A 57,671-nucleotide genomic window follows, 5' to 3' on the forward strand; every position below is an offset into this window, starting at 1 on the left:
TGGTCATCCTCTCCACGATAGGCTTCGGAAAAATCTTCTTGGCCCACAGGATGATATTTTCTCTGTCAGCAATGAAGAAATAGGCGGAGATGATGGTGACGATAAAGGAGATCAGGATAGAGGGGATGCGCTTGGCAAAATTCCCCGCCGCCGCCACCGTTGGCTCACTGACGCTGCTGATAATGCCGCTCATGGTCTCATCCAGATTGGCGGCAAAGGTATTCAGTCCCTCCTGCACATTTCCCGGAAGAAGCGCAAAAATCTGGGAGGTCCTCTCCCCAATCTGACGAAAGCCCTTCTCCAGGTCCCTGTACATGGACGGGAAATCCTGTATCAGAGAGCTGACCTCTCCCCATATCCTGCTGACTGCCAGGTAGATCAGCCCGATACAGGCTGCCAGCACGGCTATGATGATGATGGCGGACCCCAGCTTTTTGATGATCTTCAGCCTCTTTTCAAGAAAAACCACAAGCGGGCTGGCAATAAAAGACAGGAACCAGCCTATCACAAAGGGCATGAAATAGAACAGCGCCTTCACGCCCACATAGATAAATAGGATTGTCCCGACCAGACTGAAGGCCAGGCTGACGATCACTTTCCAATAAGGCCTGTTATCCTTTGCGGCAGTCCCTTCATTTCTCCCCATTTTCTCCACCTCTCTTACCCTTTATTCTTCCTTTTCGCTGTCGAGAAGCTCTGTCTCCACAAGCTCCCATATCTCGTCCCTTCCCTGCTTTGTCACAGAAGAGAAGGGGATGATTCTTGTCCCCGGCACCAGCTTCAGTCCCTGCCGGAGCATCCTGACATGCTTGTCTATCTGGCTCCTCTTGAGCTTATCCTGCTTTGTCGCAATGATAATGGGATTGTAACCCTGGCTTACCACCCAGTCGTACATCATCTTGTCATTTGCTGACGGCTCATGGCGTATGTCAATGAGGAGAAAGACCGCCCGCAGCTGCTTGGAGCTGTGGAGATATCTCTCGATCATCTTTCCCCATTTTTCCTTCTCCTGCTGTGATACCTTTGCGTAGCCGTACCCCGGCAGGTCCACCAGATACAGCGCATCGTTGATATTGTAAAAATTGATGGTCTGGGTCTTTCCCGGCGTGGCCGAGATCCGGGCGAAGGACTTCCGGTTCATAAGCGCATTGATGAGGGAGGATTTCCCCACATTGGACTTCCCTGCAAACGCGATCTCCGGCTTATCATTCTCCGGAAGTTTGCTTGTAATGCCGCACACGGTTTCCAGATTGATATTTTTTATGATCATAGTCTCTACCTCTGTTTACTTTTCTTTTACAAACGCTTCCTCAAGTACCTGTTCCATATGGGACACAGGGATGATCTCCAGGCCTTTTGTGATCTCTGAGGAGAGCTCTTCCACATCCTTCTCATTCTCCTTCGGGACAAGGACTGTCTTCATGCCTGCACTTCCTGCAGCCAGCAGCTTCTCCTTCAGCCCCCCAATGGGCAGGACTCTTCCCCGCAGGGTGATCTCCCCTGTCATAGCCACATCCGCCCGGACCTTCCGTCCGGTGACAGCGGAGAGCATGGCCGTGGCCATGGTGATGCCGGCTGAAGGACCATCCTTGGGAACCGCACCCTCCGGTATGTGGATGTGGAGGTCATGCTTCTCAAAGAAATCCTCCTCAATGCCGTATGTACTGCCGACAGAGCGGATATAGCTGATACCGGTGCGCGCGGACTCTTTCATCACGTCCCCAAGCTGTCCTGTGAGGATCAGCTCTCCTTTTCCGGGCATCACATTGACCTCGATCTGCAGGGTGTCGCCTCCCACGCTTGTCCAGGCAAGTCCCCGCACAATGCCCACCTCGTCTGTCAGATTGGCTTTCTGGTATGTATACTTCTCTTTTCCCAGATACTTGTGCAGATTTCCCTCTGTCACCCGGACCTTCTTCTTTTTCTCCTCCAGGATCTCCTTGGCTGCCTTCCGGCAGATGTTTCCGATCTCCCGCTCCAGCTGGCGCACGCCGGCCTCTTTTGTGTAATTCCGGGCCATCTTCCAGACAGCTCCCCTGCTGATGGAGAGCTGGTCCTCTTTCAGTCCGTGGCGGTCAAGCTGCTTGGGAATCAGGTGCTCCATGGCGATGTGGAGCTTCTCGTTCTCTGTGTAGCTGGACACCTCAATGACTTCCATGCGGTCCAGCAGAGGCCGCGGGATAGTCTGCAGAGTGTTGGCCGTGGTCACGAAAAGCACTTCCGAGAGATCCAGCGGCACTTCCAGATAGTGGTCCCGGAAGCGGTAATTCTGCTCGCTGTCCAGCACCTCCAGAAGGGCGGAGAAGGTATCTCCCTTGTAGTCGTTGCTCACCTTGTCGATCTCATCCAGCAGCATGAGCGGATTCTTTACGCCGGCGCTGCGGATGCCCGCCGCGATGCGCCCCGGCATGGCGCCTACGTATGTCTTCCTGTGGCCCCGGATCTCCGCCTCGTCCCGTACGCCTCCCAGTGAGATGCGAACGTAAGGCTTCTTAAGCGCCCGGGCCAGGGACCTGGCAATGGATGTCTTGCCGGTTCCCGGAGGACCTACCAGGCAGAGGATGGGACTCTCTCCCTTTCTTGTCAGAGCCCGCACAGCCAGAAATTCCAACACCCTCTCCTTCACCTGCTCCAGGCCATAATGGTCTTCCTCCAGCACCTGCCTGGCATAGGCTATGTCTTTGTGGTCCTCTGTGGCCTTATCCCAGGGCATCTCCAGCATCGTCTCAATGTATGTCCGGATCACACCGTTCTCAGCCGGACTGTTCAGGGAGCTCTTGAAACGGCCTATCTCCTTTTGCAGCTTCTCCTTCACCTCGTCAGAGGCCTGCAGCTTGTCTGCAGCTGCCTGGAACTCCTCTGCGTCGGAGATGGTGTTCTCCTCTCCCAGCTCCTCCCGGATCAGTTTCAGCTGCTCCCGCAGGATATATTCCCTCTGGTTCTGGTCCACTCTCTCCCGCACCTTGGTCTGGATCTCTTCCTTGATGTTCATGATCTGCATCTCATTCACCAGCTTAAATGCCAGCAGCTGATAGCGCTTCAGAAGATCCGTCTCCTCCAGAAGCTCCTGCAGATCTTTCTGCTCCAGCGGCACATTGGCGGCAATCCAGTCCACTACTTTGGCCAGGTCCGTGTACTCCTGCACCTGCTTCAGCATGTCCTTGGGATACTTGGGCAGCCGCCCAGCGTACTCCCCGTAGATCTCCTTCAATCCTCTTGTCATGGCCTCCTGGCTTACCTGGTCTGCCGACGCATCCAGCGCCTCCTCACCGGTGTCCGGCAGCACGGTCACGTTTGCCCGCATATAGGGAGTCTCAAACTCCACGGTATTGATGACCGCCCTCTCCTCGCCGGAGATCAGCACCCGTAGAAGATTCCTGGGCAGCTTGATGATCTGCCGGATGGACGCAATGGTTCCCACCTGGTACAGATCCTCCGCTGTCGGCTCTTCCACTTCTATATCTTTCTGTGCAGTCAGAAAAATCTTCTGTCCTTCCTCCTGCATGGCCTCCTCGATCGCCTCGATGGACCGCTCCCTGCTGACGTCAAAATGGGTCACCATCTCAGGCATCACAGTCATACCCCGGAGGGCTACCATGGGAAGGCTTCTTACTTCTCTCTCAGTCATTTTATCTGCTCCTGTCCTGTATTCTCTCAGTTTTTTAAAAGAGGCGGGCGCAATCATACTTGCACCCGCCCCGCTCATGCTCTGTTAAGCGCTTTCAATTCTCAGATCATCATGTCCGCAGACCGGCTTTCCGGTACCGTCCACCACGGATTTCGTGATGCGGCATGTCTTCAGCGTCTCGTCAGATGGGGCATGATACATGGTATCCATCATGATATTTTCCATGATTGCCCGGAGCCCTCTGGCGCCGGTCTTCCTCTTCAGGGACGTGTCCGCGATCGCCTCCAGGGCATCCTGGTCAAAGGTCAGCTCCACTCCGTCCAGTTCCAGCATCTTCTGGTACTGTTTGACAATGGCGCTCTTGGGCTCTGTCAGGATGCGGATCAGGGCATCACGGTCCAGCATCTCCAGTGACACGGTCACCGGAAGACGCCCCACAAGCTCGGGGATCAGCCCGAACTTCACCAGATCCTGGGGAAGCACCTGCTTTAAGAGACGGTCAATGTCATCCTCGTGTCCTGCAGCGATCTCAGCGTTGAATCCGATGGACTTCTGGTCGATCCTCTTCTCGATGATCTTCTCCAGTCCCTCAAAGGCCCCGCCGCAGATAAACAGGATATTGGAGGTGTCGATCTGGATCAGCTCCTGATGAGGATGCTTTCTCCCTCCCTGAGGCGGCACATTTGCCACCGTCCCCTCAATGATCTTCAGGAGAGCCTGCTGTACGCCCTCTCCCGACACATCTCTCGTGATGGAGGGATTCTCCGATTTTCTTGTTATCTTGTCTATCTCGTCAATATAGATGATGCCGTACTCTGCCCGCTCGATGTCCCCATCGGCAGCCTGGATGATCTTGAGCAGGATATTTTCCACATCCTCGCCCACGTATCCGGCCTCTGTCAGCGCAGTGGCGTCCGCAATGGCAAACGGCACATTGAGGATCCTGGCCAGCGTCTGGGCCAGCAGCGTTTTTCCGCATCCTGTAGGTCCCAGCATGAGGATATTGCTCTTTTTCAGCTCCACGCCCAGATCCTTCTCGGCCATGATCCGTTTATAGTGATTATATACTGCAACAGACAATACCTTTTTGGCCTCATCCTGGCCGATGACATACTCATCGAGGAAGCCTTTGATCTCCTCCGGCTTCAGCAGATTGATATCATCAAAGGGATTGATATTTCTGGTATTTTCATATTCAAATTCTTCTTCCATGATCTCGGCGCACACATCAATACACTCATCGCATATATACACGCCGCTCGGACCTGCAATCAGCTTGCGCACCTGTGACTGGGGCTTGTTGCAGAACGAGCATCTTATCTGGTCATCATTTCTTCCTGCCATACTCTCACCTCATCAAATCAGTTTTCGAAAAAACAAAGGACCGGCATACCAGGAGGTCTCTCTCCTGTGTATGCCCGCCCCCGGTTTTATTTACGGCTTGATATAATTTCATCCACTAATCCATATGCCTTAGCCTCTTCGGCAGACATAAAGTTGTCGCGGTCCGTATCGGCACAGATGACTTCCAGCGGCTGCCCTGTGTTCTCCGCAAGGATCCTGTTCAGAGTATCCTTTGTCTTCTGGATATGCTGGGCTGCGATCTGGATCTCTGTCGCCTGTCCCTGTGCTCCGCCGGAGGGCTGATGGATCATGATCTCCGAGTGAGGCAGCGCAAAACGCTTGCCCTTTGCTCCTCCCGCGAGGAGGAAAGATCCCATGCTTGCCGCCATACCGATACAGTATGTGCACACATCGCATTTAATATACTGCATGGTATCGTAAATTGCCATTCCCGCTGTGACAGATCCTCCCGGGCTGTTGATGTAGAGATGGATATCCTTCTCCGGGTCCTCAGCCTCCAGGAACATAAGCTGTGCCACGACCACGCTGGCGGACACGTCTGTCACTTCCTCTCCAAGGAAGATGATCCTGTCTTTCAAAAGTCTGGAATAAATGTCGTAGGAGCGCTCTCCACGGCTGGTCTGTTCAATGACATAAGGTACTAAACTCATGCAAACTCCTCCTGTCTATATGCACGGCTGTCCGCTTACTCTGTAACTGCGTTCTCCACCAGGAAGGTCACCGCCTCCTGTACAGCCATGTCTTCTTTCATCTGTTTTTTCTCGTCTTCGCCCATGTACTCTTTCAGCTTGTCAGCCTCCATCTTGTACATCTCGGCCATCTTCTGGATCTCCTCATCCAGCTTCTCATCGCTGATCTCAATGTTCTCAGCCTTTGCAACAGCCTCCAGCACAAGGCGTGTCTGGATGCGGTCCACTGCCTGGGGCTTCAGGTCCTCAAGCATCTTGTCTGTTGTCTGTCCTGTGAACTGGCAGTACTGCTCCATAGTCAGACCCTGCTGCTGCATCCTTCTTGCGAAGTCGTCCAGCATCTGTCTTGCCTGTGTGTCGATCATGGCATCCGGGATCTCCATGGTTGCGTTGGCAACTGCCTGCTCTACAGCCTGGTTCTCCTGTTTTGTCTTTCCTTCAGACTCTTTCTGCTCTTTGATCTTTGCCTTGATGTCTGCCTTGTATTCATCTAATGTGTCAAACTCGGAAACTTCTGCCGCGAACTCATCGTCGATCTCCGGGAGCTCTTTTGCCTTGATCTCGTGGATCATGCATTTAAATACAGCTTCTTTGCCCTTCAGATCCTCTGCGTGATAGTCTTCCGGGAAAGTAACCTTCACTTCTTTCTCCTCGCCGGAGTTCACGCCAACAAGCTGCTCCTCAAATCCCGGGATAAAGGAACCGGAACCGATGGTCAGCGGATAGTTCTCTCCTTTTCCTCCCTCGAAGGCCTCGCCGTCAACGAATCCCTCGAAGTCGAGGATCACTTCGTCGCCATCCTGTACCGGACGGTCCTCAACTGTGATGGTCCTTGCGTTCTTCTCAGCTTCCTCCTGGAGCTTTGCGTCGATCTCCTTCTGTGTCACGCGGTTGGAAACCTTGTCAACCTTCAGTCCCTTGTACTCTCCAAGTGTCACCTCCGGTTTCACGGCAACCTCTGCTGTAAAGATAAACGGCTTGCCCTTCTCGATCTGCACGATATCGATCTTCGGCTGGGAAGCGATCTCCAGCTCGCACTCGTCGTAGGCGTCGGAATATGCCTTCGGGATCAGCGCGTTTGCAGCGTCATCATAAAAGATCTCTGCTCCGTACATTTTTTCAATCATCTGGCGAGGAACTTTCCCCTTACGAAAGCCCGGGATGCTGATCTTGGATTTCTGTTTGTTGTAAGCAGTCTGAAGTGCCTTTTCCAGTTCTTCAGCAGAAACCTCGATGGTCAGCTTCGCCATGTTTTTCTCTAATTTCTCTACCTGTAAACTCATGAAAATATTCCTCCTGTTTCTAACCTGCCGTGGGCCCTCACAAAGCGCCTCTTCCAAAAAAGTATGCAAGGCAGGCATTCTGCATACACTCATTTAAAGAGTATAACACAAACCCTTCAAAATAGCCAGCTTTATTTAAGATAAATAATGGACTCAGCCACCTCATCCGCCTTCAGCTTGTCAGAGAGAACTTCCACCAGCTTCAGCCCGAAGTCAATGGCTGTTCCCATCCCCCTGCTTGTGATGATATTGCCGTCCTGGACAACAGGCGCCTTCACCAGTACCGCCCCGGCCAGCTTATCTTCAAAGGAGGGGTAGCATATGGCCCTCTTACCTTTCAGAAGTCCCATATTTCCCAGTATGCTGGGAGCCGCACAGATGGCGCCCACATATTTCCCGCTCTCGCAGAATTCCTTCACCACTTTCCGCACGCCCGGGTGTGCTTCCAGGTTCGTGGTGCCCGGCATGCCTCCCGGCAGGACCAGCATGTCAAACTCCGCAAACTCCACCTCATCGAACAGATCCTCCGTCTGCACGTTGATGCCGTGGGACCCGGTCACCATATAGTCGTCCGATATGGAGATCGTGTCCACATATATCCTTGCACGCCTGAGCAGATCCACTGCTGTGAGCGCCTCGATTTCTTCAAAACCATCTGCAAGTAACACTGCTGCTTTTTTCATTGCAATTCCTCCTCTTTTTATCCATATTGTTATAGTAGCAGACTGCTTCTCAAAAAGCAATTCATTTACATTTTTCACTTTTTATGTTATCCTGTAAGGGCAGGACCGCCGGTGCCTGCGGAAAGGAGATTACATCAATTATGGAAATCGAACGTAAATATCTGATCCCGGAGATCCCCTCCGGCCTGGATATACAGAAGACCCGCATCATTGAGCAGGGCTATCTGTGCACAGCCCCTGTGGTGCGCATCCGCCGGGACAACGACGACTATATACTGACTTACAAGTCCAAGGGCCTGATGGTGCGCGAGGAGTACAATCTTCCTCTGACCCGGGAGGCCTACGAGCATCTGAAAGAAAAGATCGACGGACGTCTCATACAGAAGGTGCGCCATGTCATTCCTCTTGGCGTCGGCCTGTCCATCGAGCTGGATGTCTTTCAGGGAGACTTAGCACCCCTTGTTCTGGCAGAGGTGGAGTTTTCCACCGAAGAGATGGCAGAGAGCTTCTGCCCGCCGGAGTGGTTCGGGGAAGATGTGACCTTCTCCAGCCAGTATCACAACAGCACGTTGAGCCAGCTTTGACTATTTCGCAACATTCTGTTGCTTTTATATGAATTTAGCTACGTTCCGTTGCATAATCATCCAGGGATCTGGTTAATTGCTATACTATGTGTTACCGAAAAACAGACGGAGGTACAGCAATGGCCAGCATCCAGCAGCTCGCAAACAATCTAAAATTTCTGCGGACCATAACCGGCAGGACCCAGGATGACCTGGCTGCCTATCTCAATATTTCCAGACAGGCGTACTCCCACTATGAGACATCCAAGCGGACGCCTGATCCGGATACTCTGCTGCGCCTTTCTTCTCTGTATCACGTCTCCGTTGATGTACTTCTGGGAATCGACCTGACTGCCTATTCCGCGAAATTCGCTGAGAGCGGCATGTTCATGGAGGAGTCCTCCTCATACATCACAAAAGCTTTGGGAGAGGACCTGTGTCTTCTCCAGCTCACAAAAGAAGAAGCGGAATTTATTACTAAACTCCGCCTTCTTCCACCTGCGGAAAGAGAAAAATTCTTCCGTCTTTCCGATATTTTCTTTCATAATCCCTGATAAAGTCTCTTCTCTGTCCTACTCTACAAGAGCAAGGGCAAATCCCTCATGCACTGCGTTCATTGCCTCTTCTATATCCTTTTCATCGATCAGCACAGTGATGCGGATCTCTGACGTTGAGATCATGTTGATATTGATGCGGGAATTGTACAGAGACTCAAACATCTTGGCAGCCACTCCCGGGTTGCTCATCATGCCTGCTCCCACAACGGAGATCTTTGCCACCTTTGCATTGTATGTAATATCCTGAATAGTCAGCGCCTCTTTGTGCTCCTCCAGCACTTCCAGCGCGCGCTTCAGCTCGTCTTCCGCAACTGTAAAGGAGATATCTTTTGTCCCCTCTCTTCCCACAGACTGGAGGATGATATCCACATTGATATTGTTTGCGGCAAGTGTATTAAAGATCCTGAAAGCGATGCCCGGCTTATCCTCCACACCTATAACAGAGATCCTGGCTGTATTTTTGTCGGCTGCAACGCCTGTAATTAACATTTTTTCCATCTTTACTTTCTCCTTGATAATCGTTCCTTCACTGCGGTTCAGACTGGATCTCACTACCAGCTCTACCCCGTATTTCTTCGCCATCTCCACAGACCGGTTGTGCAGCACCTTGGCTCCGAGAGTGGCCAGCTCCAACATCTCGTCGTAAGTGATGGCATCCAGCTTTCTGGCATCTTTCACTACCCTCGGATCTGCCGTGTAGACCCCGTCCACATCTGTATAGATTTCACATTTATCTGCATGGAGAACAGCTGCCAGAGCCACTGCCGTGGTGTCGGAGCCTCCTCTTCCGAGGGTGGTGATATCCTCATATTTGTTCACACCCTGGAACCCTGTGACAATAACAATCTTGCGGGAGTCCAGCTCATGGCGGATCCGCTTTGTATCGATGGACTTGAATCTGGCATTTCCATACCGGGAAGTGGAGTTCATCTTCACCTGGAACGCATTCAGGGAAACCGCCGGAACATGCATGGCATCCATGGCCATGGCCATCAGAGCCACCGATACCTGCTCTCCCGTTGTCATGAGCATATCCAGCTCTCTCTTTTTCGGCTCCGGGTTGATAGTTTTCGCAAGGGAGATCAGATCGTCCGTGGTGTCTCCCATAGCGGACAGCACGACGACCACGTCATGCCCTTCCCTGTAATCCTCAATGCAGCGCTGGGCCACATTGTAGATCCTGTCTTTGTCAGCGACGGAAGTTCCGCCGAATTTTTTTACAATCAGCATCTTCTCTTCTCTCTTTCCTTTATCTTTCATCCAGCTCCAGCAGATGGTCTATCAGCCTGTACCCATCCGGCCAGGAAAGGCCGCTCTGCCTGGCAGCACTCTCTCCGTATGTGTGGACAAGGCCACTGTCCGCTCTTCGGCTGTCATAGATCATATAGGGAACCGGATCCTTTGTGTGGGTGCGGACTTTGATGGGTGTGGGATGGTCGGGAAGCACCATGATCCGGTAGTCCTCCCCGGCCTGGTCCAGTCTGCCAGTGATCCGCCCGATCACTCTGCCGTCCAGATATTCGATGGCCTTGATCTTATCCTCTGTGCTGCCCTGGTGGCCCATCTCATCAGGCGCCTCCACATGGACGTAGGCAAAATCAAAGCCTCCCGTAAGAAGGGCATCCGCCGCCGCGTCCGCCTTTCCCTCATAGTTGGTGTGCAGTCCGCCGTTTGCTCCCTCCACCAGAATGCGCTCCATATCCGCCCCTACGGCCAGGCCCTTCAGAAGATCCACAGCCGAGATCATGACTCCCTTCTTCCCTGTCCTCTCCTCAAAGGAAGTCAGGGCAGGGCGGGTGCCGGCTCCCCAGAACCAGGCCGAGTTCGCCGGGTGGAGTCCCTTCGCCCGCCGCTCCTTGTTCAGCGGATGGGCGGACAGGATCTCATAGCTCTTTTCCATCATCTCCCGGAGCACCCTGTCCTCCGGGAGGTAGTCGCCTACCCGCTTTGTCAGTATATCGTGGGGAGGAGTCAGCTCAGATACCTCCCCATGGCTCCACACAAGGAGGTGCCGGTAACTTGTTCCCGCGTAAAATGCATAGCCTTCTCTGGCCAGCCCCTGTTTCAGAGCCTCCAGCAGGATCTCTGCGTCTTCCGTGGAGATCTCGCTGGAGCTGTGGTCTATCATATGTCTGTCCTCATATTTGTCTTCTTTCTCGGACAGGGTGACCAGATTGCACCGAAAGGACACATCGTCGTCCGCCATGTCCACGCCTATACTCAGCGCCTCCAGGGGAGACCGTCCTGTATAGTAGATCTTCGGGTCATACCCCATGACAGACAGGTTGGCCGTGTCGCTGCCCGGCGCCATATCCTCCGGCACCATGGAGGCCATACCGATCTCCGCCTTTTCGGCGAGGCGGTCCATCACCGGGGTGTCCGCTGCCTCCAGGGTTGTCTTTCCTCCCAGTTCCTCCAGCGGCCATCCCGCCATTCCATCTCCTAAAACAACTATATATTTCATCGCGTCTTCCTTTCTGATGCAGGGAAACTACTCTTCCACGCGGATCATGCCGAGGATCTGCCCTCCGAACTGCTCTGCCTTCTCTTCATAGCTGCCCTCCGGCATCTTCTCTGTCACAAATCCAAACTCACCGGACACTCCTTCTGCCTGGACAAACTGCACCATGCCAAAGACTGATGCCACTCTATCCTGCAGCTCTTCCCGGCTGCCCTTCATACGGACAAAGAATCTGCGTTCCACATCCCTGCGGTCCTCGAGAGCCAGCTTCTCGCTGCTCCACATAACACCCAGATTCCGGTCCAGATTGCGGGCCTCCTCCACGATATCGCCCACCACGGCGCTGGCCGTGGGCAGCTTGCCTGCGCCGCTTCCGTAGAACATGGCGTCGCCGAGCATATTGCCGTGGACAAAGATAGAATTGAAGACGCCGTTGATGGCAAAGAGAGGATGCTCTGCCCGCAGAAGGCAGGGAGCCACCATGGCGTTCAGCTTCTCTCCGTCTCTCTTGCATATGGCCAGGAGTTTAATGGTCATGCCCATGGCTTTGGCGTACTTCATATCCTCCACCGTGATCTTCGTGATCCCTTCACAGTAGATGTCCTCAAAATCCACCTGTTTCCCTGAAATGATAGAGGAGAGGATGGCGATCTTGCGGCAGGCGTCATAGCCCTCCACATCCGCCTCCGGATTGCGCTCCGCAAAGCCGTTGTCCTGTGCTTCCTTCAGCACTTCATCGTAGTCAGCACCCTCATAGAACATTTTTGTCATCATATAGTTCGTCGTCCCGTTAAGGATTCCTGTGATCTCCTCGATCACATCCCCTGTGAGGGAGGAGTGCAGGGGGCGCAGGATGGGAATACCGCCGCCCACGCTGGCCTCGAAGAGGAAGTTCACATTCTTATCCTTTGCGATCTTCAGAAGATCCGCACCGTGTTTGGCTACCAGAGCCTTGTTGGAGGTGGCCACGCTCTTGCCCGCCTCAAGGGACCGCTTCACAAATGTATATGCAGGCTCGATCCCTCCCATAACCTCCACCACGATCTTCACTTCTTCATCGCTGACGATCTCCTCAAAATCGTGGGTGATGAACTCCTGCACCGGATCATCCGGAAAATCACGCAGATCCAGCACATATTTGATGCGGAGCTCCTCGCCCAGCCTCTCATCGATGACTTTCTGATTGGTCCGGAGTACTTCCACCACACCGGACCCGACTGTTCCATAACCAAGTACTGCTATCTTTACCATATTTCCTCCCTTTTACTGCTGTGCCTTTAAGTATGCGTTCATAAACGGATCCAGATCCCCGTCCAGGACGGCCGAGACGTTGGCGCTCTCCTCCCCTGTCCGCCGGTCTTTCACCAGTGTGTAGGGCTGCATGACGTAGGAGCGGATCTGGTTTCCAAACCCGATCTCTTTCACCTCGCCCCGGATGTCAGACACCTTTTCTGCCTGTTCCTGCTCTTTCAGCAGCTTCAGCTTTGCCTTCAGCATCTGCATAGCCTTCTCTCTGTTGTGGTGCTGGGACCTTTCGTTCTGGCACTGCACCACGATCCCTGTGGGCAGGTGGGTGATACGGATTGCTGACGATGTCTTGTTGACATGCTGGCCCCCTGCGCCGCTGGCGCGGTAGGTGTCGATCTTCAGTTCATCATCCGGGACCTCGATGTCACCCACATTGTCCTCCATATCCGGTATGACATCACAGGAGGCAAAAGAAGTCTGCCTCTTTCCCGCCGCATTGAAGGGGGATATCCGCACAAGGCGGTGGACTCCCTTCTCCGACTTCAGGTATCCGTAGGCATTCATCCCATTTACTTCAAAAGTAACATTCTTGATGCCCGCAATATCTCCATCCAGGTAGTCCAGCACCTGAAGGCTGAACCCTTTCTTCTCCGCCCAACGGGTGTACATCCGGTAGAGCATACCTGTCCAGTCGCAGGACTCAGTGCCGCCCTCACCCGCGTGAAGAGTGACAATGGCGTTGCACCCGTCATACTCACCCGACAGCAGCGTCTGAATGCGGAGCGCCTCGAACTCCTCGGTAAACCGCTGCAGCTCTGATGCGATCTCCGGCAGCACCGACTCATCGTTCTCCTCCTCTGCCATCTCAATGAGCACTTCTATATCCTCATAGGTTCCCTTCAGTCCCTCCACTGTATCCAGCAGGTCCTTCAGATCTTTGAGCTCCTTCATCACATGCTGGGACTTGTCTGTGTCATCCCAGAATCCCGGCTCCTCGATCTTCCTCTCCAGTTCTTCTACCCGCTTTTCCTTGCCAGGGACGTCAAAGTGAATCCCTCATTCCGGCAAGAGGTTCCTCGTAAGCACTCAGTTCGCTTTTATACTGATCCAATACGACCACTTATCCTTCACCTCTTTCATTTCTATATTTATCCGGCTGCCCTACGCGCTCTGTTTGCGCCCGCAGCACTGTTTATATTTCTTTCCGCTTCCGCAGGGGCATGGATCATTTGGATAGATCTTCTTATCTGCCCTCTTCTTTGGAGCCCTCACAGCAGTGTCGTCCTTGTTGGTTCCTGTCACCTTGGCAACCTGCTCCCTCTCCACCTTCTGCTCGATTTTAATGTGGAACAGAGTGCGGATGGTGTCGGCCGTGATGGCCTTTGTCATATTGTCAAACATCTGGTATCCCAGCATCTTGTACTCGATCTTCGGATCACGCTGCCCGTAAGCCTGCAGTCCGATTCCCTGGCGGAGCTGATCCATATCGTCGATATGGTCCATCCACTTGGCGTCGATTACTTTCAGGAGGACAACCCTCTCTACTTCTCTTAAATGTTCCGGCTCCGGGAACTCTGTCTCCTTCATCTCGTAGGCCTTGACAGCTTTCTCCTTCAGGAAATGTTTCAGTTTCTTCTGATCCATCTTCTTCACATCTTCCGGAGTCACTGCCTCGATCATAGGAATCGTATTCTTCAGCGTCACATTCAGAGCTGTCAGGTCCCAGTCCTCCGGATCCTGGTCAGCAGAGATCTCTGTATCCACCATGTTCTCCACATACTCGTTGATCATATGGTAGATGGAGTCGCGCATGCTCTCGCCATCCAGGACTTTGCGCCTCTCCTCGTAGATGATCTCCCTCTGCTCGTTCATAACCTGGTCATACTCCAGCAGGTTTTTACGGATACCGAAGTTGTTGCTCTCGATCTTCTCCTGGGCTTTCTCAATAGCGCTGGAGAGCATCTTGTGTTCGATCTGCTCCCCGTCTTCCACGCCCAGAGCGTTGAATACGTTCATCAGACGCTCGGAGCCGAACAGACGCATCAGGTCATCTTCCAGAGAAATGTAGAACCTGGACTCGCCCGGGTCTCCCTGACGTCCGGAACGTCCGCGGAGCTGGTTGTCAATACGGCGGGACTCATGCCGCTCTGTACCGATGATCTTCAGACCACCGGCCGCCCTGGCCTCGTCGTCCAGCTTGATATCCGTACCACGGCCCGCCATGTTGGTGGCGATGGTAACTGCTCCGTGCTGTCCGGCCTGGGCTACGATCTCAGCCTCCATCTCATGGAACTTGGCATTCAGCACATTGTGCTTGATGCCCCTCTTCTTCAGCATGCTGCTGAGGTGCTCGGACACTTCGATGGTAATGGTACCCACAAGGACAGGCTGTCCTTTCGCATGGGCTCTCTCCACCTCATCGCACACGGCCCGGAACTTCTCCCTCTGGGTCTTGTAGACAGCGTCCTCCATATCCACACGGATCACCGGCATATTGGTGGGGATCTCCACCACGTCCATGCCGTAAATCTCACGGAACTCCTTCTCCTCTGTCAGGGCGGTACCGGTCATACCGCTCTTCTTTGCATATTTATTGAACAAGTTCTGGAAGGTGATGGTGGCAAGGGTCTTGCTCTCCCGCTTCACCTTCACATGCTCCTTGGCCTCGATAGCCTGGTGCAGGCCGTCAGAATAGCGCCGGCCAGGCATGATACGTCCGGTGAATTCGTCTACGATGAGCACCTCGTCGTCCTTTACCACATAGTCCTGGTCGCGGAACATGAGGTTGTGCGCCCGCAGGGCCAGAATGATGTTGTGCTGGATCTCCAGGTTCTCCGGGTCTGCCAGGTTCTCGATGTGGAAGAACTTCTCCACCTTCTTTACGCCGTCCTCTGTCAGGTTGACGCTCTTTTCCTTCTCATTGACAATAAAGTCTCCCGTCTCCTCGATCTCCTCGCCCATAATGGCGTTGATCTTGGAGAACTCTCCGCTGGCCTCGCCCTTTTCCAGCTGGCGGGCCAGAATGTCGCAGGCCTCGTAGAGCTTTGTGGACTTGCCGCTCTGGCCGGAAATGATCAGAGGCGTTCTGGCCTCGTCGATGAGCACAGAATCCACCTCATCGATGATGGCAAATTTCAGCCCCCTCTGCACAAGCTGCTCCTTGTAGATCACCATGTTGTCACGGAGGTAATCGAATCCCAGCTCGTTGTTGGTCACATAGGTAATGTCACAGTTGTAGGCTGCCCTTCTCTCATCATTGTCCATACTGTTGAGGACCACGCCCACAGTCAGCCCCAGGAACTCATGCACCTGGCCCATCCACTCCGCGTCACGCTTTGCCAGATAGTCGTTGACTGTCACGATGTGAACGCCCTCGCCTGTCAGCGCGTTCAGATAAGCCGGGAGGGTGGAGACAAGGGTCTTTCCTTCACCCGTCTTCATCTCTGCGATACGTCCCTGGTGGAGGATGATACCGCCGATGAGCTGTACTCTGTAATGGCGCATGCCCATCACGCGGGCAGCCGCCTCTCTCACAACAGCAAAAGCCTCCGGAAGTATGTCATCCAGAGTCTCACCTTTTGAAAGACGCTCTTTAAATTCCCTCGTCTTATCCTTCAGTTCACTGTCGGAGAGCTGCTTCATCTCCGGCTCCAGAGCCTCGATGTGATCCACAATGGGGTAGATACGCTTCAGCTCATTCTGGCTGTGTGTACCGAATATTTTTTCTATTAAACCCATGGTATTACTCCTTATCCAAAAAAATTACTCTATTCAACATTTTAACACCATCATCCGGTCAATTCAACATATTTATAAAGTGTTCATAATGTTCACAGACCCGTCATATTTTCCTTTTACCTGGCTGTGCCTGCCGAGTAATTTTTTACTTCATCATAAGGGATATCTCCTCCGTAGAGATCCAGGGCACTGCCGATGGTGAAATCCAGCCGCCCGCCGCTGACCCGCCGGAAGCGCTCCAACTCGTCCAGGCTGCTGATGCCGCCTGCATATGTAATGGGAATCCCCTGGACCCCTGCCAGCATTTCCACAAGCCCCTCCTCGATCCCTGCAGATTTGCCTTCCACATCCACGCCGTGGACCAGAAACTCATCGCAGTACTCCTTCATCCAGTATAGGATCTCCTCGCCAAGCTGCACCTTTGTAAACTTCTGCCAGCGGTCTGTCACAATGTAATATTTTCCGTCCTTTTTCCTGCAGCTCACATCCAACACCACATGGCCGGCCCCCACGGCGTCTGCCAGCTTCTCCAGATTTTCCCACTGCACCTGCCCATCCTTGAATACGTAGGATGTGACCACCACGTGGCTGGCTCCCGCTTTTATATAGGAAGAGGCATTGTCAGCGGTCACGCCGCCGCCGATCTGCAGTCCTCCCGGCCACACCGCCAGGGCCTCTGCCGCCTGCTGCCTGTCCGCCTCAAAGTAGGGGGATGATGGCGGGTTGAGGAGGATCATATGTCCCCCCTTCAGGTTGTCCCTGCGAAACATGTCTGCATAGAATGCCGCAGATCTCTCAGACACAAAATTCTCCTCTGCCTGGTCTCTCTCATCTTTCAGGCTTCCGCCTACGATCTGTTTTACTTTCCCATTATGTATATCGATGCATGGTCTGAATCTCATGGTCTCCTCCTGCCCGCACTGTACTCCTGCAGTCTTTCAAATTGTAATACCACAGGCGGAAAGGGAAATCCACCTGTGGCTCCTTCTTTTACTTCTTGATATCTTCCATTCCCTCTTTGACCTCATCGGCCATGTCATCCGCCCCATCACGGACTGCGTCTCCCGCCTCGTCCAGGACACCTTCATCTCTTGTCCCGTCTGTGGCGTCATTCATCGTGTTGTCCTGGGCCGTATTGTCCTGGGTCGCATTGTTCGGAGTCTCATCTTCCTGCTTCACCGCCCCATTATCCGCGTTATTATTTCCGCAGGCTGTCAGGGACGCGAATGACAGTGCGCATACCAGTATAAGAAGACCTTTTTTTAACTGTTTCATAGCAACTCTCCCTTTCATTGTTTTCTTTAGTTACTATCCGCAGTTCCATTTGTCTTTATGCGCACCTGTTTCGGGAAATTTTTTCCTTTTTTAAAGTTTTTCAGGGATCAGGCCGCTTCGGTAAGCGCCAAGGAGCTCGTTCAGATCCTGGATCTGCTCCCTCAGCCTGCGCCCGATATCCGTGTCACCCACCGTCTTCCTGGCCACAGTCCTCTTAACCACGATACTGTCCGAGTGGATGTCGCTCTCCTTCTCTATGGCTGCCTCTGTGGACTCAAAGGGCTCGTGGGCCGCCAGGATCAAACCGTAGGAATTGTAGATCAGGGTGTACCCGGCGATCCCCGTCTCTTTCTGGTAGGCCTTCGAAAATCCGCCGTCAATGACAAGCACCTTGCCTCCGCATTTTATAGGGCTCTCTCCTGCCTTGGACTTGACCGGCACATGGCCGTTTATAATGTGCGTTCCCTCCGCCGGCAGCCCGAACTCCTGCAGGATCCGATTGACCACGGACTCATCCTCCAGCAGCTCATAATAAGGATTCTTCCTCTCCTTGTGGGTCTCCTTCTCAGCCAGGAAATACCGCTCAAATGTGGCCATCTTGTCTTTGCCGAAGAGAGGCGAATTTTCGTGGAGCCAGATGTACCACATCATATCCTTTCCCCGCTCCCTTTCCTTCTTATCCAGAGCGAAATATCCTTTTCTCACATAACTCTCCAGCGCCTCGTACAGGGCTTTCCCCTTGTAGGCCCTCCCGTAAATGCGGACGGATTTCAGGGTGCCGTCCTGGTTTAAAGGCACGCATCCGTGATAGAGCAGGTTCTGGTTGTAGACTTTGTAAAGTCCGCCTTTGTTCAGCAGGAAACGCATGTGGGCCTGGAGCTTCTCACAGTTCAGAAATGCCTTTTCCAGCCGGTCCATGATGTCCGCCTCCTCCGGGGAGAAGGCATAGGGATGCTCCGGATCTACAGTGGGGAAATTCTTGTCCAGAAGCTCATAGTGTTTTCCCTCTATCTCGATGGTGCCGGACTCAAAGTCAATATGGTGCAGAAGATTCCTCTTCTCCAGCTTAAATCCGGGGTTCTTCCGGATGATCTGTCCCTCCGCCTTGAACTGTATAATGGAGATCGCCTTGTGCATCTTCATCTCCATCTCCCGCTCCCGCACAGTGGCTCCGCCCCTGCCTTTCAGCGCAAAACAGGTACATGGATCCTCCCCGTAGGTGTCCATGGCAAAGGAGGCCAGGGGGAGCAGATTGATCCCGTAACCGTCCTCCAGTATATCCAGGTTCCCGTATCTGGCGCAGATCCGGATCACATTGGCGATACAGCCTCTCTGGCCCGCGGCTGCTCCCATCCAGAGCACGTCGTGGTTGCCCCACTGGATATCCACCGAATGGTGCTGCATCAGCCGATCCATGATGATGTGAGGGCCCGGTCCCCTGTCATAGATGTCGCCCACAATGTGCAGGTGATCCACAGTCAGCCGCTGGATAACACCGCTCAGAGCCACAATGAACTCCTCCGCCCTCTCGGTCTCAATGATGCTGTTTATGATAGCATTATAGTAGAATTCTTTATCCCGAAGATCCGGCTTCTCCGTGATCAGCTCCTCGATCACATAGGCAAAATCCTGGGGCAGCGCCTTTCTCACTTTGGACCGTGTATACTTGCTCATAGTGCACTTGCACACTTCAATGAGCCGGTAGAGGGTGATCTTATACCAGTCCTCCATACACGGCTCTTCCCGTCGGATCCGGTCCATCTTCTCTCTCGGATAATAGATGAGCGTTGCCAGGGACTGCTTGTCCCTGGTACTCAGAGTGTTCCCAAACACATCATTGATCTTGCGGCGGATGGAGCCGGAACCGTTTTTGAGGACATGGGCAAACGCCTCGTATTCCCCGTGGATATCCGTCAGAAAATGCTCCGTAGCCTTGGGCAGATTCAGGATGGCCTGCAAGTTGATGATCTCCGTGGATGCCTTGGCAATCGACGGATACAGATCCGAGAGTCTCTCCAGATATTTCAGCTTCAGTTCTTCCATATTCTATTTCCTCCTGAGGGGGATGATCCCTGCTGCAGCTTACAGCTGTATCACATCAGACATGTCATAGCGGCCCGGTCCTTTGCCTGCCAGGAACTTGGCAGCGGCCACGGCCCCCTTTGCAAAAAGCGCCTTGGAGTAGGCTGTATGTTTGAACTCGATTACCTCGTCCTCCCCGGCAAAGATCACCTCGTGCTCGCCCACGATGGTGCCGCCCCGGACAGCTGATATGCCGATCTCATGGCTGTCTCTCTTCTTTCTCTGTCCGCTCCTGTCATAGACATATGCATAATCCTCCTCCAGGGCTTCCTTCAGGGAATCCGCAAGGGCAATGGCTGTGCCGCTTGGAGCATCCACTTTCTGATTGTGATGCCTCTCCACGATCTCCATGTCAAATCCCTCCGGCGCCAGCACTTTCGCCGCATCCTGCAGCAGCTTCATGAGAAGGTTCACACCCAGGGACATGTTAGCAGATTTCAGAAGAGCCGCCTTCTTAGCCGTCTCCTCCACCTTGCTCAGCTGCTCCTCTGAAAGCCCGGTGGTGCAAAGGACAACCGGCATCTGTTTCTCCCCGCACCAGTCCAGCAGGCGGTCCACAGCCGCCGCGTTGGAGAAATCGATGACAACGTCCGCCTCCACATCACACTCTCCGATGTCTCCAAAGACCGGGTAGTCATTCAGAGCCTGGGCCCTCATATCCACACCCGCCACGATCTCCATCTCCGGGTCTGCGGCCGCAAGCCTTGTGATGACCTGTCCCATCTTTCCGTTGCATCCATGCATGATCACTTTTACCATTTGTTTTTCCTCCATTGTATATATGTCATTATTTGCGTATATATATGCAAATATTATGCAAAAAGCAGAAAGGCCCCCTGCTCTTCTTCGCAGGAGACAGCCTTTCTGCCTCTGTCTGCCTTTTATGCAAGTTTGATTCCGAAATCTCTCATCGCCTGCGCCAGACTCTTCTCGTGCTCCGGCGACAGCTCCGTCAGCGGCATGCGAAGGCCTCCGCACTCCATTCCCATCAGATTGACAGCCTTCTTCACAGGGATGGGATTGACTTCACAGAACAGCTGCTCAATGAGTGGGATAGCCTTCAGCTGAAGCTCACAGGCACCCTGCACATCCCCGGCAAAAAATTTCGCACAGATATCATGCGTCTCCTTGGGAGCCACATTTGACAGGACTGAGATCACGCCTTTTCCGCCCAGGGACAGCAGGGGCACGATCTGGTCGTCATTGCCGGAATAGAGATCGATATTCCCATCTGTCAGACTCATGATCCTTGCCACCTGGCTGATATTGCCGGAGGCCTCCTTCACACCCACAATGTTGGGCACTTCCTTCACAAGGGTAGCCACTGTCTCCGGCGCGATATTCAGCCCTGTCCGGCTGGCTACGCTGTACATGATGATGGGCGCCTTGGCCTCGCTGGCCACAGCCTTGTAGTGGGCGATAAGTCCATTCTGCGTAGCCTTGTTGTAGTAGGGCGTCACGATCAGCAGTCCGTCCACCCCGTCCTCCACAGCTTCCTTTGACATATCGATGGTCGTATATGTAGCGTTGGAACCGGTTCCCGCGATCACGGGAAGACGGTGCTTTGTGCGCTCTACCGCAAATTTGATACACTCCATATGCTCCTCTTCTGATAAAGTGGATGACTCTCCCGTCGTCCCGCAGATGATCAGACTGTCCGTTCCGTTCTCGCAATGGTAGTCGATCAGCTCATCCAGTTTATCAAAATTCACGCTTCCGTCTTCGTGAAACGGAGTAACCAGCGCTACTCCTGCACCTGTAAAAATAGCCATTGTCTTCCTCCTGCCCTTCAAAAAATTTATCTTTCAAAAAGTGTATCATTATTCATTTCCGATGTCAATGGACCCCTCAGTCATCCATGCACTCCAGCTTGCTCACAGACACCTCGTAGGCCGTCCTCTTCTCCGACTCAGTCTCCGACAGACGCTTCACATACTCCCTGCTCTGGATCCTGCCCAGCACCTGCACGTGCTCTCCCACCTCAAAAGAGGCGGCAAACCGGGCATTCCTTCCCCAGCAGATACAGGGGATATAGTCGGACTTCCCGTAGGGCCGGTTGACAGCCAGCAAAAGGTCCGCGATTTCCCTCCCAAGGGGCGTCTTCCTGTAGACAGGCAGCTTGCAGATGTAGCCGTCCAGCAGGATGGTGTTGGTCTTGGCCCCGTCCGGCTCCTCGTCGATGAAAGACACTTCCCGCACAAAGACGGACAGGATCAGCCGGTTCTTCTGCTCCTCGTGGCGGTTGTAGGACCGGAACTGCCCGCTGGCCATGATAAATTCGCCCGTGTAATCCTGTGTCACGTCCAGAAGCCGCTCCGAGATCATAAGCGGGATCCTGTCCTTGGAGGTGCTCAGACGCCGCACCAGCACATCCACCATGTAAAACCCTTCCCCGAACACTGTGTGGCTGAATGTGAATCCTGATGCAATCTGCCCCATAATAGTTACCTGGTTGTTTTCAATGATCTTATCTGACATGGTCTTAAAATCTCCCTTCCTCTTGATCGTATTTTGATGCTTTTAGAGTCACTACCTAATCTATGCGGGATTCACACATATTAGAACTATATTCCTTGTTTTTTTTCCGAAATATGGTACACTATTAAAGTTACAGAAAAAAAGTTTTAAAATAAGAAGAGAAAAGGAAGATTTCATATGAAGACAAAACGCGAAGATGTGCGTAATATTGCGATCATCGCCCATGTTGACCATGGCAAGACAACACTTGTAGATGAACTTTTAAAGCAGAGCGGCGTGTTCCGTGAAAACCAGGAGGTGGCCGAACGGGTCATGGACTCCAATGATATCGAGCGGGAACGTGGAATTACCATTCTCTCAAAAAATACAGCTGTCTTCTACAAGGGGACAAAGATCAATATCGTGGACACACCGGGTCATGCCGACTTCGGAGGCGAGGTGGAGCGTGTCCTGAAGATGGTAAACGGTGTCATCCTCGTGGTGGACGCTTTTGAGGGCGCCATGCCCCAGACAAAATTCGTCCTGCGCAAGGCACTGGAACTGGATCTGCCCGTCATCGTCTGCATCAATAAGATCGACCGGCCGGAAGCACGGCCCGCGGAGGTCATCGACGAGGTGCTGGAGCTCCTCATCGATCTGGACGCCTCCGAAGAGCAGCTGGACTGCCCCTTTGTCTACGCCTCCGCCAAAGACGGATACGCCATGCTGGACATGGAGGACAAGCCGGAAAATATGGTCCCGCTTTTTGAGACGATCCTGGACTACATCCCCGCCCCGGAGGGGGACCCGGATGCCGGAACCCAGGTACTTATCAGCACTATCGACTACAACGAGTATGTGGGAAGGATCGGCATCGGCAAGGTAGACAACGGCACTATCCGCACAAACCAGGATGTGGTGGTTGTCAACCACCACGACCCGGAGCGCCAGGCAAAAGTGCGCATCAGCCGGCTCTACGAGTTTGACGGGCTGAACCGGGTGGAGGTAAAAGAGGCCTCCATCGGATCCATTGTAGCCATATCCGGCATCTCGGACCTGTCCATCGGAGATACCATCTGTTCACCGGAAAGCCCCCAGGCCATCCCCTTCCAGAAGATCTCCGAGCCTACCATTGCCATGCAGTTCAAGGTCAATGACAGTCCATTTGCCGGCAAGGAAGGAAAGTACGTGACATCCCGGCACATCCGCGACCGCCTGTTCCGGGAACTGAACACAGATGTCAGCCTCCGGGTGGAGGAGACAGAAGACATGGACACGTTCAAGGTATCCGGCCGCGGCGAACTTCATCTGTCCGTCCTCATTGAGAACATGCGCCGGGAAGGCTATGAATTCGCCGTCAGCAAGGCGGAAGTCCTCTACAAGAAGGACGAGAACGGCAAAGTCCTGGAACCTATGGAGATGGCCTACATCGACGTGCCGGATGAATTCACAGGCGTGGTCATTGAGAAGCTGGGCCAGAGAAAAGGTGAGCTGCGCAGCATGGGCCCCATCGGCGGCAATTACACCAGGATGGAGTTCTCCATCCCCTCCAGGGGACTCATCGGATACCGGGGTGATTTCCTCACCGACACAAAGGGAAATGGGATCATGAACACGGCTTTTGACGGATATGCACCCTACAAAGGCGATATCCAGTACCGGAAACAGGGCTCCCTCATTGCCTACGAGACAGGAGAGTCTGTCACCTACGGCCTGTACAGTGCCCAGGAGAGAGGCGCACTCTTCATCGGCCCCGGCGAGAAGGTGTACGCCGGAATGGTCATCGGCGAAAACGGCAAGACGGACGATATCGAGGTCAACGTGTGCAAAACCAAGCACCTCACCAACACCCGCTCCTCCAGCGCGGACGAGGCGCTGCGCCTGACTCCTCCGCGAATCCTGAGTCTGGAGCAGGCTCTGGATTTCATCGACACGGATGAACTTCTGGAAGTGACGCCCAAATCCCTGCGGATCCGCAAGAAGATCCTGGATCCCAAGCTGCGCAAGCGGAGCAACAACAAATAATCAATCTGATCACAAGGAGCATTTATGGATTTTTTATGGTTTCTGGAAAATCTGCGCACTCCCGCTGCAGACCAGATCATGCAGTTTATCACATATCTTGGAGAGGAGACAGCGGTCATACTGGTGCTCTGTCTCCTCTACTGGTGTGTCAGCAAAGAGCTGGCTCTTAAGATCAGCTTTTCCTACTTCCTGGCAGGGCTTGCTGTGCAGACGCTGAAGGTCACTTTGCGCATCCCCCGCCCCTGGGTGCTGGATCCTGCATTCCCGCCGGTGGAGAGCGCCGTTCCGGCCGCCACGGGATACTCCTTTCCAAGCGGCCACACCCAGAGCGCTGCCTGTCTGTACGGCTCTCTCGGTGTCCATGCCTCCAGAAAAAGCATAAAATTCCTCTTCTTTGCTGTTGTCATCCTGGTCGGATTTTCCCGCATGTACCTGGGATGCCATACCCCCTGGGACGTGCTGGCCTCCCTGGCCATCTCCGCCCTTTTCATCTGGCTGACACAGCGGCTGCTCCCGCGCCTTATAGCCAGGCCAATCCGCGCCCGGATCTTATTCGGGTTTCTTCTCCTTGTCTGTCTGGGCGTTATGGTCTGCGCTCTTGTACTCCTCAACTGCGGCCTCCTTCCTCTGGCTTACGCCGCGGACTGTTTTAAAGCCGCAGGAGCCGGACTTGGTTTTACCGTGGGATGGTATCTGGAGGTCACCAGGCTCCGGTTTCAGACCGCCGCGCCCCGGCTCTGGATGCAGGCAGTCAAATTTTTTGCCGGTATTTTGGGAATTTTAGTCCTGGATGCTCTGATTCCTCTCATTACCGGTGAATGTGTGATTGCAAAAATCATAAAATACTTTATACTGGTATTATGGATCATGGTCATCTACCCTGCTCTGTTCAGCCGGGTGGTCCCGCCCTGTCCGAAAAAATAATACCCAAAGGAGAAGCCTATGAAAAAGTATTTTGCCGCCTTCCTCTCCCGCCTGGCCATGTTCATGGAATTTTTCATTTCCATCATGCTTGCTGTCGGCATCATCCTGCTGTGCCTGCGTCTGGCCAGCTCACTGATGTATATACCGGACCTGGACAAATATCCGAACTACGAGGATCTGCTCGAAGCCTGCTTCGAGCTCATCATTGGTGTGGAGCTGATACGAATGATGTATTACCACACGCCGGACACTGTATTTGAAGTGCTCCTCTTTGCCATCGCAAGGCAGATCATCATGGACCACTCTTCCGCCTTTTCCAGCCTGATCGGCGTGTGCGCCATCGCCGTCCTGTTCGCTACAAGGAAGCACCTCTTCTTCGGCTTCGATCTGGCGGACAAAAATCTGTTCCGGGGGTCGTCCCGGGTGCGGGTGGTAAACAAGCTCATGGGGTGTCAGATCCCACATGAGACGGACGCCGAGACCCTGGAGGAGGTCCTCCGCGCCAGGTGCGCCGCCGAGGACATAGAGCCCAAAGAGGGCGCCTGCGTCTATTTTGAGGATACAGGGCTTCGGGTAGCCAAAATGCGTGACGGAAAAATTTCAAGAATTGAAGTAATACATGCTATACATTGACAGAAAAACATGCTATACTCGATATATCAGATAGAAATGAATTGTCCTACATTTTTGTCAGACATTATTTCTCCTGAAATCATATCGTAAAGGAGTTGGACAGCATGAAATTTATCATTAGTGGAAAAAACATCGAAATCACGCCCGGCTTAAAAGACACAGTCACACGCAAGCTCGGCAAGCTGGAGAGGTACTTTACTCCGGACACCGAGATCATCGTCACACTGAGTGTGGAAAAGGAACGCCAGAAGATTGAGGTGACCATCCCCGTAAAGGGAAACATTATCCGCTCCGAGCAGGTCAGCAGCGACATGTATGTATCTATTGATCTTGTAGAGGAAGTCATTGAGAGACAGCTCCGCAAATATAAAACCAAGCTCATCGCAAGGCATCAGGACGGAGGAAACTTCAAGCAGGAATTCTTCGATGAAGAAGACGCTCCCGAGAGCGACGAGGAAATCCGGATCGTCCGCACAAAGCGTTTTGGCATCAAGCCCATGTACCCGGAGGACGCCTGCATCCAGATGGAACTTCTGGGGCACGACTTCTTCGTATTCTGTAACGCTGAGACAGACGAGGTAAATGTGGTATACAAAAGAAAGAACGGAACTTTTGGCCTGATCGAGCCGGAATTCCAATAAAAATTCAGCTTATCACAGACAGGTCCTGGAATGATCTCATTCCAGGACCTGTATTTTTCCGTCTATTTCGCCGTAAAAGCATGTGCCCGCCTCTTCTATCACGGCCCTGCCGTTGGTTCCGTCTGTGAGTTCCTCTTCAAGGGCAGACCGTATCTTCTCCGGCGCCAGAGCTGTCAGCTCCACCTTCTCTGTGTAAGCGCTGTCAAGCACAGGGATCCCTCTCTCCCCCAGTATGTACTGGATCTTCCCCAGTCCTGTATAGTCTGTGGTGATCTTCAGTTTAATCCCCTGTATCCTGGTTATAATCAGAGAGGAGGACAGCCCTTCCTTAGCCGCCCCCTGGTAGGCCCGCACCAGCCCGCCTGTGCCAAGGAGGATCCCTCCAAAATACCGGGTCACTACCACGGCCGTGTCGTGGATATTTTCCCCAAGAAGCACATCCAGCATGGGCCTGCCCGCCGTACCGCCGGGTTCCCCGTCGTCGCTGTACCGCTGTATATCCTGCCTCTCCCCTATGACATAGGCATAGCAGTTGTGTCTGGCATCCCAGTATTTTTTTCTGACCGACTCGATAAATTCCACAGCCTCCTCCTCGCTCTTTACCGGGCGGACTGTGGCGATAAATCTGGATTTTTTCTCCGTGATCTCCCCCTCGCCTCCGCGGAATACCATTTTGTGATCCAATTTACCTTCTCCCCTTTCCTGCGCACTGTTACCTATTACTATAACGGATTTCTTAAGTTTTTCCTACCTAAATATGAAGTTTTCATTTTTTTCTTTATTTCAATATGCATATTTGCTATAATGTCTAAAGTATGAAGGAGGCTGAATACATGAATTATGGAAAGAAAAAGGCTTCTAAAAAACAAAAGCAGATAACGTCGAAATCCACCATGCAGGGAAAGCGGGTAACCGTCCGGCTGCTGAAAGCTTTTATCCTGTGTGTTCTTGCCATATGTATCATCGGAATGATCGGCGGTCTGATTTTTGTGAAGAGGATCCTTGACAATTCCCCGGAAGTCACCCCGGACGACGTCCGGCCCAAGGGCTACACCACCATCGTCTACGCTGACGACGGCGCCACAGAGCTGGAGCGGTTCGTGGAGGCCGGGTCCAACCGTGAATACAAATCCATCGACCAGATCCCCGTGGATCTGCAGCATGCTTTCGTCGCCATTGAGGACGAGCGTTTTTATGAGCACAACGGCATCGACCCCCAGGGTATCCTGCGTGCCGGTATTATAGGTATTACTTCCGGAGATTTCTCCCAGGGTGCCAGCACACTGACGCAGCAGCTCATAAAGAACAATGTCTTTCCCGACTTCGTAAATGAGGAGACCTTTTACGACCGTCTGGAGAGAAAGATCCAGGAGCAGTTCCTGGCACTGGACATTGAAAAACAGATGTCAAAAGACGAAATTATGGAGGCATATCTGAACACCATCAACCTGGGCCAGAATACCCTGGGCGTGCAGTCCGCCTCCAAGCGTTATTTCAACAAAGATGTATCGGAGCTGACCCTCTCCGAGTGTACCGTTCTGGCTGCGATCACCCAGAACCCGTCCCTCTACAATCCCATCACAAACCCGGAGGACAATGCCAGAAGGCGCACGGAAGTTCTGAACAGGATGCTGGACCAGGGGTACATCGACCAGGCAGCTTACGATGAGGCCGCAGCAGATGATGTGTACACCAGAATCCAGGCTGTCAATGCAGCCATCGGAGAGGACTCACCTTATTCCTATTTTATAGACGCTCTCTCCGAGCAGGTCATCGATGACCTCATGTCCCGCCTGGGCTACACAGAGAGCCAGGCCTACAACGCCCTCTACAGCGGCGGACTGACTATCATCTCTACCCAGAACACTACCATGCAGCAGATCTGCGACGAGGAAATGAACAATGACGCCAATTTCCCCTGGCTGAAGGAGTACGGTCTCTCCTACGCTTTGACTGTCACGAGGGCAGACGGCACGATCGAGAACTATGGCTCAGAGGCTGTACAGAATTACCGTGCCAGCACCTACGGCGTAGAGTCCGCTCTGACCTTCTCATCCGAAGAGCAGGCCAGAGCCATGGTGGAGGAGTGGAAGGCCACCATCGCCCAGGAGGGAGACACCTACGACGAGCGCATCACCATCACCCCACAGCCCCAGGCCTCTGTCACCATCATCGACCAGGCCACCGGGCAGATCAAAGCCATGGTTGGCGGCCGCGGCGCCAAGGAGACCAGCCAGAGCCTGAACAGGGCCTACCAGGGCTCACGCAGGCAGCCAGGATCCTGCTTCAAGATCCTTGCCACCTACGCTCCCGCCCTGGATACAAACCAGATCACGCTGGCCAGCGTCTTCAACGACAAGCCCTGGCATTATTCCAACGGCACGGAATTCAAGAACGTGGGCAACAGATACTACGGCAATGTGACCGTCAGGGAGGCCATCGCACAGTCCATGAACTCCGTGGCTGTGCAGACCATACAGCAGATCGGACCACAGCTTGGCTATGAATATGCAAAGAACAACTTCTCCATGAGTACACTGATGGAGGAAGATATGTACGAACCAATCGCTTTAGGAGGCGTCAATGGTGTGTACAACTATGAGCTGTGCGCCGCGTTCGCTTCCATCGCAAACGGCGGCGTGTACAACACACCTACCTTATATACAAAGATCCTGGACCACGACGGCAACGTGCTGATCGAGAATCCCACAGAGTCCCACCAGGCCGTCAAGGAGAGTACAGCCGCTCTCCTCACAAGCGCCATGGAGAGCGTTGTGGAGGAGGGAAGCGGAAGCGCCGCAGCCCTGGACAATATGCCGGTGGCCGGCAAGACAGGTACGGCAGACAACGACAAGGATATCTGGTTCTGCGGCTTCACCCCCTACTACACCTGTGCGGTGTGGGGCGGATATGACGATCCGAAATCCATGACCAACATTGACACCACCTTCCGTTTCCGCATCTGGAAATCCATCATGAGCCGCATCCATGCGGGTCTGGAGACCAAACAGTTTGAGATGCCCACCTCCGTGGAGCAGAAAACCATCTGTACTGAATCCGGAATGCTGGCACGGCCGGGATGCCCTTCAAGAACAGAGTACTTTGCAACGGACAACGCGCCCACAGAGACCTGTACAGGGCACGCTTCTTCAGAACAGCCGGCAGACACCTCCGAAACAGAAGGGAGCACAGATACTGGCACTACTACTGATCCCACAACACCTGGTGACGGCAGCACCACTACCGATCCAGGTACCGGTAACGGCGGTTCTACCACCGATCCGGGTACCGGCGGTGACGGCGGCAGCACTGATCCGGGTACCGGCGGTGACGGCGGCAGCACTGATCCGGGTACCGGCGGCGAGAGCGGCGGTCAAGCTACCGGTTAAAAACAAAAAGCGAATCGAAAAAATCAGGTATGAATGTTTCGTTCATACCTGATTTTTTATTGCAGACCTGATATACAAAAACGTGATCAGAGGATCATCCTGGCAGCTCCGCAAATGCCTGCGTCGTTCCCCAGCGTAGCCAGCACGATCTTCGTGTCCTTGTTGGCAAAAAAGGCCTTCTCCTGGAAAGGCTTATCTATGAATGGCAGAAGGGCAGGGCCTGCATTGGAGACTCCTCCGCCGATAACAATCCTCTCCGGGTCTGTGATGACCGCCATATTGGCAAGGGCATGTCCCAGATAGGCGCCAAATTCTTCTGCGATCTCTGTTGCTATCCTGTCTCCTTTTTTTACTGCGTCAAAAACAGATTTTGCGCTCATGTTCTTGCCCTCCAAAATGGTTTTCTCATGGGGCTTGGCAAGACGCAGTTTCGCAAGCCGGGCTATGCCTGTGGCGGACGCGTACTGCTCCAGACACCCGGTCTTGCCGCAGCCGCACTTTTCTGTCTCATTATAATTCACGCAGATATGTCCGATCTCTCCGCCTGCTCCATTGGCCCCCGCAATGATCTGTCCGTGGCAGATGACACCGCCGCCCACGCCGGTCCCCAGCGTCACCATGATCATATTACTGCAGCCTTTACCTGCTCCCAGCCACATCTCGCCAAGGGCCGCCACATTGGCGTCATTTCCGATCCTGGCGCAGACACCCGGCAGCAGCTCCTCCATCTCTTTTTTGACATTCTTGTATCCCCAGCCAATGTTGGCGCTGTTCTTTACAATGCCTTCCTCGCTGACCGGAGCCGGAACACCGATCCCGACACCTGCCATATCTTCGATGGAGATCCCTTTTTCCTCCATCTTACTGCGAACAGAAGCTGCAATATCCGGGAGGACTTCTTTTCCCTCATTTTCCGTGCGGGTCTTGATCTCCCACTTCTCAAAAAGCTCTCCCTCTGTTGAAAACAGCCCCATTTTCACTGTTGTTCCGCCAATATCTACTCCAAAACAATACTTCATCTTGTAACTCCCTATTCTTTCTGTTTTATTTCTTAGTCAGGTTTCTCTGCACCCGCTTGTACAGCTCTTCCGCCGCGTTGTAGCCCATCTTCTTCTGCCTGTAGTTGATGGCCGCCGTCTCCACGATGATGGAGAGATTCCGTCCCGGACGGATGGGAAGCTGATGGCAGACCACCTTGTTGCCGAGGAACTCTGTGTACTGCTCCTCCATACCCAGCCTGTCGTACTTCTTCTCCCTGTCCCAGTCCTCCAGGGTGATGACAAGCTCGATATTCTGGGTCTCCCTGACGCTCTGCACGCCGTAGAGCATCTTGACATCCACGATACCAATACCCCGAAGCTCGATAAAATGCTTTGTCACATCCGGGGCAGTGCCTACCAGGGTGTCATCGCTGACCTTGCGGATCTCCACCACGTCATCGCTGACGAGACGATGCCCTCTTCTCACCAGCTCCAGCGCCGCCTCGCTCTTTCCGATGCCGCTCTCTCCCATGATCAGGACTCCCACGCCATACACGTCCACCAGCACACCGTGGATGGAGATACACGGTGCAAGCTGCACATTCAGCCAGCGGATCAGCTCTGCGGTAAACGCGGACGTCTTCATCTCTGTGGAGAAGATAGGCACATCCAGCTCCTTGGCTTTCTCCAGCAGCTCCTGGTCCGGCCGCAGCGCCCGGCAGAAAATGATGCAGGGAATCTTGTAGGCGAGCAGCGTCTCATAGACATGGCTCTTTGTAGCCGCATCCATCTGCTCTAAAAACGTATATTCCACATATCCGATGATCTGTACTCTCTCTGCGTCAAAGTGGTCAAAAAAGCCAGTCAGCTGCAGAGCCGGCCTGTTGATATCCGGCACTTCCACATATTTGTCAGCCAGTCCCACATCGGGAGTCAGATTTTTCAGGTCCATCTTCTCGACAATCTTCTGAATCTCTATTTTTGACATGTCTTATCTCCTTTTCTACTTTTCAATACTATGACAAGTATAACACATCAGTGAAAAAACTTATACACTTCCTGTGCGGATTTTTCATTCATGCTGGGCAGTTTTTTCAGATCCTCCACATCCGCCTTCCGTATCTCATCCAGGCTGGCAAAATGCTTCATCAAATCTTTCCGCCTCGCCGGGCCCACGCCCGGAATGTCGTCCAGAACCGAGTGGACCTGCTCTTTGCTGCGCAGTTTTCTGTGGAACTCTATGGCAAAACGGTGGGCTTCATCCTGTATCCTTGTGATCAGCTTAAAGCCCTCGGAATTCCGGTCAATAGGGATCTCTTCATTATTGTAGTACAGCCCCCTTGTGCGGTGATTGTCATCTTTTACCATGCCGCACACAGGTATGTGAAGGTGCAGTTCATCCAATACCTGCAGCGCGATCCCAACCTGTCCTTTTCCTCCGTCCATCAGGATCAGATCCGGGAAAGCCGTAAAGCTTCCGGCCCCTTTTCCCTCTTCCCTCTCCTCCAGTCCGTGTCGGAACCTTCTTGTCAGCACCTCTTTCATGCTGGCGTAGTCATCCGGCCCCTGGACGCTCTTGATCCGGAATTTGCGGTAGTCGTTTCTCTTTGGTTTCCCTTTCTCATAGACCACCATGGAGCCCACAGAGGCAAATCCGCTGATGTTGGAGATATCGTAGGCTTCCATGCGGTTGAGATCCTCCAGCCCCAGAAGGCGGGCGATCTCCTTCACAGCCCCGATGGTGCGCCCCTCCTCCCGCTTCAGTCTCTCGCGGTCCTTGGAGAGAACAAGGGACGCGTTCTTTTCCGCCAGCTCCACCAGTTTCTCTTTCGTCCCCTTCTTGGGCACCCGGATATGAACTCTGTGCCCTCTCTTCTGGCTCAGCCACTGCTCCAGGATCTCCCCGTCCTCAATCTCCGTCTGGGTCATCAGCTCCGACGGTATATAGGGAGTTCCGGCATAAAACTGTTTGATAAAGCTGGAGATGATCTCCCCTTTGGTCTCGTCCCCGTTCAGTTTCAGGTAGAAATGGTCTCTGCCGATCAGCCTGCCGCCCCGGATGAAGAAGACCTGCACCACCGCATCTTCCTTGTCCGTGGCAGCGGCCAGGATATCCCTGTCATTGCCGGCCGTGTCCGTGATCTTCTGCTTCTGGGCGATCTTCTTCACGCTTCCAAGCAGCTCTCTGTACTCGATGGCCTTCTCAAATTCCATATCCTCTGATGCCTGCAGCATCTTCTCCTCCAGCTCTTTCAGGATATGGTCGTAATTTCCGCCCAGGAACCGGAGCACTTCATCTATGGATTTCCTGTAGGCCTCCTGGGACACATAGCCCTGACAGGGGGCGTCACACTGGTGGATGTGGTAATTCAGGCAGGGTCTCTCTTTCCCCGTATCCCGGGGCAGGCGCCTGTTGCAGCTCCTGACTTTGTAGAGCTTGCGGATCAGCTCGATGGTGTCCTTGACCGCTCCTGCGCTTGTGTAGGGGCCAAAATATTTTGCCTTGTCCTTCACCATCCGACGGGCCATCATGATCCGCGGGAAGGCCTCATCCACCGTCACTTTGATAAACGGGTAGGCCTTGTCGTCCATGAGCATGGTATTGTACTTGGGTCTGTGTTCCTTGATCAGGTTGCACTCCAGGACAAGGGCCTCCAATTCTGAGTCAGTCACAATGTACTCAAAGCGGGTGATGTGAGTCACCATCTGCTCGATCTTCACCCCTTTGTTGCGGCTGCTCTGGAAATACTGCCGCACCCGATTCTTCAGGCTGATGGCTTTCCCTACATAGATGATCTCGTCCTTCTCATCGTGCATCAGATACACGCCGGGCTTCCCCGGCAGCTTTTTCAGTTCTTCCTGTATATCAAAATTACTGTTTTCCATGGTCTCCATTATACTGTCCCGCACCAAAAAGGACAAGGGAAAATCTTCCCCTGTCCCAATGCTTTCATCTTATGCAAGCGTGTCCAGGATCGCTGTCATCTTCGAGACTGCAAAGTCCAGATCCTTCTCCCACTCCGGATTTCCCGTGTACCAGAGCTCTGTCACATACCGGCGGACCCCCAGCTCCCACGCCTTTTTAATGCCCGCCTCAAAGTCTACGTGACCGGTTCCATAGGGAATCTCGCGGAACTTGCCGGGTACGGTCTCCTTCAAATGCATGGACGTCAGACGTCCCCTCCCTGTCTCCAGATCCTCCAGGACATCCGTCCCGTATAAAACGGCCGCATTGGTGATATTGCCCAGATCCGGATAGACATTCAGATAAACCGAATCAACCCTTTTTACATAGTCCATCGCCTTACCCACCGTGTTCATGAGCTCGGTCTCCATAGTCTCAAAGCCCATAAGAATCCCCTTCGCCGCCGCCATATCGGCCGCTTTCCTGAGATTTTCAAGGAACAATCCGCGGGTCACCTCGCTGCCCTCCTCATAATATACGTCATAGCCGGCCAGCTGGATCACGCGGATTCCCAGGTCATCCGCCAGATCCAGCGCCTTCTCCATGATCTCCATTCCCCGCTCCCTGACTGCCTGCACGCTGCTTCCTATCGGATATCTCCGGTGTCCGCTGAGGCACATAGTGCGAATCGGGATCCCTGTCTCATACATGAGGGAGACCAGCTCCAGTCTATCCTCTCTGCTCATATCAAGCCGGGACAGCTTTTCATCCGTCTCGTCAATGCTGATCTCAATAAAGTCATATCCCGCCTTTCCGGCGGCAAGCATTTTCTCCTTCCATGTCAGAGTTCCAGGCAGCGCCTTCTCGTATACTCCCAGTGTGTACGGTTTCATCAACATCACCTCACATTATTTTTCTCAATCATATCATCTTCCCTGCATTTTGTCCATGAAACAGTCCTGACACAGACCTGAAAAAGGGCTCCGCAGTCATTTTGCGGAGCCCTTGCTCATTTATGAAAACACACTATTCCTTTTCACTCTCTGCTGTTCCCGCCTCTTCCTCCACCGGCTTCATGGCGATGCGCGCCTCCTTCGGCTCCCCGCTGTCCTGCTCCTCGTCCGTCTCGGGCGTCCCCTCCACTTCGCGCAGGATCTTCATGAACTCCTTGCCTGTGATGGTCTCCTTCTCGATCAGGAAGGCCGCGATCCTGTCAAGAGCCTCCCTGTGCTCGCTCAGCAGCCTCTTGGCCTCCTCGTAGGCCCCCTTGAGCATCTTCATGACCTCCTGGTCGATCTCGGAGGCTGTCTCCTGGCCGCAGTTCAGGACCGGCCTTCCGTCCAGGTAGCGGCTCTGTATGGACTCAAGGCCGATCAGGCCGAATCGCTCGCTCATACCGTACTGGGTGATCATAGCCCGCGCGATACTTGTGGCCTTCTCTATATCGTTGGAGGCCCCGGTGGTGACTGTGTCAAAGACGATCTCCTCGGCGGCCCGTCCTGCCAGCATGCCCACCAGCATGGCCTCCAGCTCCTTCTTCGTGTTCAGGAACTTCTCCTCCTCAGGCGTCTGCATGACATAGCCGAGAGCTCCCATGGTCCTGGGAACGATCGTGATCTTCTGCACCGGCTCCGCATGCTTCTCGAGAGCGCTCACAAGGGCGTGTCCCACCTCGTGGTAGGATACGATCCTCCTCTCCTCCTGGCTCATGATGCGGTCCTTCTTCTCTTTTCCTACAAGGACCACCTCCACAGCCTCAAAGAGGTCACTCTGGGAGACAGCATTTCTCCCGTGCTTGACAGCATTGATGGCCGCCTCATTGATCATGTTGGCCAGGTCAGATCCCACGGCTCCGGACGTGGCCAGGGCAATGGCCTCCAGATCCACGGTCTCGTCCATGCGCACGTCCTTCGCATGGACCTTCAGCACGTCGATACGCCCCTTCAGGTCCGGACGCTCCACGATGATCCGTCTGTCAAAGCGCCCCGGGCGCAGGAGCGCCGGGTCCAGGATCTCCGGGCGGTTGGTGGCCGCCAGAAGAAGCAGTCCCTTGTTTGTGTCAAATCCGTCCATCTCCGCAAGGAGCTGGTTCAGTGTCTGCTCACGCTCATCGTTTCCTCCAAGCTGTGTGTCACGGCTCTTTCCGATGGCATCGATCTCATCGATGAAAATGATGCAGGGGGCCATCTGCTGGGCCTGCTTGAAAAGGTCGCGGACCCTGGAAGCGCCCACGCCCACGTACATCTCCACAAAGGCGGAACCGGAAAGAGAGAAAAACGGCACTTTCGCCTCCCCCGCCACCGCCTTGGCAAGCAGCGTCTTTCCTGTTCCCGGAGGCCCTACCAGAAGAGCTCCCTTGGGAAGCTTGGCTCCCACGCCTGTGTACTTGCCCGGGTTGTGGAGGAAATCCACCACCTCCTGGAGCGACTCCTTGGCCTCGTCCTGACCGGCCACATCCTTGAAGGTGACACCAGTCTCCTTCTCCACATACATCTTTGCGTTGCTCTTTCCAATGCCCATCATGCCGCCGCCCTTGGACATTTTCTTTGTAAACCACACAAAGAGTCCCACGATGCAGGCGATGGGAAGAAATGTCAGGATAATGCTCAGCAGCATGGAGGATGTGGTATCAGGTATCTCCTGATTCACTTCCACTCCCGCGTCAAGCAGGCGGTCCACAAGCTGGTCGTCATTGACGATACCTGTGTAGTATTCTCTCTGCACAGTATCGTCCTTGCCTTGCTTGGCTGTGATATTGATCTGGCTGGCTCCTATATCAACCTTCTCGACCTCTCCGTCCTCTACCATTTTGATAAACCTGTTGTAGGAGATCTCCTCAGCACTGTTTACCCCCTGGAACTGAAACAGGACCAGTACAAGTATGGTAGTGATCAGCGTCACGATCAGGACGAAAGAAACACCCTGCCGGTTGTTCCGGTTCGGATCCTGGTTATTATTTCTGTTCTGATTATTCTGGTTGTCCATAGTTCTCCTCCTGTATATGTGCAGCGCCGGCAACACCGACGTTACCATATTATTATAAGTATCCCCTGTTTCAAAATCAATAAAAACATTATGAAAAGATTGTAAACTCGGGCTTTCTTGTAGTATACTTGTGAAGGAAATGTGTATTTATATTTACATATATAACAGCTAACAGAAATGAAAGGAACTTACAGATGAAAATTGGATTTGACAACGACAAATACCTTCACATGCAGTCCTCCCACATCCGTGAGAGGATTGACAAATTCGGAGGAAAACTTTATCTGGAATTCGGCGGAAAGCTTTTTGACGACTATCATGCCTCCCGGGTTCTGCCCGGTTTCCAGCCCGACAGCAAACTGCGCCTCCTCAAACAACTTGCAGACCAGGCGGAGATCGTCATCGTCATCAGCGCCGGGGACATTGAGAAAAATAAAGTCCGCGGGGACCTGGGCATCACTTATGACTCGGATGTGCTCCGTCTCCGGGAGGAATTCATCCACGCAGGCCTGTATGTAGGCAGTGTAGTCATCACCCAGTACAGCGGCCAGAACAGCGCAGATCTTTTCAAGGCAAGGCTGGAGCGTCTGGGCATCCGGGTCTATCTTCATTATATTATACCCGGCTATCCTGGAAATGTGCCGCTTATTGTCAGCGATGAAGGATATGGAAAAAATGATTATATTGAGACAACCCGTCCCCTTGTGGTCATCACAGCCCCCGGGCCGGGAAGCGGAAAGATGGCAACCTGCCTCTCCCAGCTCTACCACGAGCACAAGCGGGGCGTGCAGGCAGGCTACGCTAAATTTGAGACCTTCCCTATCTGGAACATTCCTCTGAAGCATCCGGTGAATCTGGCTTACGAGGCTGCCACAGCGGACCTCAACGATGTGAATATGATCGATCCGTTCCACCTGGAGGCCTACGGGGAGACCACTGTAAACTACAACCGGGATATCGAGATCTTCCCTGTCCTTCGCGCCACCTTTGAGCGCATTTACGGGGAAAATCCGTACAAGTCCCCCACGGATATGGGCGTCAACATGGCCGGAAACTGTATATGCGATGATGAAGTGTGCCGCCAGGCCTCACTCCAGGAGATCATCCGCCGCTACTACGACACAATGGACCGCTTCATATCCGGCTCCTGCTCTGAGGAGGAAGTGTTCAAGATCGAAATGCTCATGAACCAGGCCGGCATCACGGTCCACGACCGCCCTGTAGTGGACGCAGCCCTCAGCCAGGCGGAACAGACCGGCGCTCCCGCCGCTGCCCTGGAGCTTCCGGACGGAAAGATCGTCACCGGAAAGACAAGTGATCTTCTGGGCGCCTCCGCTGCTCTTCTTCTGAACGCCCTGAAGGAGCTGGCCGGCATCGACCACGCCTGCCATGTCATCTCCCCGGAAGCCATCGAGCCTATCCAGAAGCTGAAGGTGAACTACCTGGGAAGCCGCAATCCCCGCCTTCACACGGACGAGGTACTGATCGCCCTGTCTGTCAGCGCAGCTACGGACAAGAACGCCCAGCTCGCCCTGGAACAGCTTCCGAAACTGAACGGCTGCCAGCTCCACACCTCTGTCATGCTCAGCTCCGTGGACATCAACGTCTTCAAAAAACTGTTTATACAGGCAACTTTTGAGCCAAAATATGAAAAAAAGACTGTTTTTCGGGAGGAAAAGGGTATATAATATGTTTTTTAAAAAGTAATGGAACAAAAAACATATGACGACAAAAGGAGGAGACTATGGCAGTAAAGTATGTATTTGTAACAGGCGGTGTAGTATCAGGACTGGGAAAAGGTATCACGGCGGCATCCCTTGGAAGGCTTCTGAAAGCCAGAGGATATACAGTGACCATGCAGAAGTTTGATCCTTATATCAACATTGACCCGGGCACCATGAATCCGGTGCAGCACGGAGAAGTCTTCGTCACAGACGACGGGGCGGAGACAGACCTGGATCTGGGTCACTATGAGCGCTTTATCGATGAGAGCCTTACAAAGAACTCCAATGTGACTACCGGAAAAATTTACTGGTCCGTACTGCAGAAAGAACGGCGGGGCGATTTCGGCGGAGGCACCGTGCAGGTGATCCCCCACATCACAAACGAGATCAAAAGCCGTTTCTACCGGAACCCTGTGGCAAAAAATACGGAAATTGCCATTATCGAAGTCGGCGGCACAGTGGGCGACATTGAGAGCCAGCCTTTCCTGGAGGCCATCCGGCAGTTCCAGCACGAGAAGGGCCGGGAAAATGTCATCCTCATCCACGTCACCCTCATCCCCTATCTGCGTGCTTCACAGGAGATGAAGACAAAACCCACCCAGGCCAGCGTAAAAGACCTGCAGGGTATGGGAATCCAGCCGGACATCATTGTGTGCCGGTCCGAGCATCCTCTGGATCAGGGCATCAAGGATAAGATCGCCCTCTTCTGCAACGTGCCTGCAGACCACGTACTCCAGAATCTGGACGTGGAATACCTCTACGAGGCTCCCCTGGCCATGGAAAAAGAGCATCTTGCGGAGGTTGTCTGCGAGTCCCTCCATCTGGACTGTCCCGCCCCCGACCTGAAGGACTGGACAGAGATGGTGGATTACTTAAAGAGCCCCAACACGGATGTCACTGTGGCTCTTGTAGGAAAATATATCCAGCTCCACGACGCCTACATCAGCGTGGTGGAGGCTCTGAAACACGGAGGCATCTTCTCCCGCGCCACAGTCAATATAAAATGGATCGACTCAGAGACTGTCACTGCCGACAATGTGGAGGATCTCCTGGGAGATGTCAGCGGCGTTCTCGTGCCCGGCGGCTTTGGAAGCCGGGGTATCGACGGCAAAATACTGGCCATCCGCTACGCCCGTGAGCACGGCGTTCCTTTCCTGGGCCTTTGTCTTGGCATGCAGCTTGCCATTGTGGAGTTTGCAAGAGATGTGGTGGGCTTCCGGGACGCCCACAGCGCTGAGCTCAACCCGGACACCACTCACCCGGTAATCCACATCATGCCGGACCAGATCGGCATCGAGGATATCGGCGGTACCCTGCGGCTTGGCTCCTATCCGTGCGTGCTGGATAAGAGCTCCAAGGCCTACGCCCTCTACGGCAAGGAGGAGATACACGAGCGCCACCGCCATCGCTACGAGGTGAACAATGACTACCGGGATGACCTTACCTCACACGGCATGCTGCTCTCCGGCCTGTCGCCGGACGGGCGCATCGTGGAGATGGTGGAGATCCCCTCCCACCCCTGGTTCATCGCCACCCAGGCCCACCCGGAGCTGAAATCAAGGCCCAACAGGCCTCACCCGCTTTTCAAGGGCTTCGTGGAGGCTGCTCTGAAATACCAGGACGAACACTAAGACTGAAGAAGAGGCCGGAAATTCCGGCCTCTTCTTTTTTGTATTCTCTTTCTTCTACGCAGGCATCCCTGCTTTTCTATCTCTTGATATCAAAATTCATATCCATAAGGTTCTGGATTACAGACACATCGTCTGTAATGTTGGCGTCCCCTCTGATGGTATGCTTGATGGCGCTGCTGGCCACAGCAAAGTTGACGATATCCTCGGGAGAGTAGCCGTTCATCACAGCGTAGATCAGTCCCCCTGCAAAGGCATCCCCGCCGCCCACGCGGTCCAGGATGCTGAAGGTGAACATCCGGCTCTCGTATGTCTTTCCGTCCAGCCACATGTAGGCTTTCATACTGTTCTCGCTGCCGCTGTGGACATAGCGCACGTGCCTGGCGATACATTTCAGATTGGGGTATCTCTCCACAAAGGCACGGAACACTTTATCCTGCTGTTCATAGTCCGGCTGCAGAGGCACGCCGTCTTTTACATCTCCCCGGCTGTGGTCTGCCTCGTCCTTCCACAGGTGATAGGGCTCAATGCCAAAGAGCACATCCACATAGGGCAGGCACTGGGTACAGAAATCCCTTGCCTCCTCCCAGGTCCACAGCTTGCTTCGGAAGTTCCCGTCAAAGCTGACTGTCAGCCCCAGCTTCTTCGCCGCCTTCAGACTGCTCATGACAAGCTCCCGGCAGCTCTCCGAGAGAGCCGGTGTGATGCCGCTTAAATGGAGCCATGTGTACCCCTCAAGGATCTTCTCTATATCCACGGTGCTGAAATCAAATTCCGAAAAGGCACTGTGCTTTCTGTCGTAGATCACCTTGCTGGGGCGGATCCCGAAGCCGGTCTCCAGATAGTAGGTGCCCAGCCGGTGCGAGGGGGTCTGCTCCGGCGTGCTGTAGATCACCGGACTGCAGTGCACATCATTGCTGCGGAGCATCCGCACGGTGCTCTTCCCCAGGCTGTTGTCCGGCACCACGGAGAAAAACGTGCTGTCCATTCCCATATTGGCCAGAGCCAGGGCAATGTTGGCCTCGCTTCCGCCGTAGTGTACCTCAAAGCTGGATGCCATGCGGATCTTTCCATAATCCGGGGGCGTCAGCCGCAGCATGATCTCCCCCACCGTGATAAACCGGTTCTCTTCTCTCTTTTCACAGGCCAGCATACTGTTCTGCTTCATCATACATCCGCTCCTTTATCTCATGCTCGCCGCAAGCTGCGCCGCTTCCCGGGTCAGCTCACAGATCCTGTCAAATGCGCCCTCCCGGATCAGGTCGCCCTTCACCATCCAGCTTCCTCCGCAGCAGACGATCCTGTCAAATGCCAGGTACTCTTTCAGGTTGCCGGCATTGATGCCGCCTGTAGGCATAAACTTCACCATGTTGTAGGGAGCTGACAGGGCTTTGATGGCAGCCAGGCCGCCAAACTGCTCTGCCGGGAAGAATTTCACCGTCTTCAGCCCTCTTTTTACTGCCTGGGCCACCTCCGAGGGGGTGATGCATCCGGGGAATACCGGGATGCCTTTCTCTATACAGTAGTCCACAATCTCCGGGTCAAATCCCGGCGTGACGATGAACTCTGCCCCTGCTTCCACCGCCGCATCGGCCTGGGCTGTGGTAAGGACAGTCCCCGCTCCCACCAGCATCTCCGGGTATGACTCCTTCATGATCCGGATGGACTCCTGGGCCGCCTCTGTGCGGAAAGTTACTTCCGCACAGGGCAGTCCGCCCTTTATAAGCGCTTCCGCCAGCGGGGCCGCGTCCTTTGCATCTTCAAGGACAACTACCGGGACTACGCCGAACTGCGCAAATTTTTCACTGATCGTACTCATACGCTCCTCCTTTTTGAATCTTTTGGCCACTATACACCTGAGTAGGCGGCAAATCCAGCGTCTATGGGAAGTACCACGCCTGTCACCGCGCTGGCCGCCTTCTCATCGCAGAGGAAGAATACACCGCCGAGAAGCTCCTCAGCCTCCACAAAACGTCCCATGGGAGTTCCGCTTAAGATCTTGTGGGAGCGGGCTGTAGGCGTTCCGTCCTCGTTAAACAGAAGCCCTCTGTTCTGGTTGGACACAAGGAATCCCGGGGCGATGGCGTTGCAGCGGATCCCTGTCCCTGCAAAATGGGTTGCCAGCCACTGGGTAAAGTTGGAGATACCTGCCTTTGCCGCAGAGTAGGCCGGGATCTTTGTCAGCGGAGTGTAGGCGTTCATGGAGGAGATGTTCAGGATACATCCTTCTTTTCTGTCTACCATGTCTTTTGCAAATGTCTGGGTGGGAAGCAGTGTGCCCTGGAAGTTCAGCTTGAACACAAAGTCCACGCCGCCTGCATCCAGATCAAAGAAGGTCTTCTGTCCTTCCTGTGCCTCGTGCTGGTACTCATTGTCCGTGGTTGCCCTGGGGTTGTTTCCGCCGGCGCCGTTGATCAGGATATCGCAGGGTCCTAAGTCCTTTAACACCTGTGCGTGGACTTCCTCAAGAGCCTCCGGCTCCAGCACGTTGGCCTTGTACCCTTTGCAGACATAACCTTCTGCCGTGCACTCGTCCGCCAGTTTCTTCACTGCATCCTCGTTGAGATCCAGAGCTGCCACCTTTGCCCCCGCCTGGGCGAAGGCCTTTGCCATGATGCCGCAGAGCACGCCGCCGGCACCTGTGATCACGACTACTTTTCCTGTATAATCAATATTTAATGGTAAATTCATACTGTTTCTCCTTTCCTTCTGCATGGCGCAGAAATTACACATGGAATCCGAAAAATTTATTTGTGTTGTTAAAGCAGATATCCTCCACCAGCTTTGTGAGCTGCTCCCGGTCGTCGGGATACTGTCCGCTCTCTACCCACTCCCCGATCATCTCGCACAGGATCCGGCGGAAATACTCATGCCTTGTGTAGCTGATAAAGGATCTGGAGTCGGTGAGCATACCCACGAAGCAGCCCAGCCTGCCGTTGCATGCAAGCTCTGTCATCTGGGTGCGCATGCCGGGCCGGTTGTCATTGAACCACCAGGCGCTGCCCTGCTGCACCCGTCCTTCCACACCGCCGCCCTGGAAGGCGCCTGCGATGGAGACAAGAGCGGTGTTATCATTGGGGTTCAGGGAGTAGAGGATCATCTTCGGCAGTCCCCCGTTTTCCGCAAAAGCGTTCAGAAGAGGGGCTACGTTCTCGATCCCCGACATGCCGTTGACAGCATCATACCCTGTATCCGGTCCCAACTTTGCAAACTGGGGCTTATTTGTGTTGCGCAGGCATCCGAAGTGGATCTGCATGACCCAGTTCTTTTCCGTATATTTCTTTGCGCAGGCCATGGTCACCATGGTCTTGTATACATCCCCGTCCGCTTTTGCCGGGATCTCCCCTTTCATGGCAGCCGCAAAGGCTCTGTCCGCGGCCTCCCTGTCCGGGGCAGCGTACATGCAGTAGTCCACGCCGTGATCCGCACAGAGACATCCTCTCCTGTCAAAATACTCGATCCTGTCCCCAAGAGCCTCCGCCACATCTTCCGTACAGGTGATAGCTTTTCCGGTCACTTCCCCCAGAAGCCGGATATAGTCCGCAAAGCCTTCTTTTTCTATGTTCACCGCCTTGTCCGGGCGGAAAGCTGGCCGCACCTGGATCTCCATGGTCTCATCTGCCGCAATCTGCTCATGCCATCTCAGGTCATCGCAGGGATCGTCGGTAGTGCACAGAGCCTTTACATGGAACTTGCGCATCAGATCCCTGGCCGAATACTGAGCCAATATCTCATTGCATCTGTCGTAGATCTCGTCGGCGTTTTTTTCCGTGAGGGGCTCATGGATCCCGAAGACCCGCTGGAGCTCCAGATGGCTCCAGTGGTACAGTGGATTGCCGATAAGTCCCGGCAGGATGGATGCGTAAGCCCGGAACTTCTCCCGGGGATCTCCGTCCCCGGTGATCAGCTCCTCCGGCACGCCTCCAAAGCGCATCTGCCTCCACTTGTAGTGATCTCCTCCCAGCCAGACTTCGGTTATATTGTCGAACTTCCTGCCTTCCGCTATCTCCTTCGGGCTGATATGGCAGTGATAATCGATGATGGGCATTTTCTCCGCCACATCGTGGTACAGCCATTTCGCCGTCTCCGTAGTCAGCAGGAAATCCTGATCCATAAATTTTCCCATAACAGACACCTCCTGTTTTTATTTTATTCTCCCACTTTTCCTTCCGTCTTCTCCAGCATATCCCAGCAGCCCCACAGGTACATGATACCAAGCGCCCTGTCGTAGAGACCGTATCCGGGCCGGCACTCCTCGCCCCAGAGGTGGCGTCCGTGGTCAGGCCGGACATATCCTTTGTAACCGCAGTCGTGGTAGGCTTTCATGATGTCCAGGATGCCGGTCTCCCCGTCGCAGTCCCGGTGGGACACTTCGGAGAAGTCCCCGTTTGGATAATGCCGCACGTTGCGGATGTGGGCGAAAGCGATCCGGTCGCAGTAAGTGCGGATGATGTCCGCCACATTGTTGTCCGGGTTGGCTCCCAGGGAGCCGGAGCACAGACACAGGCAGTTGTACTCATCGTCCACCATGGAGAGGAACCGCCCGATGGATTCCTTATCGCACAGAAGACGGGGCAGGCCGAATATATCCCACGGCGGATCGTCCTGGTGGATCGCCATCCTGATCCCTGTCTCGTGGCAGGTGGGCATGATGGCCTCCAGGAAATACTTCAGATTCTCCCACAGTTTCTCCTTTGTCACCGGACGGTACGCCTCGAAGAGCTCATCTAACTTTGCCATCCTCTCCGGCTCCCATCCAGGGAATGTCATGCCGTGGAGATTGTTCAGAATGTAATCCGCCATCTCCTTGTAGTCATCCTGGATCCTGTTCTTCTCATAGTACAGAGCCGTGGAACCATCCTCCAGGGGATGGAAGAGGTCTGTCCTTGTCCAGTCAAAGACGGGCATAAAATTGTAGGTGACAACCTTCACGCCGAACTCAGCCAGGTTCTTCAGTGTGGTCTTGTAATTCTCAATATACTTATCCCTTGTGGGCAGGCCGATCTTGATATCATCGTGGACGTTGACACTCTCCACCACGTCCATGTTGAAGCCTGCCCCCTCAATGCGCTGGCGCACAGCTTCTATCTCTTCTTTTTCCCATACCTCTCCGGCCTGTTTGTTGTGCAGGGCCCACACAAGCCCTGTCACGCCGGGGATCTGCCGGATCATCTCCGGCGTAATGCTGTCGTTTCCATCGCCATACCAGCGAAATGTCATTTTCATAGAATTTCCTCCTTTAAATCAGCCCTGCTGCCGCAGGCAGTCCGGTGCTCAGGAACGGTACATAGGTGACAAGCAAAAGTCCGAGCAGGATCATCACATAGTACCAGAGCATGTAGGGCATTGTCTTTGACAGTGTCGTATTTCCTACCTTAATCGCCACAAACAGCGTATTTCCTACCGGCGGCGTGATATTTCCGATACACAGGTTGTATACAAGGATCAGTCCGAAATGCACCGGGTGCATGCCAAATGTCTGCACAATAGGCAGGAACAGCGGCGTGAAGATCAGGATGGCCGGTGTCACGTCCATGAAGGTACCGGCGATAAGCAGGATCACGTTCATGATCAGCAGGATGATCACATAGTTGTCCGTCAGGCCAAGCAGCGCCTCGGAAACTGCCTGGGGGATCTGCAGAAAGGCCATGACCCATCCAAGAATGTTGGACACACCGATCAGAAATACCACCATACCGCTCATCTTGGCGCTCTCCACAGTGATCTTCCAGAAAGATTTCCAGGTAATGTTCTTGTACAGGATACCCAGGATAAGGGCGTACACAACTGCCACCGCAGAACCCTCTGTAGCCGTGAAGACACCTGCCACGATACCGCCGATGACAATGATGATCAGAGACAGAGCCGGGAGAGCCTGCACAGTTGCCCGTCCCAGATTCTTCCAGTCAAATTTCCCGGGAATTCCCCTGTAGCCTTTCTTCTTTGCCAGGATCACTCCTGCCACGATACAGCAGACAGCCCACAGGATGCCGGGCACATAGCCGCCCAGGAAGAGAGCCGCCACGGAAGTACCGCCGGATGCCAGGGAGTAGGTGATCAGCGCGTTGGAGGGCGGAATAAGAAGTCCCGACGGGGCTGACGCACCGTTTGTGGCTGCGCAGAGAGCCGGGTCATAGTTCTGCTCCTCCTCGCCTTCTTTCAGCATGCTTCCAACAGCGGCTGCCGCTGCGGATGCAGAGCCTGAGATTGCGCCAAAAAGGGCGTTGGCTCCGATGTTTGTCACAAGCAGCGCTCCCGGCAGCTTGCCCAGGATAGCCATGACAAAGTTCACCAGACGCTTAGCAATGCCGCCCTGGTTCATCAGATTTCCGGCCAGGATAAAGAAGGGGATGGCTGTCAGGCTGAACTTGCTCATACCCACGAAAATACGCTGGGAGGAAGTGACAACGGACACATCCAGGGGAACGGTCTGCAGGATCACAACCAGTGACGCGATGCCGATGGAGTACGCGATAGGCACGCCCAGGGCAAGCAGGATCAGCAGGACAAGAATAATAATGATCAAAGATTCAATTGCCATTTATGCCGCCTCCTTTTCTTCTGTATTTCCTTTTACTATATCTATCATGTTCAGGACCGTGTAGATCATGTTCAGCACGCCGCACAGGGGCAGGACAACATAGAACACACCGATGGGCACGCCCAGGGATGAGGTCATCTGTCCCATGGCCAGGGATGTGATCTGTACACCGCCGAACACAAGGATAGTGGCGGAGAAGAGAAATGCGATCAGTTCTCCTAAGCAGTTCAGCGCTTTCTGCCCATTGGGGCTGAATCTCTCCACAATAACCGGGATATTCATATGTCCTCTCTCACTTGTCACAAGAGAAGCTCCAAAAAGGCTCATCCATGCGAACAGGTATCCCACCAGCTCCTCCGACCATGTGGAGGGATTCTGCAGGATGTACCTTGCTATAACCTGCCAGCATGTGAGGACTACCATGGCCAGGAAACTGATCCCTGACAGTCCGTTTAAAATACGGGTAATCACATTGCGAAACGCTTTCATCTTTACTGCACCTCCTGTTCTCCTGCTTCTACCGGATACTGTTCATTGTATGCCTGGATCTGCTGGTAGATCGGTTCAAGATCCGGATACTGTTCCAGCATAGCCTCATGCATCGGCAGGCATGCTTCCTGGAAGGGTGTGATGTCGGGGTAGATAAATGTGACGCCCTGGTCATTTTCTGCGGTGCTCTTTGCCTCCTCCACGGCTTTCACCCATTCTTCTCTCTCTACTTCATTGACAAGCCTGAATCCTTCCTCAAAAATCTCCCGCTCCTCATCCGGCAGTTCATCCAGGAAGTCGCAGTTGCCGATCAGAATATCCGGGATCATCTGGTGCATGTCATAGGAATAATATTTACACACATCCCCGTGTCCGTTGGATGTCAGCGCCATCTCATTGTTCTCCGCACCGTCAATGACCTTGGACTGGAGAGCTGTGTACACATCACCAAATCCCATAGGGGTGGCGGATCCTCCCAGCCGGTCCATCATCTCGATGTTTGTGGGGGACTGCTGCACACGGATCTTCAGCCCGCGCAGGTCCTCCGGGGTCTCCACAGGGGTAGACACGGTGTAGAAGTTACGGGTTCCTGCATCAATCCATGTCACCGCCTCAAAGCCGGCCTGCTTCGTGGATTCAAAAATAGGATCTGTGATCTCCGAATCGTCCATGGCCGCATGGTATGCCTCCTCGGAAGCAAACAGATAGGGCAGGTTAAACAGAGTGTAATTTTCTGAAAATGTCTCCAGAATAGAGTTGCTGGCCACACAGAAGTCTATGGCTCCTGTCTGGGTAAGCTGAACCATGTCCGTCTGGGAGCCGAGAAGCTCGCTTGGATAGACTTCCACATTGTACTTGTCCCCCAGCTCGCTCTCGATATATTCCTCAAAAGCCAGCAGGGCAATGTTTGTGGGGTGGTCGGTAGCCTGGTTATGGCCGATCCTTATGATCTGCCTGTCATCTCCTCCGCCAGAACTGCACCCGGTAACGGACGCAGCCAGTAATCCCACACTGAGCATCACAGCCATACATCTGCGATATCGTCTCATACCTTTATATCCTCCTTATTTTGTTTAACGGAACCGGTTCTGTTTTATTGTCTATATTATAACAATGCCACCCCTTTATTACGTGGTAGTTACAGCTTGAAATGTGGTGAATATTGCCCTATAATAGCATATATAAACATACTAATTGTGCAGTTTTCATATTTTAAAAAGGAGATTTTTGTGCGATATGTACAAAGAAGAGTTTAATCCGAGTCAGGTTATGACAGAAAAATACTTCGAATTTCACCATACTTACAATGAAACTCCGCCTGTCGTAGAATTTCATCAGCATCCCTTTTATGAGATCTATTTCTTTTTGTCCGGAAATGTGAATTATATTATAGAAGGAAGAACCTACAGTCTGCGGCCGGGAGACATCCTTCTGACAGGAAGCTCGGACATCCACCGGCCGGACATTCAGCCGGGCCGGCCTTACGAGCGGGTTGTGATCTGGCTTGCCGACGATTTCTTCGACAACCTGCACGATCTATACGGGGAGGATCTGACTACCTGTTTCACCGACTCCGCGCTAAAGGACTACCGTCTCATACGGCCGGACAGCCAGAACATCGCCCGTCTGCGGCAACTCTGCAATCTCATATCCGAGGTCAAGCACAGCCCCCAGATGGGCAGCTATGCCCTTGCCAGCGCCTATCTGACGGAGTTCCTGGTGTATGTCAGCCGCGCCTACTATGACGCCCCCGACTCCATCAAGCACGACGTCACAGAGAACGAGAAGATCAACCAGATCCTGCTGTACATCAACGAAAACCTTACGGAAGATCTGTCATTAAATCTGCTGTCCGACAGATTTTACATCAGCAAGTATTATCTGAACAGGCAGTTCAAGCAGTTTATCGGTCTCTCCCTCTACCAGTACATTATGAAGAAGAGACTGATCGTGGCCCGGAACATGCTGCGGGGCGGCTCCTCCGTCATGGACGCCTGCCTGCAGTGCGGCTTTAACGACTACTCCAACTTTCTGAAGGCTTTCAAGAGGGAATTTGGGAAACTGCCGAAAGAATATCACTGAGAGATGCAAAAAAGTTTTGACATTTTTATGTCACTTCTTGATTTTTCACTTTTATAGCGCTATTATAGACATAATATATTTACCCAGGGAACCGATGAGGTGCTATACCAGCCACCTGGCAGAAAGGGGGTTGGTGCTTATGATAACATGGTCTGATCTGTTCAGCTTTATCATTATGCTTTGTGCTGTTATTACCCTTATAACCAATAACAAACGCAAAAAATAGCGCCCCCACCTGGTCAGTGTAGCGCTATTTCGTAATACATATTTGCCGGGTGGCCAGGTGTAGGCTGGCTATCGGCTCCCTTGTTAAGTATATTATAATCAACACATCCTCATGTGTCAAATCATATCTGTTTCCCCTCTCATCCTTTCTGCCTTTTACTATACATCCAGCAGAAACTCACTCATCACATAGTTGCTGACATCAATTCCTTTCCTGGTCAGGCGCAGCCTGTCTCCGGCAGTCTCCAGCAACCCCTGGCGGCACAGCTCCTCTATGACCGTCCCGTAGATCTCCTCCATCTCTGTCTGAAATTCTTCCCGGAAACGGCGGCGGGATACCCCCTCCATCTTCCGCAGTCCCAGGAACATAAATTCCTCCATGGCATCCTTTCTGGTAAGGGTCACCGGCTCCTCCTCGCCGGACCAGCGTTTTCCTTCAAAGAAGGAGGCAGCGCCGTCCCCGATGCCAAGATACTCCCGGCGGTCCCAGTAACCCAGATTGTGCCTGCACTCATATCCGGGCAGGGCATAATTGGAGATCTCGTAGCGGTGGTAGCCGTACTCTGACAGGATTTCCTCCGTCCTCTCATACATGCGCCGCTCTGTATCCTCATCCGGCAGCTCCTCCGCGTGCTCCCCGCTCCCGTATCTCTCATAGAAGGGCGTCCCCTCCTCGATGATAAGGCTGTAGGCAGAAATGTGGGCTGGCGGCGGGGTCAGTCCGGCCACCGTGCGCAGGGTCCTCTCCCAGCTCTCCTCTGTCTGGAAAGGGATGGCGGACATGAGATCCACATTCATATTGGAAAACCCTGCCGCCACAGCCGCCTGGTACGTTTCTTTAAATTCTGCAAAGGTGTGGATCCGCCCCAGAGCTTTCAGCTCCCGGTCCTCCGCCGACTGAAGACCTATGCTCAGGCGGTTGATCCCCGCCTGCCTCCAGGCCGCCAGCTTTTCTTTCGTGACAGAGGCAGGTCCGCCTCCTGTCACCGTCCCCGGGTTGGCCTCCAGGGTGATCTCCGCATCTTCGTCCACCAGAAAGGCTTCACGGATGGCTGCAAAAATCTGTAGGATCTGCTCCCCCTCCAGGATCGATGGCGTTCCGCCGCCAAGGAAAATGCTGACAACGTGATAAGCCTTTGCAGAGTCCGCATAGGAACGGATCTTTCCGCAAAGGCTGTCCACATACGCCTGCCGCTCCCGCTGCGAGGCAGGGGCGGACAGGAAGTCGCAGTATTTACATTTTCTGACGCAGAACGGAATATGGATATATAATTCCAGTTCTTTCATCTGTTTCTCCTTTTATTTGTCATCCAGCTTCAGCACACTCATAAAGGCTTTCTGGGGGATCTCCACATTGCCTACCTGGCGCATCCGCTTCTTTCCTTCTTTCTGCTTCTCCAGCAGCTTTCTCTTACGGCTGATATCTCCGCCGTAGCACTTGGCAAGCACGTCCTTGCGCAGAGCCTTGACAGTCTCCCTGGCAATGATCTTGCTTCCGATGGCAGCCTGGATAGGGATCTCAAAGAGCTGTCGCGGAATCTCTTCTTTGAGCTTCTCGCACATCCTCCGTCCCCTCTCGTAGGCAGTTCCCGCATGGACGATAAAGGACAGGGCGTCCACCTCTTCCCTGTTGATCAGGATATCCAGCTTCACAAGCTCGGACTGCTGGTATCCCAGCATCTCATAGTCAAAGGAGGCGTATCCCCTTGACCGGGATTTGAGGGCGTCGAAAAAGTCGTAAATGATCTCGTTCAGCGGCAGGTGGTAATGAAGCACCGCACGCTTCTCCTCAATGTACTCCATGCCCTGGTACTCGCCTCTTCTCTCCTGGCAGAGCTCCATGATGGAGCCGATATACTCGGACGTGACCATGATCTCCGCCTTCACCATGGGTTCCTCCATGTACTCGATCTCAGAGGGATCCGGCAGGTTGGACGGGTTGGTCAGTTCAATGACTTCGCCGCTTGTCTTATGCACTTTGTACACAACTCCCGGAGCCGTGGTCACCAGGTCCAGGTTGTACTCCCTCTCCAGTCTCTCCTGGATGATCTCCAGGTGAAGAAGCCCAAGGAAACCGCAGCGGAAACCAAAGCCAAGGGCAATCGACGTCTCCGGCTCAAACTGCAAAGATGCATCATTAAGCTGGAGTTTTTCCAGCGCGTCCCTAAGGTCCGGATATTTGGCTCCGTCAGTCGGGTACATGCCGCAGTACACCATGGGCTGCACTTTTTTGTAGCCGGGAAGGGGCTCGCTGCAGGGATGTTCCGCATTTGTCACCGTGTCACCCACCCGGGTATCCTTTACATTCTTAAGGCTGGCTGTAAAATAGCCCACCATGCCGGCTTCCAGTTCCTCGCAGGGGATGAACTGCCCTGCTCCGAAATAGCCCACTTCCACCACTTCTGCCTTGGCGCCTGTCGCCATCATAAGGATAGGTGTTCCCTTGCGGATGGTTCCTTCCATGATTCGGCAGAAGACAATGACGCCTTTGTAGGAGTCGTACAGGGAGTCAAAGATCAGCGCCTGCAGGGGCGCTTTTGCATCCCCCGACGGAGCCGGGATCTTCTCCACGATCTGCTCCAGCACCTGGTCCACATTCAGCCCTGTTTTTGCAGAGATGAGAGGCGCATCCTGTGCCTCTATGCCGATGACGTCCTCGATCTCCTCAATGACTCTCTCCGGCTCTGCACTTGGCAGGTCCACCTTGTTGATGACAGGCATCACGTCCAGATCGTGATCCAGGGCCAGGTACACATTGGCCAGCGTCTGGGCCTCCACGCCCTGAGCCACATCCACTACAAGGATGGCTCCGTCACAGGCAGCCAGACTCCGGGATACCTCGTAGTTAAAATCCACATGCCCCGGGGTATCGATAAGGTTAAAAATGTATTCGTGGCCATCCTTTGCTTTGTAGACGGTACGGACAGCCTGGGATTTGATGGTGATCCCTCTCTCCCTTTCCAGATCCATATTGTCCAGCACCTGGGACTGCATCTCACGGCTGGTGAGCAGTCCGGTCATCTCGATGATCCGGTCCGCCAGGGTAGATTTACCGTGGTCAATATGGGCGATAATACAAAAATTACGAATTCTGCTCTGTTCTATTGCTCCCACTTCTATCGTTCCTTCCATAGTAAGTAATGTTCCTGTTCAGCACAATATCATAGCATGTCCGGGCACTCTTTTGCAAGCGCTAAGAACTCCCGTCTGTGCTGTATTTTACAATAAAGATCTCCACGCACATGGTGCTGTCCAGCCTTCCTGTCTTGGCAGCCTCTTCCATGTCCGCGGCATCCTCCAGTATGTTCCGGATCTGCCACCCGGAAAATCCTTTGCTCTGGTCCATGCATTTTCCGGCCACATAGGGGTGAAGCCCCGCGCTCTGGGCGATCTGCTGTCTGCCAAGCCCCTTTCGCATGAGCTCCTTCACCTCCAGCAGGATGCGGAACTGCCTGGTCAGAAGAGCCAGTATACGAAGAGGCGGCTCCTTCAGCGCCACCAGGTCATAGTAGTAATCCAGCGCTTTTTTCTGCTGCTTCTTGGCCACAGCATCCACCATGTCAAAGATCCGGTTGGTGATCTGTGTGGTACAGATATCCTCCACATCCTGTATGGTGATCTCATCCTTAAAAACAGTGTAGGAAAACAGCTTTTCCAGCTCCTTTTCCAGGTTCTCCATATCGGTTCCCGCTTTTGAGATCAGATAGCGCACGGTGGACTCCTGGATCTTCTTGTTCTCCCTCTTCACAGCCGAGGCAATCCACAAAAGGAGAGTCTTTTCGTCCTGCATGCCCATCTCCACGATGCGCCCTTTTTCCTTGACTGCTTTGTACAGTTTCCCCCGCTTGTCCACCTCAGTCTCGACAAAAAGGAAGATCACTGTGTCCGGCATGGCCTTGATATAATCTGCCAGCTCCGGGGACGCTGTCTTGAAAAATCCCGAGTTCTCCACCACGATCAGCCTGTGAGCTGCAAAAAAGGGCATGGTCTCCGCCAGATCTATGATCTCCGGGACACTGATATTTTTCCCTTCATAATAAGAATAGTTCATGGTGTCCCCCTCGGGGATGATGGCCTTTGTGAGACGGGTTTTATACTGCTTCTTCAGATAGGCCTCCTCCCCGTAAAGGAGATAGACCTGTTTAAATTGTCCTGTCTTGATATCTTCATTCAAATTCTTCATGAAGACTATTATAAGCGATGGGAGCCGCTCTTGACAAGGGAAGATGACTGCTGCCATGACGAAATCATGGCAGAAATCCGCGGATGCTCACCGTCCTTCCATCTGTCACAATAGTCACAGCCCCACTTTGGGCTGTCTGCCAGACCGAGCAGCCGGCCCTGTCAAGCCGGTCCAGGGTCTCCTGGTGGGGATGCCCGTAACGGTTGTCCCTCCCGGCCGAGATCAGTGCAGCCTGCGGCCCTGCCCTCTCAAGGAAATCCTCGCAAGTGGAATTCCTAGATCCATGATGGGCTACCTTCAGCACATCATATGTTTTTTCCAGCCTCTCCATAAGAAGACTTTCTCCCTCTCCTTCCACATCTCCTGCAAGTAGCATGTCAAAATCCCCACAGGATAGATCCAGCACAAGGGAAGCGCCGTTTCCCGGTTCCAGCTCATCTCCTTCCCCGGGCTGGAGGCAGGTCACGGTCATACCGCCCCGGAACAGGGCCTGCCCCCTCTCCATGACCGCAAGGGAAACGCCCTGGCTTTCTGCCTTCCCGGCCAGCGCCCTGAGCTCCTCGTCCCAGAATCCGGTGGCTGGAAGCACAAGACACTCCATCTGCACCCCCGTCTTCTGCCTGTCCAGCAGTTCCTCCACACCGTTCATATGATCACTGTCCCCGTGGGTCACAAACACATAATCCAGTTTTTTCACGCCCCGGGCTTTCAGGAAAGACTCAATTCTGTATCTGCCAGCCTGGCTCACATCACTGCTTCCACCATCCACCAGGATACAGGTTCCTTCAGCAGCGCGGATGAATATACTGTCCCCCTGTCCCACATCGAGCACAGTGATCTCCACCCGGCCCATTCCGGACACGGGCTTTGCCAGGATCAGGGCAGCGATACCAGCCAGCACCGGGACAAAAGCCTCCCTCTTTTTATGCAAGACCCACAGGACTATCGTAAGCCCGAGAGCGCCGTAATAGAAGCAGATCACGGCCATGTCCGGGCGTCCTGTCACGAGACGGCTTCCCGGCAGGGACAAAGCAGCGCGGCAGCTGCTCTCATAAATATCCAGCACCCGCCCGCACAGCCAGATCACCGCCTGTCCTGCAGGTTCTGCCGCCATGTAGAGAAGGCTGCCTGCCATCCCGGCAAAGAGCAGGACAGACATAAGCGGGATCACCAGAAGATTCAGCAAAAAAGAATACACTGGAAATTCAAAATAATGGTATAAAGTGACTGGGAAAAGGATCATCTGCACGCCCACACTTGCCCTCAGCGCCTGCTTCAGACTCGTTTTCGTCTGTATCCGGCAAGGGCCTTTCTCTGACATACCGGCAAGCTCTCCCAGGATCCACATACCCAGAAGAGCACCAAAAGACATCTGAAATCCTCCGTCATAAAAGGACAGAGGCTGCCACAGGATGACCACCACCGCGGCCGCGGCCAGGGCTGTGACCATGTCATAGACCCTGCCCGTCATGTCCGCTCCCACCCGTATCAGGAACATGACAAGGGAGCGCAGCACCGCCACGCCCGTCCCGATCATAAGAATATAGAGAAGCAAAAAACCGATGCCAAGGAGCCCCCCCGCAAGATAGGAGCCTGTCCGGCGTCTCAAAAACTGGTAGGAGCCAATGCCGATAAAAGACAGATGGAGCCCAGAAATGGAGAGAATATGGGCAATGCCATTCACCTGGTAGAGCTCTTTCGTCTCCGGGTCCATGTCCTGTCGCTCCCCCAGGATCATGGCCGCCAGAATGCCGCCGTCTTTCTCCCCCGCCGCCTCAAGGAGCGCACTCTTCCAAGCTCCGCGGAACCTCTCAAGGCCGTCACGCAGCCTCCAGAAAGAGTCATCCTGTACTGCCACACGCTCTGCCCACATACCCACATGGATATTCTGTTTCTGATAATAGAATTTTTGATCAAAATTTCCGGGATTTCGCGCCTCATCAAAAAAGAAAATCTGTCCTATGGCGCTCAGGATATTTCCTGTACGAATATCCGTTTTTTCAGGATCGTATAAGATCACGCCGGCCTCCTGCACCGTGCGGCCGGACTTTGTAATAGAAGTATCTCTCAGATAAAAAATATGATATTCTGCTCTTTTTTCTTTTTTCCACACCTGCCCTTCTATGCAGACTGTGTCATCCTCCTCGCAGATGCTCCGGGCAGGGGGATCCTGGAGTTCTTCCAGAAAGTACGCCCCGCCCAAGTGGACTGCCAGAAAGGCCGCGATCAAAAAGAACAGGCAGAAAATAAACAATCGCCTTTCTTTCAATATTATTTTGTTTCCTCCATCAAATCCGGATTTCTCTCAAAGGGATGGCTTAGATCCACTGTATTCTGAAAAGTGATATCCGTCTCCCCATTTACAGAGATCTGGACTGCACGGACTTCTCCGCCCCCGTTTTCCACAAGGGAATTCACAATGGAGAAGACCACAAGCTCCGGAGACACCTGGTACTTCTGAGAGAGAAATCCCTCGTCAAAATTTACATAGCAGATCCCATCTTTTACAGAAACTCCGAGCAGGATCGTGTCTGCCGGCAGTGTCGCCTGACACGCCTGGCTCTTAGGCCCCTTCAAAAGCTGCTCCAGGATCAGTTTCTGCAGAGAGGTATTGCTGTTGTACCGCACATTGACCGTCTCTTCCTGCAGCCCGCTCCCGTCCGCCGAGGCAAAACACAGTGTCAGCTCTGTCTTCTGGTAGGAGTTAAGAGCCGAGCCGATATTCTGCACAAAATCATCCGCTCCCATGTAGCCTGTCTCTGTCCCATCTGCTTCCTTTAGAGGCTCATCCCCTATGAAAAAGCGCACTCTGCTGATCCCCTCGATCTGGGTCAGGGACTGGACTACAGCGGCCCTCAGCAGAACCTCCCTTCTTTTTGGGAGACTGCGATAGGCATCGCTGAATGTCAGGTCCAGCTTGCCGCCCTGCAGCCCTTTTATCTCCACGGACACCTCCTCCGGAATAGCACTGGCATATCCGTCCGGATCCGAGGGATCTTTCATCTCCTCAAGAGCCTCCTCCGCCATATCCTGGGACTCTCCCCCGGAAGGCTCCCACGCCACGGGAAGGAGGGACATGCCTCCCTGCTCCACATACAAAAGATATCCCTTCCCCTGCTCCACGGCGCTTTTTTCTCTCCCACAGCCGGAGACAAGAGCCAGGGCCAGCAGGGCTGCCGTCAAAAGAAGCACTGCCCGCAATGATCTGTACTGTTTTTTCATGTTCAGAAACCTCCCATCCTGCTTTCCCGGATCAGACAACATAGCTCAGAGGGATCCGCACAGTGAAAGTGGTCCCCTCCCCCACCTGGCTGTACACCTTGACAGCGCCTCTGTGAAGGACCACCGCGTTTCTGGCGATGGCAAGTCCCAGCCCTGTGCCCCCGATCTCCCGGGAGTGGGATTTATCCACACGATAGAATCTCTCAAAAATGTGTTCCTGGGCTTCCTGGGGAATGCCGATCCCCGAGTCCGCCACCTCAATATAGAAATACTTGTGGTCTGCGTTCAGAGCCACATGGACCCACCCGCCATCTACATTGTACTTCACTGCGTTTTCCACAAGATTTGTAATAGCAAGAGAAATCTTTACTTCGTCAACTTCTGCGTTTACAGGTCGAAAACTTTCAAAGACTACCTCGACATTTGCCGCTGCGGCGATGGGCTGCAGTCTCTTCAATATCTTCTCCACCAGATCATTAATATTTGTCTGCTTCACATCCAGCGTAGAGGCCGTCTTATCCATCTTTACCAGGGATAAAAGATCATTGATGATCTTGTCCTCCCTCTCAATCTCCTCCGACAGGTCTGCCATGAATTCCCTGTACAACTCCACAGGCGCATCCTCCTGCACCAGCAGGGAATCCGCCAGGACCTTCATGGATGTGATGGGCGTCTTCAGTTCATGGGATACATTGGCCACAAACTCCTGCCTGGAGTCGTCAAGTGTCTTCAGGCGTCCCAGCATCTTGTTGAACGCCTCAGACAAAAGACTGGTCTCCGTGTACGCATTTTCGTGGAGATAGTTGGTATCATAGCCCTCGCTGACCGCCTCGATGGAGGAAGTGATCCTGGCAAAGGGCCGTACTACGACCGTCCCGAGGATCACGGCCAGAGCCGCCACCAGCAGCGCGGTCACTCCCACTGCCACCCAGGCAGTGCTGTTCAGCACATCCAGACTGTCTATGACTGCATCGGCAGAGACGCTGGCCAGCAGGACACCGGCCACCTGCTCACTTCCCGGCACGAACACAGGAGAAGTCACTTCGATATATCGGTTGTCCGGATC

48 protein-coding genes (2 of these 48 cut by a window edge) are annotated in these 57,671 nt (G+C 53.6%); 10 read left to right on the forward strand and 38 right to left on the reverse strand.

All coding sequences use genetic code 11. The features are described from left to right. The 7 genes from ytvI to Q5911_RS00295 form a co-directional block, all read right to left on the reverse strand. Positions 1–646: the 5' portion of a sporulation integral membrane protein YtvI gene (gene ytvI, locus Q5911_RS00265; RefSeq protein ID WP_303180053.1), read on the reverse strand. It extends 545 nt beyond the left edge of the window; only the first 646 of its 1,191 coding nucleotides appear in the window; its start codon is at positions 644–646; its stop codon lies beyond the left edge, outside the window. A 21-nt stretch (positions 647–667) separates the two neighbouring features. Then, on the reverse strand, positions 668–1,270 hold the full coding sequence (gene yihA / locus Q5911_RS00270) for a ribosome biogenesis GTP-binding protein YihA/YsxC (protein ID WP_076776640.1): 603 nt from the start codon (positions 1,268–1,270) through the stop codon (positions 668–670). A 15-nt stretch (positions 1,271–1,285) separates the two neighbouring features. Continuing rightward, complete coding sequence (lon, locus tag Q5911_RS00275) at positions 1,286–3,628, reverse strand: endopeptidase La (RefSeq protein WP_076780735.1); 2,343 nt, start codon at positions 3,626–3,628, stop codon at positions 1,286–1,288. 84 nt (positions 3,629–3,712) lie between these two features. Beyond that, complete coding sequence (gene clpX, locus Q5911_RS00280; RefSeq protein WP_076776638.1) at positions 3,713–4,972, reverse strand: ATP-dependent Clp protease ATP-binding subunit ClpX; 1,260 nt, start codon at positions 4,970–4,972, stop codon at positions 3,713–3,715. An 86-nt stretch (positions 4,973–5,058) separates the two neighbouring features. Beyond that, positions 5,059–5,643 carry an ATP-dependent Clp endopeptidase proteolytic subunit ClpP gene (gene clpP / locus Q5911_RS00285; RefSeq protein WP_076776636.1) on the reverse strand — a complete coding sequence of 195 codons (585 nt, stop codon included), beginning with the start codon at positions 5,641–5,643 and terminating at the stop codon, positions 5,059–5,061. A gap of 35 nt (positions 5,644–5,678) precedes the next feature. Further along, entirely contained in the window at positions 5,679–6,965 is a 1,287-nt protein-coding gene (gene tig, locus Q5911_RS00290; RefSeq protein ID WP_087175196.1) for a trigger factor, read from the reverse strand. A gap of 131 nt (positions 6,966–7,096) precedes the next feature. Beyond that, positions 7,097–7,648 (reverse strand): DJ-1 family glyoxalase III, encoded by a 552-nt coding sequence (locus Q5911_RS00295; protein ID WP_303180060.1) that lies wholly within the window; start codon positions 7,646–7,648, stop codon positions 7,097–7,099. A gap of 140 nt (positions 7,649–7,788) precedes the next feature. Between Q5911_RS00295 and Q5911_RS00300 the strand changes: the two genes are divergently transcribed. Then, positions 7,789–8,232 (forward strand): CYTH domain-containing protein, encoded by a 444-nt coding sequence (locus Q5911_RS00300; RefSeq protein ID WP_303180062.1) that lies wholly within the window; start codon positions 7,789–7,791, stop codon positions 8,230–8,232. Between the two features lie 119 nt (positions 8,233–8,351). Then, positions 8,352–8,765 (forward strand): helix-turn-helix transcriptional regulator, encoded by a 414-nt coding sequence (locus Q5911_RS00305; RefSeq protein ID WP_303180064.1) that lies wholly within the window; start codon positions 8,352–8,354, stop codon positions 8,763–8,765. Positions 8,766–8,783: 18 nt separating this feature from the next. Here Q5911_RS00305 and Q5911_RS00310 read toward each other — a convergent pair whose 3' ends face one another. The 11 genes from Q5911_RS00310 to Q5911_RS00360 form a co-directional block, all read right to left on the reverse strand. Next, positions 8,784–9,998, reverse strand: coding sequence for an aspartate kinase (locus Q5911_RS00310; protein WP_076780733.1), 1,215 nt, complete (start codon positions 9,996–9,998; stop codon positions 8,784–8,786). A 19-nt stretch (positions 9,999–10,017) separates the two neighbouring features. Continuing rightward, positions 10,018–11,232, reverse strand: a complete 1,215-nt coding sequence (locus tag Q5911_RS00315; RefSeq protein ID WP_076776626.1) for a cofactor-independent phosphoglycerate mutase — start codon at positions 11,230–11,232, stop codon at positions 10,018–10,020. A gap of 27 nt (positions 11,233–11,259) precedes the next feature. Continuing rightward, entirely contained in the window at positions 11,260–12,480 is a 1,221-nt protein-coding gene (locus Q5911_RS00320) for a homoserine dehydrogenase (protein ID WP_076776624.1), read from the reverse strand. Positions 12,481–12,492: 12 nt separating this feature from the next. Continuing rightward, positions 12,493–13,597, reverse strand: a protein-coding gene (prfB, locus tag Q5911_RS00325) for a peptide chain release factor 2 (protein ID WP_303180066.1) whose coding sequence is annotated in 2 segments (ribosomal slippage) — positions 12,493–13,521 and positions 13,523–13,597 — 1,104 coding nt in all. Because the reading frame shifts where the segments join, the coding sequence is not laid out codon by codon here. Between the two features lie 41 nt (positions 13,598–13,638). Beyond that, entirely contained in the window at positions 13,639–16,215 is a 2,577-nt protein-coding gene (secA, locus tag Q5911_RS00330) for a preprotein translocase subunit SecA (RefSeq protein ID WP_303180068.1), read from the reverse strand. A 116-nt stretch (positions 16,216–16,331) separates the two neighbouring features. Next, positions 16,332–17,117 (reverse strand): phosphoribosylformimino-5-aminoimidazole carboxamide ribotide isomerase, encoded by a 786-nt coding sequence (gene hisA, locus Q5911_RS00335; RefSeq protein WP_076776618.1) that lies wholly within the window; start codon positions 17,115–17,117, stop codon positions 16,332–16,334. Between the two features lie 88 nt (positions 17,118–17,205). After that, positions 17,206–17,490 carry a hypothetical protein gene (locus Q5911_RS00340; protein ID WP_076776616.1) on the reverse strand — a complete coding sequence of 95 codons (285 nt, stop codon included), beginning with the start codon at positions 17,488–17,490 and terminating at the stop codon, positions 17,206–17,208. A 90-nt stretch (positions 17,491–17,580) separates the two neighbouring features. Next, a complete protein-coding gene (locus tag Q5911_RS00345; RefSeq protein ID WP_226394530.1) occupies positions 17,581–19,533 on the reverse strand; it encodes a fructose-1,6-bisphosphatase in 1,953 nt (650 codons plus the stop codon). Between the two features lie 39 nt (positions 19,534–19,572). Continuing rightward, on the reverse strand, positions 19,573–20,331 hold the full coding sequence (gene dapB / locus Q5911_RS00350) for a 4-hydroxy-tetrahydrodipicolinate reductase (protein ID WP_303180070.1): 759 nt from the start codon (positions 20,329–20,331) through the stop codon (positions 19,573–19,575). A 122-nt stretch (positions 20,332–20,453) separates the two neighbouring features. Then, complete coding sequence (dapA, locus tag Q5911_RS00355) at positions 20,454–21,344, reverse strand: 4-hydroxy-tetrahydrodipicolinate synthase (RefSeq protein ID WP_076776609.1); 891 nt, start codon at positions 21,342–21,344, stop codon at positions 20,454–20,456. Between the two features lie 76 nt (positions 21,345–21,420). Then, positions 21,421–22,050, reverse strand: coding sequence for a single-stranded DNA-binding protein (locus Q5911_RS00360; RefSeq protein WP_076776607.1), 630 nt, complete (start codon positions 22,048–22,050; stop codon positions 21,421–21,423). A 177-nt stretch (positions 22,051–22,227) separates the two neighbouring features. Between Q5911_RS00360 and typA the strand changes: the two genes are divergently transcribed. The 4 genes from typA (at position 22,228) to hpf (ending at position 26,252) form a co-directional block, all read left to right on the forward strand. Next, positions 22,228–24,054 (forward strand): translational GTPase TypA, encoded by a 1,827-nt coding sequence (gene typA, locus Q5911_RS00365; protein ID WP_076776603.1) that lies wholly within the window; start codon positions 22,228–22,230, stop codon positions 24,052–24,054. A gap of 24 nt (positions 24,055–24,078) precedes the next feature. Then, complete coding sequence (locus Q5911_RS00370; protein ID WP_303180073.1) at positions 24,079–24,978, forward strand: phosphatase PAP2 family protein; 900 nt, start codon at positions 24,079–24,081, stop codon at positions 24,976–24,978. Positions 24,979–24,996: 18 nt separating this feature from the next. After that, positions 24,997–25,611, forward strand: a complete 615-nt coding sequence (locus tag Q5911_RS00375; RefSeq protein ID WP_303180075.1) for a transporter — start codon at positions 24,997–24,999, stop codon at positions 25,609–25,611. A gap of 104 nt (positions 25,612–25,715) precedes the next feature. After that, entirely contained in the window at positions 25,716–26,252 is a 537-nt protein-coding gene (gene hpf, locus Q5911_RS00380) for a ribosome hibernation-promoting factor, HPF/YfiA family (protein WP_076776598.1), read from the forward strand. A 36-nt stretch (positions 26,253–26,288) separates the two neighbouring features. On the opposite strand, the gene Q5911_RS00385 is transcribed toward hpf, so the two are convergent. After that, positions 26,289–26,924, reverse strand: coding sequence for a YigZ family protein (locus Q5911_RS00385; RefSeq protein ID WP_076776595.1), 636 nt, complete (start codon positions 26,922–26,924; stop codon positions 26,289–26,291). 161 nt (positions 26,925–27,085) lie between these two features. Here Q5911_RS00385 and Q5911_RS00390 point away from each other — a divergent pair, with 161 nt between their 5' ends. Continuing rightward, on the forward strand, positions 27,086–29,641 hold the full coding sequence (locus Q5911_RS00390) for a transglycosylase domain-containing protein (RefSeq protein ID WP_303180077.1): 2,556 nt from the start codon (positions 27,086–27,088) through the stop codon (positions 29,639–29,641). An 86-nt stretch (positions 29,642–29,727) separates the two neighbouring features. Here the strand turns inward: Q5911_RS00390 and Q5911_RS00395 are convergent, their stop codons facing one another. The 5 genes from Q5911_RS00395 to ftsH all read right to left on the reverse strand — a co-directional run bounded on the left by Q5911_RS00395 (position 29,728) and on the right by ftsH (position 36,511). Continuing rightward, positions 29,728–30,660 carry an ROK family glucokinase gene (locus Q5911_RS00395; RefSeq protein WP_303180078.1) on the reverse strand — a complete coding sequence of 311 codons (933 nt, stop codon included), beginning with the start codon at positions 30,658–30,660 and terminating at the stop codon, positions 29,728–29,730. A gap of 25 nt (positions 30,661–30,685) precedes the next feature. Continuing rightward, positions 30,686–31,609 (reverse strand): HPr(Ser) kinase/phosphatase, encoded by a 924-nt coding sequence (gene hprK, locus Q5911_RS00400; RefSeq protein ID WP_303180080.1) that lies wholly within the window; start codon positions 31,607–31,609, stop codon positions 30,686–30,688. Between the two features lie 47 nt (positions 31,610–31,656). After that, a complete protein-coding gene (uvrC, locus tag Q5911_RS00405; protein ID WP_303180081.1) occupies positions 31,657–33,507 on the reverse strand; it encodes an excinuclease ABC subunit UvrC in 1,851 nt (616 codons plus the stop codon). Positions 33,508–33,576: 69 nt separating this feature from the next. Further along, a complete protein-coding gene (locus Q5911_RS00410; RefSeq protein WP_303180083.1) occupies positions 33,577–34,419 on the reverse strand; it encodes an L-ribulose-5-phosphate 3-epimerase in 843 nt (280 codons plus the stop codon). A 133-nt stretch (positions 34,420–34,552) separates the two neighbouring features. Continuing rightward, positions 34,553–36,511 (reverse strand): ATP-dependent zinc metalloprotease FtsH, encoded by a 1,959-nt coding sequence (gene ftsH, locus Q5911_RS00415; RefSeq protein ID WP_303180084.1) that lies wholly within the window; start codon positions 36,509–36,511, stop codon positions 34,553–34,555. A gap of 194 nt (positions 36,512–36,705) precedes the next feature. On the opposite strand from ftsH, the gene Q5911_RS00420 reads away from it, so the two are divergent. Then, the gene (locus Q5911_RS00420) at positions 36,706–38,199 is read left to right on the forward strand and encodes a DUF1846 domain-containing protein (protein ID WP_303180085.1); all 1,494 of its coding nucleotides are present in this window, start codon (positions 36,706–36,708) and stop codon (positions 38,197–38,199) included. A gap of 56 nt (positions 38,200–38,255) precedes the next feature. Then, positions 38,256–39,866 (forward strand): CTP synthase, encoded by a 1,611-nt coding sequence (locus Q5911_RS00425; protein ID WP_226394522.1) that lies wholly within the window; start codon positions 38,256–38,258, stop codon positions 39,864–39,866. Positions 39,867–39,942: 76 nt separating this feature from the next. On the opposite strand, the gene Q5911_RS00430 is transcribed toward Q5911_RS00425, so the two are convergent. The 8 genes from Q5911_RS00430 to Q5911_RS00465 are packed head-to-tail and all read right to left on the reverse strand — an operon-like array spanning position 39,943 to position 47,942. Further along, on the reverse strand, positions 39,943–41,034 hold the full coding sequence (locus Q5911_RS00430) for a sugar kinase (protein WP_331591258.1): 1,092 nt from the start codon (positions 41,032–41,034) through the stop codon (positions 39,943–39,945). 12 nt (positions 41,035–41,046) lie between these two features. Beyond that, positions 41,047–41,682, reverse strand: coding sequence for a bifunctional 4-hydroxy-2-oxoglutarate aldolase/2-dehydro-3-deoxy-phosphogluconate aldolase (locus tag Q5911_RS00435; protein WP_303180087.1), 636 nt, complete (start codon positions 41,680–41,682; stop codon positions 41,047–41,049). Positions 41,683–41,711: 29 nt separating this feature from the next. Then, positions 41,712–42,554, reverse strand: coding sequence for an SDR family oxidoreductase (locus tag Q5911_RS00440; protein ID WP_303180089.1), 843 nt, complete (start codon positions 42,552–42,554; stop codon positions 41,712–41,714). Positions 42,555–42,588: 34 nt separating this feature from the next. Continuing rightward, positions 42,589–43,989: a glucuronate isomerase gene (uxaC, locus tag Q5911_RS00445; protein WP_303180091.1), complete on the reverse strand. Its 1,401-nt coding sequence runs from the start codon at positions 43,987–43,989 to the stop codon at positions 42,589–42,591. A gap of 23 nt (positions 43,990–44,012) precedes the next feature. Then, positions 44,013–45,089: a mannonate dehydratase gene (gene uxuA / locus Q5911_RS00450; RefSeq protein ID WP_303180093.1), complete on the reverse strand. Its 1,077-nt coding sequence runs from the start codon at positions 45,087–45,089 to the stop codon at positions 44,013–44,015. A 13-nt stretch (positions 45,090–45,102) separates the two neighbouring features. After that, a complete protein-coding gene (locus Q5911_RS00455; protein WP_303180096.1) occupies positions 45,103–46,404 on the reverse strand; it encodes a TRAP transporter large permease in 1,302 nt (433 codons plus the stop codon). After that, positions 46,405–46,893 carry a TRAP transporter small permease gene (locus tag Q5911_RS00460; RefSeq protein WP_303180098.1) on the reverse strand — a complete coding sequence of 163 codons (489 nt, stop codon included), beginning with the start codon at positions 46,891–46,893 and terminating at the stop codon, positions 46,405–46,407. 2 nt (positions 46,894–46,895) lie between these two features. After that, the gene (locus tag Q5911_RS00465; RefSeq protein WP_303180100.1) at positions 46,896–47,942 is read right to left on the reverse strand and encodes a TRAP transporter substrate-binding protein; all 1,047 of its coding nucleotides are present in this window, start codon (positions 47,940–47,942) and stop codon (positions 46,896–46,898) included. Positions 47,943–48,129: 187 nt separating this feature from the next. Between Q5911_RS00465 and Q5911_RS00470 the strand changes: the two genes are divergently transcribed. Then, complete coding sequence (locus Q5911_RS00470; protein WP_303180101.1) at positions 48,130–48,975, forward strand: AraC family transcriptional regulator; 846 nt, start codon at positions 48,130–48,132, stop codon at positions 48,973–48,975. 384 nt (positions 48,976–49,359) lie between these two features. On the opposite strand, the gene hemW is transcribed toward Q5911_RS00470, so the two are convergent. The 6 genes from hemW to Q5911_RS00500 all read right to left on the reverse strand — a co-directional run. Further along, a complete protein-coding gene (gene hemW / locus Q5911_RS00475; protein ID WP_303180103.1) occupies positions 49,360–50,487 on the reverse strand; it encodes a radical SAM family heme chaperone HemW in 1,128 nt (375 codons plus the stop codon). Between the two features lie 12 nt (positions 50,488–50,499). Then, positions 50,500–52,314: a translation elongation factor 4 gene (lepA, locus tag Q5911_RS00480; protein ID WP_303180238.1), complete on the reverse strand. Its 1,815-nt coding sequence runs from the start codon at positions 52,312–52,314 to the stop codon at positions 50,500–50,502. 79 nt (positions 52,315–52,393) lie between these two features. Continuing rightward, positions 52,394–53,383, reverse strand: a complete 990-nt coding sequence (gene holA / locus Q5911_RS00485; protein ID WP_076776578.1) for a DNA polymerase III subunit delta — start codon at positions 53,381–53,383, stop codon at positions 52,394–52,396. Between the two features lie 64 nt (positions 53,384–53,447). Then, positions 53,448–55,652, reverse strand: a complete 2,205-nt coding sequence (locus Q5911_RS00490; RefSeq protein WP_303180106.1) for a DNA internalization-related competence protein ComEC/Rec2 — start codon at positions 55,650–55,652, stop codon at positions 53,448–53,450. A gap of 2 nt (positions 55,653–55,654) precedes the next feature. Further along, positions 55,655–56,605, reverse strand: coding sequence for a GerMN domain-containing protein (locus tag Q5911_RS00495; protein WP_303180108.1), 951 nt, complete (start codon positions 56,603–56,605; stop codon positions 55,655–55,657). A gap of 31 nt (positions 56,606–56,636) precedes the next feature. Beyond that, positions 56,637–57,671, reverse strand: the 3' portion of a protein-coding gene (locus Q5911_RS00500) for a sensor histidine kinase (RefSeq protein WP_303180110.1). The gene runs 444 nt beyond the window's last position; only the last 1,035 of its 1,479 coding nucleotides appear in the window; its start codon lies off the right edge, out of view; the stop codon is at positions 56,637–56,639.

Origin of the sequence: Lachnoclostridium phocaeense (assembly GCF_959599685.1) — a bacterium.
GTDB classification, from domain to species: Bacteria; Bacillota; Clostridia; order Lachnospirales; family Lachnospiraceae; genus Claveliimonas; species Claveliimonas monacensis.

Bases quoted from the DNA above. Each gene is read 5' to 3' on its own strand.
- yihA (WP_076776640.1), bottom strand. From the start codon at position 1,270: ATGATCATAAAAAATATCAATCTGGAAACCGTGTGCGGCATTACAAGC.
- lon (WP_076780735.1), bottom strand. From the start codon at position 3,628: ATGACTGAGAGAGAAGTAAGAAGCCTTCCCATGGTAGCCCTCCGGGGT.
- clpX (WP_076776638.1), bottom strand. From the start codon at position 4,972: ATGGCAGGAAGAAATGATGACCAGATAAGATGCTCGTTCTGCAACAAG.
- clpP (WP_076776636.1), bottom strand. From the start codon at position 5,643: ATGAGTTTAGTACCTTATGTCATTGAACAGACCAGCCGTGGAGAGCGC.
- tig (WP_087175196.1), bottom strand. From the start codon at position 6,965: ATGAGTTTACAGGTAGAGAAATTAGAGAAAAACATGGCGAAGCTGACC.
- Q5911_RS00295 (WP_303180060.1), bottom strand. From the start codon at position 7,648: ATGAAAAAAGCAGCAGTGTTACTTGCAGATGGTTTTGAAGAAATCGAG.
- Q5911_RS00300 (WP_303180062.1), top strand. From the start codon at position 7,789: ATGGAAATCGAACGTAAATATCTGATCCCGGAGATCCCCTCCGGCCTG.
- Q5911_RS00305 (WP_303180064.1), top strand. From the start codon at position 8,352: ATGGCCAGCATCCAGCAGCTCGCAAACAATCTAAAATTTCTGCGGACC.
- Q5911_RS00310 (WP_076780733.1), bottom strand. From the start codon at position 9,998: ATGCTGATTGTAAAAAAATTCGGCGGAACTTCCGTCGCTGACAAAGAC.
- Q5911_RS00315 (WP_076776626.1), bottom strand. From the start codon at position 11,232: ATGAAATATATAGTTGTTTTAGGAGATGGAATGGCGGGATGGCCGCTG.
- Q5911_RS00320 (WP_076776624.1), bottom strand. From the start codon at position 12,480: ATGGTAAAGATAGCAGTACTTGGTTATGGAACAGTCGGGTCCGGTGTG.
- secA (WP_303180068.1), bottom strand. From the start codon at position 16,215: ATGGGTTTAATAGAAAAAATATTCGGTACACACAGCCAGAATGAGCTG.
- hisA (WP_076776618.1), bottom strand. From the start codon at position 17,117: ATGAGATTCAGACCATGCATCGATATACATAATGGGAAAGTAAAACAG.
- Q5911_RS00340 (WP_076776616.1), bottom strand. From the start codon at position 17,490: ATGAAACAGTTAAAAAAAGGTCTTCTTATACTGGTATGCGCACTGTCA.
- Q5911_RS00345 (WP_226394530.1), bottom strand. From the start codon at position 19,533: ATGGAAGAACTGAAGCTGAAATATCTGGAGAGACTCTCGGATCTGTAT.
- dapB (WP_303180070.1), bottom strand. From the start codon at position 20,331: ATGGTAAAAGTGATCATGCATGGATGCAACGGAAAGATGGGACAGGTC.
- dapA (WP_076776609.1), bottom strand. From the start codon at position 21,344: ATGGCTATTTTTACAGGTGCAGGAGTAGCGCTGGTTACTCCGTTTCAC.
- Q5911_RS00360 (WP_076776607.1), bottom strand. From the start codon at position 22,050: ATGTCAGATAAGATCATTGAAAACAACCAGGTAACTATTATGGGGCAG.
- typA (WP_076776603.1), top strand. From the start codon at position 22,228: ATGAAGACAAAACGCGAAGATGTGCGTAATATTGCGATCATCGCCCAT.
- Q5911_RS00370 (WP_303180073.1), top strand. From the start codon at position 24,079: ATGGATTTTTTATGGTTTCTGGAAAATCTGCGCACTCCCGCTGCAGAC.
- Q5911_RS00375 (WP_303180075.1), top strand. From the start codon at position 24,997: ATGAAAAAGTATTTTGCCGCCTTCCTCTCCCGCCTGGCCATGTTCATG.
- hpf (WP_076776598.1), top strand. From the start codon at position 25,716: ATGAAATTTATCATTAGTGGAAAAAACATCGAAATCACGCCCGGCTTA.
- Q5911_RS00385 (WP_076776595.1), bottom strand. From the start codon at position 26,924: ATGGTATTCCGCGGAGGCGAGGGGGAGATCACGGAGAAAAAATCCAGA.
- Q5911_RS00390 (WP_303180077.1), top strand. From the start codon at position 27,086: ATGAATTATGGAAAGAAAAAGGCTTCTAAAAAACAAAAGCAGATAACG.
- Q5911_RS00395 (WP_303180078.1), bottom strand. From the start codon at position 30,660: ATGAAGTATTGTTTTGGAGTAGATATTGGCGGAACAACAGTGAAAATG.
- hprK (WP_303180080.1), bottom strand. From the start codon at position 31,609: ATGTCAAAAATAGAGATTCAGAAGATTGTCGAGAAGATGGACCTGAAA.
- uvrC (WP_303180081.1), bottom strand. From the start codon at position 33,507: ATGGAAAACAGTAATTTTGATATACAGGAAGAACTGAAAAAGCTGCCG.
- Q5911_RS00410 (WP_303180083.1), bottom strand. From the start codon at position 34,419: ATGAAACCGTACACACTGGGAGTATACGAGAAGGCGCTGCCTGGAACT.
- ftsH (WP_303180084.1), bottom strand. From the start codon at position 36,511: ATGGACAACCAGAATAATCAGAACAGAAATAATAACCAGGATCCGAAC.
- Q5911_RS00420 (WP_303180085.1), top strand. From the start codon at position 36,706: ATGAAAATTGGATTTGACAACGACAAATACCTTCACATGCAGTCCTCC.
- Q5911_RS00425 (WP_226394522.1), top strand. From the start codon at position 38,256: ATGGCAGTAAAGTATGTATTTGTAACAGGCGGTGTAGTATCAGGACTG.
- Q5911_RS00430 (WP_331591258.1), bottom strand. From the start codon at position 41,034: ATGATGAAGCAGAACAGTATGCTGGCCTGTGAAAAGAGAGAAGAGAAC.
- Q5911_RS00435 (WP_303180087.1), bottom strand. From the start codon at position 41,682: ATGAGTACGATCAGTGAAAAATTTGCGCAGTTCGGCGTAGTCCCGGTA.
- Q5911_RS00440 (WP_303180089.1), bottom strand. From the start codon at position 42,554: ATGAATTTACCATTAAATATTGATTATACAGGAAAAGTAGTCGTGATC.
- uxaC (WP_303180091.1), bottom strand. From the start codon at position 43,989: ATGGGAAAATTTATGGATCAGGATTTCCTGCTGACTACGGAGACGGCG.
- uxuA (WP_303180093.1), bottom strand. From the start codon at position 45,089: ATGAAAATGACATTTCGCTGGTATGGCGATGGAAACGACAGCATTACG.
- Q5911_RS00455 (WP_303180096.1), bottom strand. From the start codon at position 46,404: ATGGCAATTGAATCTTTGATCATTATTATTCTTGTCCTGCTGATCCTG.
- Q5911_RS00460 (WP_303180098.1), bottom strand. From the start codon at position 46,893: ATGAAAGCGTTTCGCAATGTGATTACCCGTATTTTAAACGGACTGTCA.
- Q5911_RS00465 (WP_303180100.1), bottom strand. From the start codon at position 47,942: ATGAGACGATATCGCAGATGTATGGCTGTGATGCTCAGTGTGGGATTA.
- Q5911_RS00470 (WP_303180101.1), top strand. From the start codon at position 48,130: ATGTACAAAGAAGAGTTTAATCCGAGTCAGGTTATGACAGAAAAATAC.
- hemW (WP_303180103.1), bottom strand. From the start codon at position 50,487: ATGAAAGAACTGGAATTATATATCCATATTCCGTTCTGCGTCAGAAAA.
- holA (WP_076776578.1), bottom strand. From the start codon at position 53,383: ATGAAGAATTTGAATGAAGATATCAAGACAGGACAATTTAAACAGGTC.
- Q5911_RS00495 (WP_303180108.1), bottom strand. From the start codon at position 56,605: ATGAAAAAACAGTACAGATCATTGCGGGCAGTGCTTCTTTTGACGGCA.